Annotated in this window: 42 protein-coding genes; 19 read left to right on the forward strand and 23 right to left on the reverse strand. The window is 72.4% G+C overall.

Annotated elements, in window-relative coordinates:
* Positions 1-168 precede the first annotated feature (168 nt).
* A complete protein-coding gene (locus tag QSK21_RS33300) occupies positions 169-933 on the forward strand; it encodes a class II aldolase/adducin family protein (protein WP_285701623.1) in 765 nt (254 codons plus the stop codon).
* On the opposite strand, the gene QSK21_RS33305 is transcribed toward QSK21_RS33300, so the two are convergent.
* Positions 831-2114 (reverse strand): FAD-dependent oxidoreductase, encoded by a 1284-nt coding sequence (locus QSK21_RS33305; protein ID WP_285701624.1) that lies wholly within the window; start codon positions 2112-2114, stop codon positions 831-833. The genes QSK21_RS33300 and QSK21_RS33305 overlap by 103 nt on opposite strands.
* A gap of 65 nt (positions 2115-2179) precedes the next feature.
* Here QSK21_RS33305 and QSK21_RS33310 point away from each other — a divergent pair, with 65 nt between their 5' ends.
* From QSK21_RS33310 to QSK21_RS33340, 7 genes are all read left to right on the forward strand, one after another.
* The gene (locus QSK21_RS33310) at positions 2180-2944 is read left to right on the forward strand and encodes an IclR family transcriptional regulator (RefSeq protein ID WP_285701625.1); all 765 of its coding nucleotides are present in this window, start codon (positions 2180-2182) and stop codon (positions 2942-2944) included.
* Positions 2945-3029: 85 nt separating this feature from the next.
* A complete protein-coding gene (locus tag QSK21_RS33315) occupies positions 3030-3785 on the forward strand; it encodes a type 1 glutamine amidotransferase (RefSeq protein ID WP_285701626.1) in 756 nt (251 codons plus the stop codon).
* The gene (locus QSK21_RS33320) at positions 3782-4558 is read left to right on the forward strand and encodes an aldo/keto reductase (protein WP_285701627.1); all 777 of its coding nucleotides are present in this window, start codon (positions 3782-3784) and stop codon (positions 4556-4558) included. The genes QSK21_RS33315 and QSK21_RS33320 overlap by 4 nt, the downstream gene beginning before the upstream one ends.
* A 51-nt stretch (positions 4559-4609) precedes the next feature.
* Positions 4610-5371, forward strand: a complete 762-nt coding sequence (locus QSK21_RS33325; protein WP_285701629.1) for a class I SAM-dependent DNA methyltransferase — start codon at positions 4610-4612, stop codon at positions 5369-5371.
* A gap of 82 nt (positions 5372-5453) precedes the next feature.
* Positions 5454-5621, forward strand: a complete 168-nt coding sequence (locus QSK21_RS33330) for a hypothetical protein (RefSeq protein ID WP_285701630.1) — start codon at positions 5454-5456, stop codon at positions 5619-5621.
* Positions 5618-5836: a LysR substrate-binding domain-containing protein gene (locus QSK21_RS33335; protein WP_285701632.1), complete on the forward strand. Its 219-nt coding sequence runs from the start codon at positions 5618-5620 to the stop codon at positions 5834-5836. Before QSK21_RS33330 ends, QSK21_RS33335 begins: the two co-directional genes overlap by 4 nt.
* A gap of 28 nt (positions 5837-5864) precedes the next feature.
* On the forward strand, positions 5865-6803 hold the full coding sequence (locus tag QSK21_RS33340) for an AraC family transcriptional regulator (protein WP_285701633.1): 939 nt from the start codon (positions 5865-5867) through the stop codon (positions 6801-6803).
* Positions 6804-6854: 51 nt separating this feature from the next.
* Here QSK21_RS33340 and QSK21_RS33345 read toward each other — a convergent pair whose 3' ends face one another.
* The 5 genes from QSK21_RS33345 to QSK21_RS33365 form a co-directional block, all read right to left on the reverse strand.
* On the reverse strand, positions 6855-7751 hold the full coding sequence (locus tag QSK21_RS33345) for an NmrA family NAD(P)-binding protein (RefSeq protein WP_285701634.1): 897 nt from the start codon (positions 7749-7751) through the stop codon (positions 6855-6857).
* 101 nt (positions 7752-7852) lie between these two features.
* Positions 7853-8305, reverse strand: coding sequence for a VOC family protein (locus QSK21_RS33350; RefSeq protein ID WP_285701635.1), 453 nt, complete (start codon positions 8303-8305; stop codon positions 7853-7855).
* A gap of 27 nt (positions 8306-8332) precedes the next feature.
* The gene (locus QSK21_RS33355; protein ID WP_285701636.1) at positions 8333-9952 is read right to left on the reverse strand and encodes an AMP-binding protein; all 1620 of its coding nucleotides are present in this window, start codon (positions 9950-9952) and stop codon (positions 8333-8335) included.
* Complete coding sequence (locus tag QSK21_RS33360) at positions 9949-10821, reverse strand: amidohydrolase family protein (protein WP_285701638.1); 873 nt, start codon at positions 10819-10821, stop codon at positions 9949-9951. The genes QSK21_RS33355 and QSK21_RS33360 overlap by 4 nt, the downstream gene beginning before the upstream one ends.
* Positions 10818-11468, reverse strand: coding sequence for a TetR/AcrR family transcriptional regulator (locus QSK21_RS33365; RefSeq protein ID WP_285701639.1), 651 nt, complete (start codon positions 11466-11468; stop codon positions 10818-10820). The genes QSK21_RS33360 and QSK21_RS33365 overlap by 4 nt, the downstream gene beginning before the upstream one ends.
* 765 nt (positions 11469-12233) lie before the next feature.
* Here QSK21_RS33365 and QSK21_RS33370 point away from each other — a divergent pair.
* The 4 genes from QSK21_RS33370 (at position 12234) to QSK21_RS33385 (ending at position 14737) form a co-directional block, all read left to right on the forward strand.
* Positions 12234-12497 carry a GntR family transcriptional regulator gene (locus QSK21_RS33370; RefSeq protein WP_285701641.1) on the forward strand — a complete coding sequence of 88 codons (264 nt, stop codon included), beginning with the start codon at positions 12234-12236 and terminating at the stop codon, positions 12495-12497.
* A gap of 137 nt (positions 12498-12634) precedes the next feature.
* The gene (locus QSK21_RS36405) at positions 12635-12898 is read left to right on the forward strand and encodes a hypothetical protein (protein WP_502871622.1); all 264 of its coding nucleotides are present in this window, start codon (positions 12635-12637) and stop codon (positions 12896-12898) included.
* Positions 12879-13913 carry an ATP-binding cassette domain-containing protein gene (locus tag QSK21_RS33380; protein ID WP_285701642.1) on the forward strand — a complete coding sequence of 345 codons (1035 nt, stop codon included), beginning with the start codon at positions 12879-12881 and terminating at the stop codon, positions 13911-13913. The genes QSK21_RS36405 and QSK21_RS33380 overlap by 20 nt, the downstream gene beginning before the upstream one ends.
* The gene (locus QSK21_RS33385) at positions 13910-14737 is read left to right on the forward strand and encodes an ABC transporter permease (protein WP_285701643.1); all 828 of its coding nucleotides are present in this window, start codon (positions 13910-13912) and stop codon (positions 14735-14737) included. Before QSK21_RS33380 ends, QSK21_RS33385 begins: the two co-directional genes overlap by 4 nt.
* Here QSK21_RS33385 and QSK21_RS33390 read toward each other — a convergent pair.
* Positions 14678-17851 (reverse strand): ATP-binding protein, encoded by a 3174-nt coding sequence (locus QSK21_RS33390; RefSeq protein WP_285701644.1) that lies wholly within the window; start codon positions 17849-17851, stop codon positions 14678-14680. The genes QSK21_RS33385 and QSK21_RS33390 overlap by 60 nt on opposite strands.
* 176 nt (positions 17852-18027) lie before the next feature.
* Here QSK21_RS33390 and QSK21_RS33395 point away from each other — a divergent pair, with 176 nt between their 5' ends.
* Positions 18028-19215 carry a serine/threonine-protein kinase gene (locus QSK21_RS33395; protein WP_285701645.1) on the forward strand — a complete coding sequence of 396 codons (1188 nt, stop codon included), beginning with the start codon at positions 18028-18030 and terminating at the stop codon, positions 19213-19215.
* Entirely contained in the window at positions 19212-19748 is a 537-nt protein-coding gene (locus QSK21_RS33400; protein ID WP_285701647.1) for a hypothetical protein, read from the forward strand. Before QSK21_RS33395 ends, QSK21_RS33400 begins: the two co-directional genes overlap by 4 nt.
* 19 nt (positions 19749-19767) lie before the next feature.
* Here QSK21_RS33400 and QSK21_RS33405 read toward each other — a convergent pair whose 3' ends face one another.
* A complete protein-coding gene (locus QSK21_RS33405) occupies positions 19768-20217 on the reverse strand; it encodes a hypothetical protein (RefSeq protein ID WP_285701648.1) in 450 nt (149 codons plus the stop codon).
* Positions 20218-20441: 224 nt separating this feature from the next.
* On the opposite strand from QSK21_RS33405, the gene QSK21_RS33410 reads away from it, so the two are divergent.
* Positions 20442-22637: an acyl-CoA dehydrogenase family protein gene (locus QSK21_RS33410; protein ID WP_285701649.1), complete on the forward strand. Its 2196-nt coding sequence runs from the start codon at positions 20442-20444 to the stop codon at positions 22635-22637.
* 21 nt (positions 22638-22658) lie between these two features.
* Here the strand turns inward: QSK21_RS33410 and QSK21_RS33415 are convergent, their stop codons facing one another.
* Both QSK21_RS33415 and QSK21_RS33420 read right to left on the reverse strand, forming a co-directional pair.
* Positions 22659-23357, reverse strand: a complete 699-nt coding sequence (locus tag QSK21_RS33415) for a response regulator transcription factor (RefSeq protein WP_285701650.1) — start codon at positions 23355-23357, stop codon at positions 22659-22661.
* Positions 23354-24571: a sensor histidine kinase gene (locus QSK21_RS33420; protein ID WP_285701651.1), complete on the reverse strand. Its 1218-nt coding sequence runs from the start codon at positions 24569-24571 to the stop codon at positions 23354-23356. Before QSK21_RS33420 ends, QSK21_RS33415 begins: the two co-directional genes overlap by 4 nt.
* Positions 24572-24779: 208 nt before the next feature.
* Here QSK21_RS33420 and QSK21_RS33425 point away from each other — a divergent pair, with 208 nt between their 5' ends.
* The 3 genes from QSK21_RS33425 to QSK21_RS33435 all read left to right on the forward strand — a co-directional run bounded on the left by QSK21_RS33425 (position 24780) and on the right by QSK21_RS33435 (position 28652).
* Complete coding sequence (locus QSK21_RS33425; RefSeq protein WP_285701652.1) at positions 24780-27017, forward strand: MMPL family transporter; 2238 nt, start codon at positions 24780-24782, stop codon at positions 27015-27017.
* A gap of 260 nt (positions 27018-27277) precedes the next feature.
* Entirely contained in the window at positions 27278-27754 is a 477-nt protein-coding gene (locus QSK21_RS33430) for a hypothetical protein (protein WP_285701653.1), read from the forward strand.
* A gap of 91 nt (positions 27755-27845) precedes the next feature.
* Positions 27846-28652 carry an endonuclease/exonuclease/phosphatase family protein gene (locus tag QSK21_RS33435; protein ID WP_285701654.1) on the forward strand — a complete coding sequence of 269 codons (807 nt, stop codon included), beginning with the start codon at positions 27846-27848 and terminating at the stop codon, positions 28650-28652.
* Positions 28653-28734: 82 nt separating this feature from the next.
* Here QSK21_RS33435 and QSK21_RS33440 read toward each other — a convergent pair whose 3' ends face one another.
* The 11 genes from QSK21_RS33440 to QSK21_RS33485 all read right to left on the reverse strand — a co-directional run bounded on the left by QSK21_RS33440 (position 28735) and on the right by QSK21_RS33485 (position 39325).
* Positions 28735-29550, reverse strand: a complete 816-nt coding sequence (locus tag QSK21_RS33440; RefSeq protein WP_285701655.1) for an FAD binding domain-containing protein — start codon at positions 29548-29550, stop codon at positions 28735-28737.
* Positions 29547-30011 (reverse strand): (2Fe-2S)-binding protein, encoded by a 465-nt coding sequence (locus QSK21_RS33445; RefSeq protein WP_285701656.1) that lies wholly within the window; start codon positions 30009-30011, stop codon positions 29547-29549. The genes QSK21_RS33440 and QSK21_RS33445 overlap by 4 nt, the downstream gene beginning before the upstream one ends.
* Complete coding sequence (locus tag QSK21_RS33450; protein ID WP_285701657.1) at positions 30008-32272, reverse strand: xanthine dehydrogenase family protein molybdopterin-binding subunit; 2265 nt, start codon at positions 32270-32272, stop codon at positions 30008-30010. The genes QSK21_RS33445 and QSK21_RS33450 overlap by 4 nt, the downstream gene beginning before the upstream one ends.
* A 136-nt stretch (positions 32273-32408) precedes the next feature.
* Positions 32409-32690 (reverse strand): YciI family protein, encoded by a 282-nt coding sequence (locus QSK21_RS33455; RefSeq protein ID WP_285701658.1) that lies wholly within the window; start codon positions 32688-32690, stop codon positions 32409-32411.
* A gap of 48 nt (positions 32691-32738) precedes the next feature.
* Positions 32739-33638, reverse strand: a complete 900-nt coding sequence (locus QSK21_RS33460; RefSeq protein ID WP_285701659.1) for an amidohydrolase family protein — start codon at positions 33636-33638, stop codon at positions 32739-32741.
* 17 nt (positions 33639-33655) lie between these two features.
* The gene (locus QSK21_RS33465) at positions 33656-34771 is read right to left on the reverse strand and encodes a vWA domain-containing protein (RefSeq protein ID WP_285701660.1); all 1116 of its coding nucleotides are present in this window, start codon (positions 34769-34771) and stop codon (positions 33656-33658) included.
* Entirely contained in the window at positions 34764-35621 is an 858-nt protein-coding gene (locus QSK21_RS33470; RefSeq protein WP_285701661.1) for an AAA family ATPase, read from the reverse strand. The genes QSK21_RS33465 and QSK21_RS33470 overlap by 8 nt, the downstream gene beginning before the upstream one ends.
* Positions 35611-36627 carry a xanthine dehydrogenase family protein molybdopterin-binding subunit gene (locus tag QSK21_RS36290; RefSeq protein WP_352231361.1) on the reverse strand — a complete coding sequence of 339 codons (1017 nt, stop codon included), beginning with the start codon at positions 36625-36627 and terminating at the stop codon, positions 35611-35613. The genes QSK21_RS33470 and QSK21_RS36290 overlap by 11 nt, the downstream gene beginning before the upstream one ends.
* A 3-nt stretch (positions 36628-36630) precedes the next feature.
* A complete protein-coding gene (locus QSK21_RS36295; protein WP_352231362.1) occupies positions 36631-38013 on the reverse strand; it encodes a xanthine dehydrogenase family protein molybdopterin-binding subunit in 1383 nt (460 codons plus the stop codon).
* Positions 38013-38522: a (2Fe-2S)-binding protein gene (locus QSK21_RS33480; protein ID WP_285701662.1), complete on the reverse strand. Its 510-nt coding sequence runs from the start codon at positions 38520-38522 to the stop codon at positions 38013-38015. Before QSK21_RS33480 ends, QSK21_RS36295 begins: the two co-directional genes overlap by 1 nt.
* Before the next feature lie 11 nt (positions 38523-38533).
* Positions 38534-39325: an FAD binding domain-containing protein gene (locus QSK21_RS33485; protein WP_285701663.1), complete on the reverse strand. Its 792-nt coding sequence runs from the start codon at positions 39323-39325 to the stop codon at positions 38534-38536.
* Positions 39326-39422: 97 nt separating this feature from the next.
* Between QSK21_RS33485 and QSK21_RS33490 the strand changes: the two genes are divergently transcribed.
* Positions 39423-40112 (forward strand): GntR family transcriptional regulator, encoded by a 690-nt coding sequence (locus QSK21_RS33490; RefSeq protein WP_285701665.1) that lies wholly within the window; start codon positions 39423-39425, stop codon positions 40110-40112.
* Between the two features lie 142 nt (positions 40113-40254).
* On the opposite strand, the gene QSK21_RS33495 is transcribed toward QSK21_RS33490, so the two are convergent.
* On the reverse strand, positions 40255-41505 hold the full coding sequence (locus QSK21_RS33495; protein ID WP_285701666.1) for a GNAT family N-acetyltransferase: 1251 nt from the start codon (positions 41503-41505) through the stop codon (positions 40255-40257).
* A 3-nt stretch (positions 41506-41508) separates the two neighbouring features.
* Positions 41509-41859 carry an ArsR/SmtB family transcription factor gene (locus QSK21_RS33500; RefSeq protein WP_285701667.1) on the reverse strand — a complete coding sequence of 117 codons (351 nt, stop codon included), beginning with the start codon at positions 41857-41859 and terminating at the stop codon, positions 41509-41511.
* Positions 41860-42194: the final 335 nt, after the last annotated feature.

The following is a 42194-nucleotide window of genomic DNA, read 5'->3' on the forward strand; positions in this document are numbered from 1 at the left end:
CCGCAGGACCCCACGCCATCACCGCCTCAGCACCCCTGTCCCGCATGACCCCCACCACCCGCACCACCATCCTCAAACACCTCCGCACCACAGCCGACCACATCAACCAACAACTCCCCTGACGGAGCCAGAGAGACGACCCGGGAAGAGAAGGAGACATCACACCGTATGAGCGACGCCATCCGCGACCTGGTCGCGACCTCATCCCAGGTGCTGGCCGCCACGGGGCACGGCGACCTGATCTGGGGCCACGCCTCCGTCCGCGACCCGGAGGGACGCGGTGTGTGGATCAAGTCGGCCGAGTGGGGGCTGGAGGAGGTCACCGCCGAACGGGTGCAGCTCGTCGACGGCGAGGGCGCAGTGCTGGAGGGCGACGGGAAGCGGCACAGCGAGTACCCCATCCACACCGAGATCATGGCCGCGCGGCCCGATGTCGGCGGCGTCGTCCACACCCACTCGCCGAGCGCGGTGGCGCTGGCCTCCACCGGGCAGCCGCTGCGGCCGGTCAGCCACGCGGCGAACTACTTCGTGCCGCCGCAGGTCCCGTCCTTCACGCTGACCGCCGACCTGATCCTCACCCCTGAGCTCGGCCGTTCGCTCGCGCTCACGCTCGGCGAGGCGCGGGCGGCGTTCCTGGTCAACCACGGCCTGGTGGCCGTCGGCCCGACCCTCCAGGAGGCCACCGTGGCCGCCGTCCTCCTCGAACGCGCCTGCGCGCAGCAGTTGCTGACGCACGCCGCGGGGGGATGGCCGACCTGGTCGCCGCCGGAGGAGTCGCTCGCCAAGCGCGAGCACATCTACAACGACGCGGCCGTCTCCGCCGTGTGGGACTACCTGGTACGGCGGCTCAGGGCGGGGACCTCGGCGGAGTCCAGCGGGATCGGCGTGAACATCGGCGGCTCCTCCTCGGGCGTCAGCGCCGTCGGACCGTAGAGCCACTCGGTGAAGGAGTAGTCGTAGACGTCCCGCGCCCGCAGGATCGCGTTGCGCCGCAGCCGGCGCGGGCCGTCGAGATGCCACAGGTCGCCCCAGTCGCGGGCGGTGAGCAGCACCCGGCGGCAGTGCTCGGGACGGACGGCCTCGTAGGCGGTGAGGACGCCCGGCCAGTCGATCGCGCCGTCCGCGGCGCGGCGGGCCGCGACGTGCCGGGCGAGCACCCAGCCGTCCTCGATCGCCATGATCGCGCCCTGCGCCAGATACTGGAGCGGCGGATGGGCGGCGTCGCCGAGCAGGGCGATATCGCCATGGACCCATGTCATGATCGGATCGCGGTCGTACATCCGCCACCAGCGGTCGCGCCACATCAGCGGGATCCCGGCCCGGACCTCGGGGCAGGCGGCGGCGAAGGCGTCGTCGAGCTCGTCGGGGGTGCCCCAGTCCTCCTCGCCCGCGCGGGCCTTGGGCGACTCGAACACCGCGACCTGGTTGAGCAGCTCGCCGCCGCGCAGGCCGTACAGGACGAAGTGGCAGCGCGGGCCGACGTGGACGGAGACCTCGCTGAGATCGACGTTGCGTTCGGGCGCCACCTGGTCGATCGGCACGGTGCCGCGGTAGGCGACGTAGGCGGAGCTGACCGGTTCGTCGTCGACCAGCAGCTTGCGCGCGACCGAGTGCAGGCCGTCGGCGGCGATGACGATGCGCGCCTGGTCGGTACGGCCGTCCGCCAGGGTCACGCGGGCGCCCGCCCCGGTGTTCTCGTAGCCGGTGACCTTGGCGCTGGTGACCAGGTCGACGCCCGCGCGGCGGCAGGCACGAAGGAAGAGCGCGTGCAGGTCGCCGCGGTGGATGACCATGTACGGGAAGCCGTACCTCCGTTGCAGGTCGATCAGGTCGAGCCGGGTCAGCTCGCTGCCGTCGAGCGCGTCCCGCATCACCATGCTCCGGGGCAGGACGCCGAGGCTCGTGGCCTCCTCCAGCAGGCCGTAGTCGTCCAAAATCCGGGTGCAGTTGGGGGCGAGCTGGATGCCGGCGCCGACCTCGCCGAGCTCGGCCGCCTGCTCCAGCACCCGCACTCGTAGGCCCTCGCGGGACAGGGCGAACGCGGTGCTCAGGCCGCCGATGCCGCCCCCGACGACCAGCACGTCGACGGGTGTGGGGGTGGTGGGAGTGCTCATGCCGCCAGCTTGCAGGCGTCCCATAATGAGGAAGGCGGAATTCTGCTATCCAGAATCGGGCTCCAGTGGACAAGCCTCTGAAGACGCCGCCGGCCTACCTGGTGCGGAGCGTGGACCACGCGCTGAGGCTGGCCGTGATCCTCCAGCTCGAAGGCGGGCTGACGGTCTCGGACGCGGCCGAACGGCTCGGCGTGGCGCGCTCCACCGCGCACCGGCTGCTCGCCATGCTGGTGTACCGGGACTTCGCCGTTCGGGATGACGGGCATGTCTATCGGGCGGGGCCGGTGCTGGAACTGGCCGCCCACTCGCCCTCCTCGGCGGCCCGGCTACGCGAGGTGGCCCTTCCGCATCTGCGGCGGCTGGCCGGTCTGCTGGACGAGTCCACCAACCTCGCCGTGCGCACCGGCGGCACGGCCCGGTTCATCGCCAGCGTGGAATGCGCCCGCACCCTGCGGGTCGGGTCGCGCGAAGGCATGGTGTTCCCGGCGTACCGCACCACCGCGGGACTGCTGCTGCTGGCCGAGCTGCCACCCCAGGAACTCGACGAGCTGTATGCGGACGGCGGGGAGCGGGCGCCCGATCTGCGACGACTGCGGGCCGAGCTGGCACGGGTCCGCCGCAACGGCTTCGCGCTCAACCGCGACCGTTCCGAGCGCGGCGTGACGGCGGTCGGCGTTCCCGTGCGGGACCGTGACGGGACCGCCGTCGCCGGGCTGTCGGTCTCGATGCCCAGCGCCCGCTACGACCGTCACCGGCTGCCGGGGCTGGTCCGCGTCCTCACCCAGGCCGCCGGCGCCATAGAAGCCGGCCTCCCCGGCCCGTCCGCGTAGCGACGTCCCCCACGTACCCTCAAAACGGTGTGAAGGGCATAAAACTGATGTCATTGACCGTCACGCTCGCCTGGGAGGGAGACACGTGCGCGCGCTGGTGATCGAGCATGATCCGATGTGCCCGGCGGGGACGGTGGGGGACCGGCTGGTCCAACGCGGCTTCGACCTGACCCGGCTGACGGTCGTCCCCGCCGAGCGCCGCGAGCGGCCGGACGTCGAGTGCGCCTTCCCCGGCGCCGCGGGCTGGGATCTGATCGTCACGCTGGGCGCGCCCTGGTCGGTGGACGACGAGGCGGCCATCGGCTCGTGGATCGGCGGCGAACTGGCGCTGCTGCGCGAGGCGCATCGGGCCGGGACGCCGGTGCTGGGCGTGTGCTTCGGCGGGCAGGCCCTGGCCACCGCCCTGGGCGGCGGCGTCGAACGCGCCCCCCGCATCGAGCTGGGCTGGAGCGAGATCGAGACCGAGGAGCCGTCGCTGGTCGCGCCCGGCCCGTGGTTCGAGTACCACACCGACCGCTGGGCGGTGCCGCCCGGCGCCGTGGAGGTCGCCCGGAACGACATCGGCTCGCAGGCGTTCCGGATCGGGCGGAGCCTCGGCGTCCAGTTCCACCCGGAGGTCACCCTGCCGATCGTGGAGACGTGGCTGGAGTACGGGGCCAAGCAGGGCGTCGTGGCGGACGGGCTGCTCGACCGCACCAAAGGCATGCTCGCCGCCGCCGAACGCCGTGCCCACGCCCTCGTCGACGGCTTCCTCGATCACGTGGCGCTGAGCCGACCCATGGGATCCCGGCCGGTTCGTTCCGTACCGGCGGAGTCCCGAGCGGGCAGAATGCAGGCATGACTCGGAGTGTGAAGCTCGGTGGCGGTCTCGCTCTGCCGTTGATCGGGTTCGGGACGTGGCAGTTGCGGTCCAAGGCGGCGTACGAGTCGGTCCGGGCGGCACTCGACATCGGTTACCGGCATGTGGACACCGCGACGCTGTACAGGAACGAGTCCGAGGTGGGGAGGGCCGTCAAGGACAGTGGCGTGGACCGGGAGCAGGTCTTCATCACCACCAAGCTGCGCCCGAGCGACGCGCGGCACGCCCGCCGCTCCCTGGAGTCGAGCCTCCGGCTGCTCGACACCGGCTACGTGGACCTGTGGCTCGTGCACTGGCCGCCCGGCCGGGACGAACTCGTCCCCACGTGGGAGGAACTGCTGTCGGCACAGGACGAGGGGCTCGCCCGCAACGTCGGGGTCAGCAACTACAGTCCGGCCCAGATCGACCTGCTGACCAAGGCCACCGGACGGCAGCCGGCGGTCAACCAGATCCCGTGGAGCCCCGCGCAGCACGATCCCGCCCTGCTGGAGGAGCACCGCCGCCGGGGCGTGGTGGTCGAGGGCTACAGCGGCCTGAAGAACACCGACCTGCGCCATCCCGTCCTCACCGGGATCGCTCAGCGGCACGGCGTCACCACCGCACAGGTCGTCCTGCGCTGGCACCTGGAGCACGACATCGTGATCCTGCCCCGGTCCTCGCGCCGCGAGCGCATCGCCGCCAACGTCGACCTGGAGGGCTTCGACCTCACCCCCGAGGACGTCTCGGCGATCGACGCCTTCGGCCGTACCGGCTGAGCGAAGGGCGGGGCCGCCGCCGGAAGACCGGGCGGCGAGTACCCTTGGCCGGTGTTCTCGCCCCAAGGCCCGTCCCTGCGTGAACTGGCGATCCAAGCACTGTCGTCGGTCGAGCGCGGCTACGATCTGCTGGCCCCCAAGTTCGACCACACGCCCTTCCGCACCCCAAGCGCCCTCCTGGACGCGACCGCCGACGCGCTGCGCCCGTTCGGACCGTTCGGTACAGGACTGGACGTGTGCTGCGGCACCGGCGCCGGCATACGGGTCCTCCGGGTCCTGTGCCCGGAACGGATGACCGGTGTCGATTTCAGCGCCGGCATGCTCGCGCGGGCGCGCACGGCACACCCGGACGCCGACCTGGTACGCGCCGACGTCCGGGCCGAACTGCCCTTCTCCGCCGACTTCGACCTCGCGGTCAGCTTCGGGGCCCTCGGGCACTTCCTGCCCGCCGAACGTCCCGCGCTGTTCGCCAACGTGCACCGCGCGCTACGGCCCGGCGGGCTGTTCGCCTTCCCGATCGGCGGCCCGCCGCCCTTCACCTCGGTCTGGTACTGGGCGCTGCTCGGGTTCGACACGGCCATGCGGGTCCGCAACGCGGTGTGGCGTCCCCCGTTCGTCATGTACTACCGCACCGCCCCGCTGCGCGCGGTCCGCGACGACCTGAAGGCGGCCGGGTTCAGCGTGTCCACCGTCCCCCTCAAGGACTTGGGACAGCGCAGGGACGGCGGTCCGCGCTACCGCCTCATCCTCGCGCGCAAGGCCGCTACCGGCCGAAAGCCGGAAGCAGGTCGGACATCGGCGCGGCATCGGTGACGAACCCGAACCGTCCCTCTTTCCGGATGCCGATCCCGCGCTGGAGTCCGTCCCGCTCGGCGCCGAGCGGCTCCTGGTCGTGGTGCCCGCCTCGCACGAGATCACCGAGCGGCGCCTGCCGGGGCTGGGGCCGCTGCGGGACGAGCGCCGGCTCGGCTTCCCGCCCGAACGGCTCCAGCCCGACCCGTTCGGCCAGGTGCCGCGGCGGCACCTGGCTGCGGCCGGGCTCGCCGACCCGTCATCACCGTGATCGACAGCCTCACCGCGCAGAAACGGCTGGTGGAGGCGGGTCTCGGGGTCGCGCTCATGCCGGTGAGCGCCGTCCGCGAGGAGCTGCGCATCGGCAGCCTGCGCACGATCGTGGTCGATGGCCTCGATGCCGAACTGCCCGTCGTCGCCGTGCGGAGGTCGTCGCCGTGCGGAGGAAGGACGGCTACCGCACACCCAAGCTGCGCCGCCCCCTGAAGCCGCCCTCCTCGAGTACCGTCGTGCCATGAGCGACCCCGTCGCGGACATCGTGGCCGACGTCGTGGCGACCACACGGCGCGGCACCGCCGTCTACGGGCTCAACAGGTTCCACGCGCCGTGGGGCGTCCGCGTCCCGCCGGGACGCCTTGCCAGCTTCCACGTCGTCACGGCCGGCGCCTGCTGGCTCGTCCCCGACGGGGGCGAGCCGATCCGGCTCACCCGCGGCGACGCGGTGCTGGTCCTGGCCGACGTCGGGCATGTCCTCGCGGACACTCCCGGCCGCCCCACCCGTTCGATGGAGGAGCTGATCGGCGGGCCGCTCGGCGAGACGGTCCCGGCGGAGGTCCGCATCGACGGACCGGGCCCGCTCACCGGCCTGGTCTGCGGCGGCTACCTGCTGGACGGCGGCCCCCGGCACCCGCTGACCGCGCTGCTGCCCCCGGTCGTACGGGTCGGCGCGGCACAGGCTCAAGGCAGCGGCCTCGCCGCCGCCGTCGACCTGCTCACCGCCGAGGTCGACCGCTCCGACCCCGGCTCGCGCGCCGTCGTCGGCACGCTGCTCGACCTGCTGATCGTGTACCTGCTGCGCGCCTGGCTCGCCGCACCCGGCGCCCCCGGCGACGGCTGGCTGCGCGCACTGCGCGACCCGGCGGTCGGACAGGCGCTCGCGCTGGTACACGCGGAGCCCGCCCGTCCGTGGACGGTGGCCGCGCTCGCCCGGGCCGTCGGCACGCCGCGCGCCACGTTCGCCCGCCGGTTCACCGCGCTCACCGGGCGGGCGCCGATGGCGTACGTGACCGAGTGGCGGATGACCGTCGCCGCCCGGCTGCTGCGCGAGGGACGTGAGCCCTTGCGCGAGATCGCCGGGCGGGTCGGGTACGACTCGGAATTCGCGTTCGCCCGCGCCTTCAAACGCGCGGTCGGCGAGTCGCCGGGCCGCTACCGGCAGAGAACCGGGCGCTAGCCGGGACGGCACCCCCGGGGCCGCAGGCGTCGGATCGAGGTGCCGCGCTGGTCAGCGTGGCGCGGACGAGGTCCTCGCCGGCGCCCACGCCGCCGCCGCCCCGGCCGCGAACTCGGCGAAGCTGATCGGAGGCCGGCCCGTCACGGTGGCCACCACATCGTTCAGCACCCCGAACGCGCCGGTGGCGAGGGCGTTGGTGTACAGCTCGCCGATCGCCTCGGCGACCTCCCGCGACATGCCCGAGTCGACCAGCATCGCGCTGAACCGGTCGCGCCCCGCCTCCACGTACCTGATCGGCCTGCCCGCGGCGGCCGAGATCAGCGTGGTGACCTCCGCCATCGTGAGCCGCTCGGGGCCCACCACGGGGTATCCCTTCCCCTCGTGGCCGTCCTCGGTGAGCGCGACCGCCGCGACCGCGGCGATGTCATCGGCGGACACCCACGAGACCAGGCCGTCACCGCCCGGCAGGACGATCTCGTCGCGCTCGCGGATGCTCTCGTCCGTCCGCGTCGAATGCGGTTCGGAGAAGTTCTGCATGAACGCGCCGGGCCGCACGATGGTGCCGGGCGTCCCGGACGACTCCACGGCGAGTTCGACGCGGCGCAGCGGGTCGTCGGGCGGTGCCCCGTCCACGCCCAGCGCCGACAGCAGCACGACCCGGCGTACGCCGGCCTTCGCCGCACCGTCGAGCAGCGTGGCCACCTGTTCCGCGGGATCGCCCGTCGCGCCCGGATCCCCGTAGACGATGTAGATCGCGTCCACTCCCTTGCGTGCGGCCTCGTACGTGCTCTCGTCCGCCCAGTCGAACCGGACCGGCTCGACGCCGGGACGGGCGATGCCCGGCCTCCGGCCGGCCGCCCGCACGGTGGCGCCGCGTCGAACGAGCAAGGGGATCAGGCGGCGCCCGGTCTTACCGGTCGCCCCGGTCACCAGGATGGTGTCGGTCATGTAAGCCTCCGAATGGTCGGCCCTTAGCGGACCGCTCAACCATAGGGACGGCTATCTGGGACGATCCATAACAGTTCGCCGCCAAAAAATATCCGATCGTCTCACTGACTCGTGCCGGACCGGTCCGCGTAGATTCCTTCGAGCATTCCGGTGGCCTGCCCGACCTCGATCAGGTAGCCGTCGGGATCACGCATGTAGCACCGGAGCTCCGCCTTGCGGTCGATGGGCTCGGTGAGGAACTCGGCGCCTTTGGCGCGTGCCTCGGTGGAGAAGGCCGCGATGTCGGCGACCCGCACGTTCATGAAGGCCGACACGGTGTCCGTTCGCTCCGGCGCCTTGAGCGTGATGCCCGGCTTGTCGGGGGTGGGGCCGCCGCCCGGGTTCATGATGATCCAGGTGTTCGCCACCTTCACGATGCAGGGGTTCTCCTCGAGGACGACCTCGCCGCCGAAAACACCGGCGTAGAACTCCCGTGCGCGTGCCACGTCCCTGACGGTCAGGAAATGGGTCAGGACCAGCCCCCGCTCCGGTGCCGGCCATTTGTCTCGCTGCATGATCCCCACCTACCCGGACGGCCCCGTTCAACCCGCGCGTTCGGCGTCCCAGGTGGCGGGGGTGACGCCTTGGCGCTTGAGGTGGAACTTCTCGACCTTCTCGGTCGGGGTCTTCGGGAGGGCGTCCACGAACTCGATGTAGCGGGGCACCATGAAGGCCGGGGCGTTGTCGCGGCAGTACCGGTGCAGCCGGTCGGGCGTCAGCTCGGCTCCCGGCTTGAGAACGACGCAGACCTTCACGTCCTCTTCGGTGAGCTCACTGGGGACGCCGACCGCGGCGCTCTCCAGGACGGCGGGGTGCGAGTCGACGAGCTGCTCGACCTCGTAGGCGGAGATGTTCTCGCCGCGCCGGCGGATGGAGTCGGATCGGCGGCCGTGGAAGGTGAGGTAGCCGTCCGGGTCGAGGGAGCCCAGGTCGCCGGTACGGACCCAGCCGTCCTCGTCGATGGTCTCGGCCGTCGCCTCGGGCATGCCGTGATAGCGGGTCATGGTGAGGCCCGGTTCGCGCCCGCGCACGAGGATCTCGCCGACGCCGGGTTCCGGGGACGGCCCGTCGCTCGCGCCGGGCGCGAGCGGGGCGATCCTCACCTCGTACGGGTCGATGACACGGCCGCAGGTGCCGGTGCGCCGGGTGCCGTCGATCGGGTCGTAGACCGGGACGCCTGCGTCGGTGAGGCCGTAGACCTGGAACAGCGGGAACCCGAAGCGCCGTTCCCATGCGTCCCGCCAGTCGGGCATCGGCACGCCCCAGGCCAGGCGCACCCGGTGGTCGCGGTCGGCGGGCGTGGGCTCGCGCTTCCAGAGGATGGTCAGCGTCGCGCCCATGAAGTTGAACACCGAGGCGTCGAAGGCCCTGACCTCGTCCCAGAAACGGGACGCGCTGAACCGGCGGCCGAGCGCCGCGGTGGCGCCGGCCGACAGGGCGGCGACGACGGTCAGGGTCGCCGCGTCGACATGGAACAACGGGAAAGGGCTGTACAGCACGTCGTCGGCGCGGAAACCGAACTGCGCCGCGTGGATCTGTCCCTGCCGGGCCAGGTAGCGGTGGGAGAGCACGCACGCCTTCGACACGCCCGTGGTGCCCGAGGTGAACAGCATCGTGGCGGCGCCGAGGTCGTCCCCGCGATGGACGGGGGCGTGATCGCCACCGTCGATGAGGTCCGGCAGGTCCAGGCGTTCCATGCGTCCCGCCGGAGGGGCGGCGGGCCGGGGCGCGGTGGCGCCGCCGGGCGTGCGGTGGACGATGAGGGTGCGGACCGATTCCAGCTCGGCCAGGACGTCGGCGAGCGGTGCCTGCAAACTGTCGTCCACGACGACGATCGCGGGTTCGGCGACCCGCAGCACATGGACGAGGCGGGCTCCGACCAGCGCGGTGTTGACAGGGACGTGCACCGCGCCGAGCCGGGCGAGGGCGAACCACACGATGACCTGTTCGAGGCTGTTGTGCATCAGCAGCGCGACCGTCGTGCCCGGCCGGACACCCGCGCGCCGCAGCGACCCCGCCAGGGTGGCAGCCTTCGCCTGCGCTTCGGCGTAGGTGAGGTCCCCATCGGCAGTACGGAGGAACGCCGCGTCCGGAATGGCCTCGGCGCGCTCCGCGAGCATCGCGGTGATGGTACCGGCGGTGGCCGTCTCCGGCCCGGTCATCGTTCCGCCGGGACGTCGAAACCGAACAGGGCCGCCGCGTTGTCGTGGAACAGCGCCGTCAGCGTCGCCTCGTCCAGCCCGGAGTCGCGCCACTCGGCCAGGGCCCGCCGCGGTTCCATCACCGGCCAGTCGCTGCCGTAGAGGATCTGCCCGCGCAGCAGGTTGGGCATCATGCCGAACAGCGCGTCCCAGCCGGTCCCCGGCCTGGCCACATACTTCGGCGCCAGCGCCCCGAATTCGAGGTGGACGGTCGGGTGGCGGCGGGCGACGGCGGCGAACTCGGTGGCCCACGGCCATCCCGCATGACAGGCGACGATCTTCAGGTCGGGGAAGTCGCAGGCCACCTGGTCGAGCATCTCCGGACGCTCGTGCCGCAGCGGATGCATGCGGGAGTAGGTGATCCCGGTGTGGACGCACGCGATCAGACCGAGCTCCTCGGCGCGCGCGTACATCGGATACAGAACGCGGTCGTCGATGTCGAGGCCGAAGAACGCCGGTTGCAGGGTGACGCCGAGCATCCCCATGTCCGCGATCCGGGCGGCCTGGAGCGCCATCTCACCGGGACGGCGGCCGGCGATGTCCAGGCAGCCCACGCCCCTGAACACCGACGGACGGTCGGAGACCACCCGGGCCAGCGCCTCGTTCAGCGCGTCGCCGTCCTCGCCGCCCTCCGATTCGGCGTGCATCACGGCCTGGGTGATCCCCTCGGCCTCCATGCACGCCAGCAGCCCTTCCAGGGTGCCGCCGTTCATCTTCTCGCGCAGGTTCAGCACCCTGTCGTACTGCTCGGTCTGCCGTCTCGGCGCCGAGTACTCCGCGTCCGGGCGCAGGTCCTGAGGGAGCCGCACCCGGGCATCGATCACCGTCACGCCGTGGCCTCCTCCCGGTCCGCGTCGGCGGGCTCGATGTCGAGCCTGATCGGGGGCGGGAGGGCGTGCGGCTCGTGGCCGGGGACGGCACCGACGACGCGGCAGCCGAACTCGACGAACCGCGCCTGCACGTCCGCGACGCTCGACCGTCCGTCGGGCCGGAACCAGTGCGCCACCCCGTTGCACATCTCAAGGATCGCCAGCCGCGCGAGATGGACGTCGGTGACGTGGAACGCCCCCGTCCGGACGCCGCGTTCGAGCACGGCCCCCAACATCGACTCGTAGTCGTCCCGCAGCGCGACCAGCGCGCGGCGGTTCTCCGGCGACAGCGACCGCATCTCCTGGTCGGTCACCTGCGCCGTCATCGGGTTGACCGCCGAGATCCCGACATGCGAGGCGATGAGCGCGCCGAGCTGGAGGGTCGGGTCGTCCGACGACGCGACCGCCGCCCGCCCGCCGCGCAGCAGCTCGTCCAGGCAGGTGCGCATGATCGTCACCAGCAGTTCTTCCTTGCCGCCGCCCGCGTAGTGGTAGAGCGTGGCCGAGTTGATCCCCACGGCCGTGCCCAGCTCGCGGATCCCGGTCGCGGCGAACCCCTTCCGCGCGAACAGCCGCACCGCCGCCCGCTGCACGTCCTGCCTCCGCAACTCCGCCCGCCTTTGTCCATCCATCAATCGATTGATTGGGACATGACCTTCACACGGGCCTCTTCCCTTGTCAACAGGTACCACGGGCGTTGTCAGCATCACAGCCGCGGATGGAACAGTCCGCGGCGCAGTAGCCGACGCGAACGCCCCGTCACCAACACGGGCGACGGGGCGTACGTGGGGAGTGCGGGGCGTCACCACATGGCGCGGTGCCTACCGATGTACACCCGCCGACGCGACGCAACGAACACCGTGGCGCTACCCGTCACCAGCGCCACGCCGATGATGAACGCGGCCACCAAGAGCACCATCATGCCGCGCCCCCGTCCGTCGTGCCGGACACGTCGCCCACGTCGTCGGACGCCAGGAACCGCGCCCGTTCACGGGAGCGCCCAGAGTCCCCATTCCGGGCCGGGAACAGTGCCCACAGGCGATCCATACGCGCCGTCTCCCGCACACACGCGTCAAGCGTCGGGCCGAACACGGCAGGCTCGATTCCTGCCGCGTGCTCCCGCTCAGACACGCGGTAACGGACACGGGCGACCCAGTGGTCCCCGCACAGTTCCGGAGCATGCCACCGCGCCGACGTGGTGGCCGTAGGGTTGGTTTGCAACGGGCTGACTCCCTTGCAGTCGGTTCCGCCAGACCCCCGGAAGACGTGTCCGCGTTCCCGGGGGTCGTTCTGTCTCAGGTTGACCATAGACGAGAACACCCGTGAACACACGTGAACACCGGTCATACCCACGGGCGTGTAACCGTGTTCTGGTGGATCTTTCCGCCATCAATCTTGACCAGCCCCGCCCCGCGTACCGGATCATTGCCGACGCCATCGCGGACGAGATCCGCGCGGGCAGGATCAAGGCGGGGCAGCGGATACCGTCCGCTCGGGCGATCGCGGACGGCGCGGGCGTGTCACTCCGCACGGCCGACGCTGCGCTACGCGTGTTGCGCGAAGCGGGCTTGACCGTGAGCGTTCACGGACTCGGGACGTTCGTCGCTGAGGACGTGGGACCCGACGCGGACGACTAGCCCTCGCGTTGTGCAGCGCTGCACACACACCCCAGGAACGCAACCCAACGAATCCCGTCCGGCGCGAGTGAAAATCTGTCGCTCACACGCGGCCATGCCTTCCGCGCTTCATGCGGCCGATACGAGAATTGCGCCTTGTGGCCTCCACCCCGGAGGCGGCGGGCAACGCCCTGATGCCGCTGATCCTGCTGGCCTTCCTTGGGAGCGGCTTCGTCCCGACCGAATCCATGCCCGCCGCCATCCGCTGGTTCGCCGAGTACCAGTCGTTCACCCCGATCATGGAGACGGACGCCGGGCTGACCTGGAGGCGTGAAACCGGGGTGTGTCGGCGTGAAAGCGGGGTGAAGGCTTCGGGAAACCGGCATCGCCGACAGTGCGTTCATGCAGATCGCAGAGATTGACGAAGCCGGGCGCCGGCCCGCCGACCCTTCCATCGAGGACGGGGCGGGCCTGGCCGTCCGGGCGACGGGGCTGGTGAAGGCGTTCGGCCGTCACCGCGCCGTCGACGGCATCGACCTCGCCGTGCGTCCCGGTGAGATCTTCGGGGTGTTGGGACCGAACGGCGCCGGCAAGACGACCATGTTGCGGATGCTGGCGACCCTGCTGAGGATCGACGCCGGGCGCGCCGAGATCTTCGGTGTGGACGTCGCCGCGAACCCGCATGTGATCCGGCAGCTCGTCGGGGTCACCGGGCAGTACGCCTCGGTCGACGAGAACCTGACCGCGCGTGAGAACCTCTGGCTGTTCGCCAGGCTGCAGGGCATCGCGTCCAGGCGCGCCCGGCGGCTGGCCGCCGACCTGCTCGCCCGGTTCGGCCTGGAGGAGGCGGCGGACAAGCCGATCGCGCAGTTCTCCGGCGGGATGCGGCGGCGCCTGGATCTGGCCGCCAGCCTGATCTCCACCCCGCCGCTGATCTTCCTGGACGAGCCGACCACGGGCCTGGACCCGCGCACCCGAGGCCAGATGTGGAAGACCATCCGCGGTCTGGTCGCCGACGGCTGCACGGTGCTGCTGACCACCCAGTACCTCGACGAGGCCGACCAGCTCGCCGACCGGGTGGCCGTCATCGACCGCGGACGCAAGGTCGCCGAGGGAGCGCCGGAGGAGCTCAAGACCACCGTCGGGAACTCCACCCTCCAGCTCGTGCTCACCGAGCCGGGCCAGGCGGCCGAGGCCGTGCCGGTCCTGCGGCGCGTCCTGGGGTCCGACCCGGTCCTCAGCCCCGAGCAGGGCCGGATGAACGTCGCGCTGGAGAAGGCCGACCTGGCCGCCGACGCGCTGATCGCGCTGCGCACCGCCGGGGTGTCGATCTCCTCGGTGAGCGTGGCCAAGCCCAGCCTCGACGAGGTGTTCCTCGCCCTCACCGGCCATGGGACGGGCGAGGACGACGAGACCGGCAAGGGAGAACCGCGATGACCGCGACCATGATCGAGCCCGCGCGGGTGGCGGACCGGGTGGCGTCCGCCCGGCGGCGCGTCGGCGTGGGCGAGACGCTGAGCCAGACGATGACGATGGCGTGGCGCGCCCTGAAGAAGATGCACCGCAACCCCGAGCAGTTCTTCGACGTGGCGCTGCAGCCGATCCTGTTCACCGCCATGTTCGCCTACATCTTCGGAGGCGCCATCGCCGGCGATGTGAAGAGCTACCTGCCCATGATGATCCCCGGCATCCTCGCCCAGACCGTGCTGACCACGTGCATGGCCACCGGGACGCAACTGCGCGAGGACATGGAGAAGGGCGTCTTCGACCGGTTCAAGTCGCTGCCGATGGCGCGGATCGCGCCGCTGGCCGGGCCGATGGTGGCCGACCTGGTGCGCTACATGATCGCCGCGGTGCTGACCTTCGGCATGGGCCTGGCGATCGGCTACCGGCCCGGCGGGGGAGTGCCCGGCGTGCTCGGCGCGGTCCTGCTCGCGGTCTTCTGCGGCTGGTCGCTGGCGTGGGCGTTCACCTGGGTCGGGACGATCGCCCGCAGCGCCCAGGCGGTGCAGGGCATCTCGATGATGATCCTGTTCCCGCTGACGTTCCTGTCCAACGCGTTCGTCCCGGTCGAGTCCCTGCCGGGCGGGCTGGAGGCGTTCGTCCGCGTCAACCCGGTCTCGCACCTGGTCTCCGCCGCCCGCGACCTCGCCAACGACGGGGTCGTCAGCGGGCAGGTGGCCTGGACGGTGCTGGCCTGCCTAGCCGTCATCGTGGTCTTCGCGCCGCTGTCGGTGCGCAGCTACAAGCGGCACATCTGAGCCGGCCCGCGCGGCATGGCCGCGCAGCCCCGCCGCGAGACGCCGTGCCTCACCGAGCAGGTCCGCGCCGCGCCGGTCGCCGAACTCGGCCCGCACGGCCTCGATCGCGCCCGGCGCGGCCCGCTCGGCGTACGGTTCGATCCGCCCGAAGGCCATCGTGGGCGCGGCGTGGTTGTAGCCGAACCGCTGCGCGACCACCAGCCACCTGACCGCCTCGCGCGGGTCCAGGGCCTCGCGCAGCAGGCCCCAGGCCCCGAACGCGTACAGCATGGAACCGCACACCGGGTAGTCGAGGAACGTGTTCGCCTCGGACAGCACGTCGTTGATACGGGTCGTGGCCAGCGTCTCGAACAGCTCCTCGCCGTACCGCAGGTCTTCGGAACCAGCGTGGTAGGCGTGGGCGGTCAGGGCGAGCGATTCCGCGGCGACCGCCCACGGCTCGATCCCGGTCCTGGGCACCCCCGGCAGGAGAAGATCACGCGCCTGCCGTACGGCGAGGCGGTACTCGGCCAGGGCGGCGGCCGTCTCGCCGCGCGCCAGGGCGAGCTCGGCGGTGCACATGCGGACGACCGCGAGCCCGCCGAGCACCACCTCGTCGTCGTGGACGCGGGCGATCTCGCCGATCTCGGCCTCGGCCGCCTCCAGGTCGTCCTCGGCGAGCGCGGCGAGGCACATCACCGCGCGGAGCTGCAACTCGTCGTCCACCGCTCCGATCCGGCCGAGGACGGGGAGCGCGGCGCGCGCATGGCCGACCGCCCGCCGGGGGTCCCCGGTCAGCATGGTGGTCTGGGCGAGTCCCGCGTGCAGGATGGCCGGGAACCACGGCCCGTCCTCCTCGCGCGTCAGCGCCAGCGCCTGCCTGCCCGCCTCGGCCGCCCCCGCCAGGTCGCCCGCGTTCTCCAGGACGTACGCGCTCAACTGCGCCGCGATCATCGCCACATGACGGTCGGAGCTGGAGCGCAGCTCCTCAAGCCGCCGCCGGGTGCTCGCGCCGTCGGACGGGTCGCACGCCATCAGCACCGTCGACCACGCGGCGACGCGGCGGTCGGTCGTGCCGTGGAGGGGCAGCCTGCGGAGCAGGCCGCGCAGCTCCTTGTGGCGGTCGCCGGTGAGGGCGAGCATGTTCATCAGGACGATCAGCAGCGCGCCCCGGGTGGCCTCCTCCAGCTCCGGAGGCGGGTACCAGCCGATGAGCGCCCGCGTGACCGCGTCCCCGAGCGCGATGATCCGCGCATGGTCGCCGCGCACCGACCACAGCGCGCCGACGCCGGCCAGCAACCGCACCGCCGTCCCCGGGTCGGGTTCGGCGAGCGCCTGGCGAAGCAGCTCGGCGAGGTTGCCCTCCTCCGCCCGCAGCGCGTCCACCACGGCGAACTGGTCCCTGCTGAACATGAGCGCGGCGTTGCCCATGGCGTAATCCGTCGCCCACGCCCGCTGCGCGCTTCGCGCCTCCGCCTCGTCGCCGGAGTCCACCAGCCGCATCCGGCCGAACTCCCTGACCGTCTCCAGCATCCGGTAGCGCAGGCCGAACGCCGTCTCCCGCACGTTCAGCAGCGACTGCTCGACCAGCGCGTCCACGGCGTGCAGGGCGCCGGGGCCCAGCACCCGCTCGGCCGCGGCCAGGGTGAAGCCGTCGCCGAACAGCGACAGCCGGCGCAGGGCCCGCCGTTCCGGCTCCTCCAGCAGGTTCCACGACCAGTCGATGACCGCGAGCAGCGTCTGGTGCCGGTCGGGCGCGCTGCGGTCGCCGCCGCGCAGCAGGGCGAACCGGTCGGCGAGGCGGCGCCCGATCTCCTCCACCGACATGGCCCGGACCTTGGCGGCGGCCAGCTCGATCGCGAGGGGCAGCCCGTCGAGCCGGGTGACGATGCCGGTGACCGCGCGCTCGTCCAGCCTCGCGCCGGGCCGGGCCGCCGTCGCCCGCTGCCGGAACAGGTCGACCGCGTCCTCGACGCCCAGCTCACCCAGCGGGTAGACGCGCTCGGCGGGGATGGCCAGGGGCGCGCGGGACGTGGTGAGCACGCGCAGGTCGCGGGTGGTCCTGACGAGGAGGGCGACCAGGTCGGCGACGGCCTCGATCACATGCTCGCAGTTGTCCAGGATCAGCAGCGCCGGCGCCTGGCCGAGGTGCTGGGCGATCCGGGCGCGAATGTCGGCCCGCTGCTCGGGGGTCAGCGTGTGGCGCCCGCTCACCGAGTCGCGCACCCCGAGCACCGAGCCGACCTCGCCCACCACGCCCTCCGCGGAGGAGACGCCGACCAGCTCGACGAAGTGGACGATCGGCTGCGGGGCCTTCCTGCCGACGACATGGGCCAGCCGTGTCTTGCCGAGGCCCCCGGGACCCGTGATCGAGACCACCCGGTGCGCCTGGAGCAGGGCGTGGACCGCGCCGATGTCGTCGTCGCGCCCGAGCAGCGGAGAGTCGTCGAACTGGAGCCCCTGCCGCACCGGCCGGTCGGCGGCGAGCAGTTCCGCGTGCACGCGGGCCAGCTCGGGTCCCGGGTCCGCGCCGAGGCGTTCCCTCAGCTCCGCGCGGTACCGGGCGTAGCGTTCCAGCGCCGCGGCCGTTCCGCGGGCCGCCGCCTCGCTGCGCAGCAGGCAGGCGAGAAGGTCCTCGTCGCGCGGCCGGGCCGTCGCCGCCTCCTCCAAGAGGGGCAGCGCCCCCTCATGATCGCCGCTCCTGCACAGCGCGATGCCCAGCAGGCGGCGTGCCTCGGCCACATGCCCGGCGGCGAGGGCCCTCACATCGGCCAGCGGGCCGGTGGACGCCGCCACGCCGTTCGCCGCGAGACCCAGCGCCTCCTCGGCCCGGCGGCGCGCGAGGACGGCGTCGCCCTCGCCCAGCGCGTCACGGGCTTGCGCCACCAGGGTGCCGAGGAGGAGCACGTCCACGTCCTCGTCGGCCAGGCCCAGCCGGTACCCGCGCGCCGTCCGCACCACCGCGTCGGCCGAGGTCGCGGCCCGGGTCCGCGACACCACCACCTGGAGCGCCTTGGTCGGGTTCGCGGGCGGCCCGTTCCCCCACAGCTCCTCCACGAGAAGGTCATCACCGGCACCCGACCGCCCGTACAGAGCGAGCACCGCCAGGAGGGTCTGCGCGCGATCCCCGATCACGCGCTCCCCCCGCCAGCGAACGCCGTCGAGCAAGGTCAGAACGGGACCCACACCCCCAGCCTACGGCGCCGTGCCCAAGGCACCGAACGCCGTGACGTCCGGCCGAACCTCGATGTCACCTACCGCGTACCAGGGGTAGGCCCCTCAGGCCACCGGCACGCGGACGAGGTGGTGCAGTGGAACCGGGAACGCGGCTCAACGAACGCTATCGGCTACGCGTACGGCTCGGCGAGCGCGGCGGTCCGGAGGTGTGGCGGGCGGCGGACGAACTGTTCGACCGCACCGTCCTCGTCACGTTCCTCGGCCCCGACGAGGGCGGTCATGACCGTCACCAGCGGCAGGTGAAACGCCTGGCGGGCCTCTCCCATCCGGCGATCGCGGCGATCTTCGACTACGACCGGACGCGGAACGCCGACGGGCTCCTCGCCTCGTTCGTCGTGACCGAGCTGCCGGACGGCGAGGACCTCGGCACCCGGCTCGAACGGAACCCGCCCTCGTACTGGGAGGCGCTGGACATCTGCGCGCGGGTGGCGGAGGCGCTGGCCGCCGCCCACGCCGCCGGGGTGACGCACGGAAGCCTGGAACGCGGGAAGATCGCGCTCACCTCGGGCGGCGTCAGGGTGACCGGCTTCGAGACCGGGACCCCCGCGGACGGCGGACCGCAGGAGGCGGCCGACGTCTTCGCGCTCGGCGTGGTGCTGTCGGAGTGCCTGGGCGCGAGCCTCGGCCTGGACGCGCGTTCGCTGACGAGCCTGCCCGAGCAGGTGGCCGGCCTGCGCCGCCAGTGCTGCGCGATGGAGGCCGAGGACAGGCCGTCGGCGGCACGGGTCGCCGCGATCCTCGCACGCGCCGGCCGCCCTCCGGACGGGACGGATCAGCGACCCGGAGTCCCGGTGCGGCGCTCGCCGCGGTCCCCGGCCCGGCGCGGCGGCCGTATCGCGGTCGCGTTCACCCTCCTCGCCGTGATCGGGGCGACCGTGGGCGTGCTCCTGTCCTCGCGGGACGCCGCCCCTGGCCGTTCACCCGCCGGGCGGGACACCGCGCTCGCGGACCGGCCGCCGATGGAAGTCGCCACCGCCCCGTCGCTCTCGACGGACGCGGCGCGCACGGTCGAGGCGCTGAGCGGCGTGCAGGCGCGGGTGTACGGCGCCGTCGACGATGGGGAGATCCGCTCCGACGTGGCGCTGGACCTCGGCAACGTCATCGGCAACCTGCGGAACGACCTCATCTCGAACCAGAGCGTCGACGTACCGGCCAGGATCGACCAGCTCAAGGAGAAGGTCTCCACCCGGCAGAGGGAACGGGTGCTCAGCGACGGGCTCGCGACCGAACTGATCTCCTCCCTGTCCAGGATCTCCCCGTGAGGCCCCAACGGGCGCACACCATGCTCGCCGGCGGCCTGGTCGCCGCGTCGGTGGCCGCCGCGACGCTCCAGGGCACGATCAACGGGGCCATACCCAGCCGGGAGTCCGTCCCGCTCGCCCCGCTGGACAGGGGCCGGGACGACACCGGCACGCCGGCACCGTCGTCCTGGCCCACGGCGATGACCGTCTCCCCGACAGCGGACGGCGAGCCCCGGCCGTCGCTTCGGCCCGAGCACCCCAGGCCCACCCGTACCGTGCCGAGGGTGCCGGACGGCCGGTTCGCCGACCTGCTGCGGCGCTTTGAGACCTCGATCCGTCAGGGGCTGAGCGTCGGCGCGATCCGCCCCGACGTCGCCCGCGACCTCGGCAACGTGCTCGCGGACCTGCGGCGCGACGTCGATCCCGACGACCCCCGTGAGGTGAGGCACGGCGTCGCCCGCCTGGAGGAGAAGGTCCGGACCCGGACCCGCGAGGGCGCCATCACCCGGCATCGGGCCGACGAACTCCTCCAGATCCTCGACAGCGCGCCCTGAGCCGCACGCCTGGGCGGACTCAGGCGCCGGCCGCGGTCCGGTCGCCGTCCACGGTGAAGGCCAGGCGCACACCGGGCTCCGCGGGCGGCCGGGTCTCGCCGTTCACCCGGATCCGCACCGCGCTTCCGTCCTCCACCACCACGGCGAGCCGGCGCTCGTCGCTGACGAAGGTCTCGCCTCGCGCCATGACCCTGCTGACCAGGATCTCGCCGTCGCCCGGCTTGGCGACGTACACGCGGGTGCGCGTCCCGGTGACCGTGATGGCGAGCACCGGCACGGCCGTCGGCGAGGCGGGCCGGCTCTCGCTGCTCTGGGGCGCGATGCCGGCGCTCACCGGGTCGGCGGCGGTGTCGACGGCGCGCCACAGCGCGTAACCGCCGACGGCCAGCAGCGCGACGGCGATGGCGATCGCGCCCACCGCCATCATGATCCTCAGGAACCCTTGGGGGTCCCTCCGGTGTCGTGCCACAGCCGAACCCTAGCGCCACAACGGCCCCCGGCGGCGCGGAAGCCGAACGAACCCGATGGCGATCATGATCCTCCGGCGTCTTCTGGAAAGTTGTGATCTGCTAGGAATGTCATAGTCACGGCCCGGTTCGCCCGCGTCAGGTCCCGCTTCCGCCGGAGGGAATCGACGATGAAGTCGGCCACAGCGTCGTCCAGCACCGGCTCCGAGTGTCCGGTAGCGGCCCGGTGACGGCGCCTGCCGACGACGAGGATCTGGGGGCGCTGCGGGTCCGAGTACGGGCGCTGATCGAGGAATGGCTGGCGCGGGGACGGTTCACTCCCCAGTGCGACGCCTGGCTGCGCGGGCACGACCCCGCCTTCAGCGAGGCGCTGGCGGCCAACGGCTGGATCGGCATGACCTGGCCCCCCGAGCTGGGCGGCGGCGGGAGGTCCAACGCGTCACGGCTGGTGGTGACCGAGGAGCTGCTGCGCGCGGGCGCGCCGGTGGCCGCCCACTGGATCGGCGACCGGCAGATCGGCCCCGCGATCCTCCGCCACGGCTCGGCCGCGCTGCGGCGCGCCTACCTGCCGCGGATCGCGCGTGGCGAGGTGACGTTCTGCCTGGGGATGAGCGAGACCGAGTCCGGTTCCGACCTGGCGTCCGTGCGGACGGTGGCCGAGCCGGTCGAGGGAGGCTGGCGGCTGCGCGGCAGCAAGATCTGGACCAGCCATGCCCACAGGTCGACCCACGCCTACGTGCTCGCCCGCACCGACTCCAGCGGGTCCAAGCACGAGGGGCTCACCGAGTTCATCGTCGATCTGGCCGCCGACGGCGTGGAGGTGCGGCCCATCCACGACCTGCGCGGCGATCACCATTTCAACGAGGTGACCTTCGACGGGGTCTTCGTGCCGGACGACCACGTTCTCGGAACGCCCGGCGACGGCTGGAAGCAGGTCACCGACCAGCTCGCCTTCGAGCGCGGCGGCATGGAACGGGTGCTGAGCACCTACCCGCTGCTGGCCGCGACCGTGGCGGCGGCCGGCCGGCCCACCCCCGAGGTGGCCGCCCGCATCGGCGAGACGCTGGCCCGCCTGGCGACGCTGCGACGCCTGGCGTGGCGCATCGCGGTGGCCATGGACGCGGGTGAGGCGCCCATACGGCAGGCCGCGATGCTCAAGGATCTGGGCACCGTGTTCGAGGGCGACGTCAACGAGCTGGCACGGGCCGTGCTCCAGGTCGAGCCCGACCCGTCCGCGCCGGGCCAGGCCGGGCTCCTCGCGCAGGGGGTGCTGGCCGCGCCCGGTTTCACCATTCGTGGCGGCTCCACCGAGGTGCTGCGCACCATCATCGCCCGTGCGGCCACCGAACCCGGACGGCCCGATGATCCTTCGGGGCTGCGGTCGGTGGCCGACGACGTCCTGGACGGGCACGGTGGCGACCCGCCGGGCGAGCCCGCCGTGCCGCCGCCAATCTGGAGCACCGTGACCGAGCTGGGGTGGCCCGGTGTGGGGACGCCGGAGGAAGACGGCGGTTCCGGCGGCGAGCTGGGCGACCTGGCCGTGCTGGTCGAGGCGTGCGGGCGGCACACGGTGGCCGTGCCCCTCGCGGAGACGGCCTGGGCGCGGATACTGCTCGCCAAGGCGGGGCGGCCTCTCACGGAGGACATCGCGACCGTCGCACTGCCCCACGGCGAGGTCCCCACGCTGGACGGCGGCTCCCTCTCGGGCACCGTGCCCCGCGTGCCGTGGGGATGCGCCGCGCGGCGCCTGGTCGTGCCCGCGCGGGACGCCACCGGCGCCGTCGTGCTCGTCGCCGTGGCCGCGGAGGCCCCGGGAGTGGTACGCGAACCCGGGACCAACCTCGCGGGCGAGCCCCGCGACCTGGTGCGTTTCGAGGGAGTCCCTGTCGGCGGCGCCGACGTCGCGGGCCCCGTGCCCGACCTCCACGACCTGGCGGCGACCGGTGCCCTGCTGCGGGCGGCGGCGATCGTCGGCGCCCTGGAGACCGCCGTCGCCCGCACCATCGCGCACATCACCGTGCGGGAGCAGTTCGGCCGTCCACTGATCGCCTTCCAGGCGGTCGGGGGGATCCTCGCCCGGATGGACTCGCACCTGACGCTGGCGCGCACGGCGGTGGAGGCGGCGGTGGCGGCGAGCCGGGAAGGGACGGACGTCGACCGTGCCGGCGCGGCGTTCGTCATCGCGGGCATGGCGGCCACCGAGGTCGCACGCGGTGCGCACCAGCTCCACGGCGCGATCGGGGTGACGCGCGAGCATCCGCTGCACCTGGCCACCCGCCGGCTGTGGTCCTGGCGGGACGAGCTCGGCGGCGACCGGCACTGGGCACGCCTTCTCGGCGAACGACTGGCCCCGCTCGGCCCCGACGGCGTCTGGAACTGGGTCACCCAGGACCTGGACGGCGCGGACCACGGGACGCCATGACCCCGGCCCGGCGGGCGCGGGTCAACAGTCGGGGGTGACCAGTCCCGTCTGGTAGGCGATGACGACGAGCTGCGCGCGGTCACGGGCGCCCAGTTTGACCATCGCGCGGCTGACATGGGTGCGCGCGGTGGCCGGGCTGAGGTGCAGCTCGGCGCCGATCTCGTCGTTGCTCAGGCCCTGTCCGACCAGGCCGAGCACTTCGCGTTCGCGCTCGGTGAGGACGGCGAGCCGGTCCTCCGCCGCCTGGGCCGCCGTCCGCCGCGCGGTGAACTGGCCGATGAGGCGCCGGGTGATGCGCGGCGCGAGCAGCGCCTCTCCCGCGGCGATCACCCGGATGGCGTGCAGCAGCTCGGCGGGCCCGGCGTCCTTGAGGAGGAAGCCGCTCGCACCGGCCTGGAGCGCGTCGAACACGTGGGCGTCGGTGTCGTAGGTGGTGAGGATGAGGATCCGCACGCGCTCCAGCCCGCGCGTCTCGGTGATCTGGGCCGTGGCCTGGATGCCGTCCAGCCTCGGCATGCGGATGTCCATGAGGACGACGTCGGGACGCACGGCGCGGGCCCGCTCGACGGCCTCGGCGCCGTTGGTCGCCTCACCGACGACGGTCACGTCGTCCTCGACGTCGATCAGCAGCTTGAGGCCGGAGCGCACGAGCCGCTCGTCATCGGCCACCAGGACCTTGATCGGAGCATTGGCCGGTGGTGTCGCGGCTCCGGCGTTCACGGGTGCGACCCGTTCGGGACCAGCGGAAGCCGCGCGGTGACCTCGAAGCCCCCCTCCGGGGTGGGGCTGGCGTGGAGGTCTCCGCCGAGCAGCCGGCAGCGCTCCCGCATGCCGAGGATGCCCCGTCCGGGTTCGGCGGCCGTGGCCTGCCGGGCGTCCGGGGCGTGGCCGGACCCGGCACCGCGGCCCTCGTCGGTCACACGGATCTCCAGGACGTCGGTTCCCGGATCCAGCGCGACCCTCACCCGGGTCGGGCCGGCGTGCCGGATCACGTTGGTGATCGACTCCTGGAGGATGCGGTAGGCGGCGCTGCCCACCGCGCTCGGCAGCGGCGCCGTGGGCGCGGTCGCTTCGAGCGTCACGTCCAGCCCGGCGGCGCGTGCCTTGGCGGCGAGCTCGCCGATCTGCTCCAGGCCCGGGTACGGCGTGCGGTCGTCGTCGCCGTCGCGCAGGACGCCGAGGATCGCCCGCATCTCCCGCAGCGCCCGGGAACTGGTCTGCTCGATGGTCCTGAGCGCGTCGCGGGCCTGTTCGGGCCGCTTGTCGAGGACGTGCGCGGTGACCCCGGCCTGCACGTTGATGATCGCGATGGCGTGCGCGACGGTGTCGTGGACCTCGCGCGCGATCCGGAGCCGTTCGGCGTCGACCCGGGCGCGCGCCTCCTCCTCGCGGGTCCGTTCCGCCAGCTCCGCGCGCTTCTGCGCCTCCACCGCGATGACCCGCCGGGACCGCACGGACTCGCCGAGGGCCGCGCTCATCACCGCGGCGCCGATGCGGAAGAACACCCAGCCGAGGGCTTCGGGCGGCTCGACGTCGGCACCCGCCACCAGCCACCCGACGGCCAGCACCGCGATGCCCGCGCCGGCGATCGCCACCGACCGGCGCCCGTCACCGTAGGCGGCGAGGCTGTAGAGGGAGAGGAAGACCGCGAGCCACCCCGGCCCGTCGGGGAAGTCGAGACCGTAGTACACCAGGCTGGCGAGCGCGACGGTGACGAACACCGCGACCGGCCACCGGCGGCGGACGGCCAGGGCCAGACCGCTCACCACCAGGAGCGCGTACCCCAGGTTCCCGATGTCGCTGAGCGGTCGCAGTGCCCCCTCGGCGGCGACGCGGGCGATCGTGCCCTGCACCTGCATCACGGTGATGAAGAACGCGAGCGCCACGTCCTGCGCCACCACCCCAGGGGAGAACGATGCGGCGCGGCGTTTCATGGCGCAATCGTACAGTTCAGCCGCGCGAGCGAGGCTCCCCCTCAAAGCGCGAAAGGGCTCCACCGGCAGGCGTAGCGAGAGCCGCACCCACTACGCCCGATTACGTACTTGTCGCCGTTCGCCGTCAGAAGCCGCGGGCACCCCAATGGCGCGACGATCCCGCCATGAAGCGCACTCTGCGTCACCGATGTCACTTGAGGAGAATTCGATGACAGCCAACAATTTCCGTGCCGACGGGGTGCTGGCGCGCCTGGCGAGGTTCTGTTACCGGCGCCGCCGGACGGTCGTCCTGGCCTGGATCGTCGGCGTGATCGCGCTCGCGTACGCCGGTTTCGGCTACGGCGCCGCCTCCGACAACGACTTCTCCGGGGGCGACTCCGGATCCGCCAAGGCGCAGGAGCTGATCGAGAGGCACTTCCCCGAGCACCAGGGCGACACGCTGACCCTCGCCATCAAGACGGAACGGGGGATCGACGACCCCGCCGTCCGGCCGCGGATCGAGAAGGTCGTCGCCGACCTGGCCGCCTCACCGGTCACCGGACCGGTGGTGTCGCCGTACCAGGACCGGACCCTGGTGACGGCGGACCGCAGGATCGCCCGCACGACCATTCCGCTGACCGTCAAGGAGCCGGAGAAGTCCCAGGTCGAACCGCTGGTGGCCACGGTGAAGGACGCCTCGGGCGACGGCGTGACGCTGGGACTCGGCGGGGACGAGGCGGAAAAGGCCGAGACGCCCCCGCAGGGACCGGCCGACAGCGTGGGCGTCCTGGCGGCGGCGGTGATCCTGTTCATCGCCTTCGGGTCCCTGGTGGCGATGGGCCTGCCGATCGTGACCGCGCTGCTGGCGATCCTCGGCGGCATCGCCCTGATGAAGCTGGTCGGGCATGTCGTCCCGGCGCCGGACTTCACCACGGTCTTCGCGGCGATGATCGGGCTCGGCGTCGGCATCGACTACGCGCTGTTCATCGTGACCCGCTACAAGGAGTGCCTGCGGGACGGCGACGGGCCCGAGAACGCCACGGTCGCCGCCATCGCCACGGCCGGGCGCGCGGTGCTGTTCGCGGGCACCACCGTCGTGATCGCCTTGCTGGGCCTGGTCGTGATGGGACAGCGGCTGATGACCGGGGTGGCCGTCGCCGCGTCCGTGACCGTGCTGGTCACGATGGTCGCCGCGGTGACCCTGCTGCCGGCGTTCCTGGGATTCACCGGTCACAGAATCAGCTCGCTGCGCCTGCCGCGCCGCACGTCCCGCGCAGACCGTCGCCGCGACCGCCGGTACGAGGCCGCCGGTGCGGTGTCGTCCCGGGAACGCCGTGCCCCCGCCGAGCGCTGGGCCGGCGTTGTGCAACGCCATCCTCTGCTCGCCGCGACGCTCGCGGGCGCGGGTCTGCTGGTCCTGGCCGTGCCCACACTGTCGATGCGGCTGAGCCTTCCCGATGCCAGCGTCCAGCCTCACGACAGGAGCAGTTACACCTCGTACACGATCCTCAGCGAGGGCTTCGGTCCCGGGTACGGCGCGCCCCTGGTCTTCGCCACGCGGGTCGAGTCCAAGGACGCCGATCTGCGTCCCCTCGTGCAGGCGGTCGGCCGTACGGAGGGCATCGCCTACACCACGCCTCCACGGGTCAGCCGGGACGGGCGGGCCGCCACCTTCATGGCCTTCCCCGAGACCGGATACCAGGACGAGGCGACCGTCGATCTGGTGCACCGGCTCCGCGACGACGTGCTGCCCAAGGCGCCCGGCGGCGACGGCGTCCACGTCGGCGGCCCGAACGCCGCCACGATCGACTTCGCCGAGGAGGTCGGCTCGCGCCTGCCGCTGATGATCGTGGTCGTCATCGGGCTGTCCATGGTGCTGCTGATCGCGCTGGTGCGGTCGGTCACGATCGCGCTCCAGGCGGCCGTGATGAACCTGCTGTCGATCGGCGCCGCCTACGGCGTGATCGTCGCGGTCGTGCAGTGGGGCTGGCTGGGCACGGCCCTCGGGTTCGCCACCGACATGCCGATCACGGCCTGGGTGCCGATGGTGATGTTCCCGGTCCTGTTCGGCCTGTCCATGGACTACCAGGTCTTCCTGATCTCCCGGGTCCGCGAGGAGTACGAGCGCGCCGCCGACACCCGGACGGCCATCGCCCACGGGGTGGCGCGTACCGCCAAGGTCATCACCGCCGCGGCCGCCATCATGATCGCCGTCTTCACCACCTCGCTGCTCGGCCACGACGTCTCGGTCAAGCAGGTCGGGCTGGGGATGGCCGTCGCGGTGCTGATCGACGCCACCATCGTCCGCATGATCCTCGTCCCCGCGGTGATGGAACTGTGCGGCAAGGCCAACTGGTGGATGCCCGGCCGCCGCCCCTCCAAGGCGTCCGCCGCTCCCCAGACCGGGACCGCGGGCGAGGTCCGGGTGCGAACCCTTACGCGGTCGTCGTCGGGCCGCGATGACTGACGCCGCGACCGACGGCCCATGCGGAGCCGATGTTCCGGGCATCGCTCCGCATGGGTCCTCGCCCACGCCTGCCGGCAACTCGCCAAGGGACGTTTTCCCGCCTTTTCGAACGACTGCCGAAGAATGGTGAAATAAACGAGCCGCGGTGCGCGTGCCGACCGTTTATCGCGGAATTTACGATCGCACCTGTCAACCTTTCGATTCACTCGGGGGTCTTAGCAGTGAAGGTTCTGCCGAACCGAAATCGGGAGGAAAAAGAAATGCGCACCTCAGTTCGCCGTATAACCCTGGGCGTCGGTACGCTCGCCGCGGCGGTCGCGCCGCTCGTCGCGGTCCCGGCCGCGCAGGCGGGCGCCCACCCCTACAGCCCGCAGCGCCTGTGCGGGCCCGGGTACTACATCGTTTCCGACCACGGCGGCATCCACGGCAAGGCCCACCGCAGGATCGCCTACGGCTACCGGACCTACGGCCACGTCTACCTGCTTTACAGCCACAGGACGAGGAAGAACTGCGTGGTGGCGATCAAGTCCGCCTTCATCGGGAGGACAACGCCCATGTCCGCCACGCTCGGGGTCAGGCACGGTCCGACCGTCACCGACCGGGGCCGCTTCAAGTACTACGCCGGGCCGGTCAAGCTCTACGCCGGCAGGAAGTGCGTCAAGTACTTCGCGAGCATGCGCCTGCCCAACGGCAGGTACGCGACGGGCGGCCGCTACACCTGGGGCAACTGCCGCTGACCAAATCACGCCGCCCCATTGCGCGGCGGCACGGCCGGCGGGAACCCCGGCCGTGCCGCCGCGCGCCCGCGGGGCCTTAGATTTGGTTCACGTGCGGATCATCTCCCTGAACGCCTGGGGCGGCGCGCTGTTCGACGATCTCGGCCCCTGGCTGGACACGTGCGGCGCCGACATCCTGTGCCTGCAAGAGGTCACCCACACCCCGTCCCTCGGCGGCTGGACGCGCTACGACGACGCCGACCGGTCGCTGCCCCAGCGGGCGAACCTCCTGGCCGACGTCCGCTCCCGCCTCCCGCACCACCACGCACTCTTCGTCGCGAGCGACGCCGGCCCCGTCCAGGACCAGCGGCGGCGCCACCACCGGCAGGACTTCGGCCTGGCCACCTTCGTCGCCGAGACCCTCACCGTGGTCGGCGTGCGATCGGGGTTCGTCCACGGCGACTACACCGAACACGGCGACCAGTGGCCCACCGACGGCCGGCCCCGTACCGCGCTGGCGGTGCGCGTGCACGACCCCGCGACGCGGCGGTTCGTCACCGTCGTCAACCTCCACGGCCTGCGCGACCCGCGCGGCAAGGCCGACACCCCGGCCCGCGACGCGCAGGCCGAACGGCTGGCGGCGCTCGTCGAGGAGGCACGCCGGGACGGCGACGTGACCGTGGTGTGCGGCGACTTCAACCTGCTCCCGGGCAGCAGAACCTTCACGGTCCTCGCCGACCTCGGGCTGACCGACCTGGTCGGCGAGGCCGACACCCGGACCTCCCGCTACCCGAAACCGCTCCGGCACGCCAGTTACCTGCTGGTCTCCGACCCCGCCGCGGTCGAACGGTTCGACATCCCGGCCGAGCCCGAGGTCTCCGACCACCGCGCCCTGGTGCTCGACCTCAAGCACCGGTGACGACGGCGCCCCGGTCAGGCCGTCCCTTCCGGGATGCGGCCTGACCGGGGCGGTTGAGATCGATCTGCCGGACGCGTCACTCCTACCGGGCGCGGGACTCCTCAAGGGCGCGGCGGACCAGGACGCGGGTCAGATGCTCGCGGTACGCGGGACTGGCGTTCAGGTCGCCCGGCGCCTCGGTGCCTTCGGCGGCCAGCCGCGCCGCCTCGGGCACCGGCGTCCCGGCGGCCAGCGCCTGCTCGACCGCGGTGGCGCGCAGCGGCGTCGCGCCCATGTTGATCAGCGCGACCGCGTCGCCCTGGACGGCGACGCCGACGATCGCCCAGTCGATGGCGCGCTTGGTGAACTTCTGGAACGACCATCCGGACGCCGCCGGCTTGGGGATCCGGATCTCGGTGAGCAGCTCGTCCGGCTCCAGCGCCGTCTCCCAGAGGCCGTGGAAGAACTCCGACGCGGGGAACTCGCGCGTGCCGTTCGGACCCCGGGCCACCAGCGTGGCGTCCAGCGCGAGCACCACGGCGGGCAGGTCGGACGCCGGGTCGCCGTGCGCCAGCGACCCGCCGATGGTGCCGCGGTGGCGTACCTGCGGGTCGCCGACCTGGCCCGCGCTGTACGCGAGCAGCGGCAGCTCCCGGGACAGCAGCTCGGAGCGTTCGAGCTCGGCGTGGCGGGTGAGCGCGCCGATCGCGATGTGGTCGCCGCCGTCCCGGACATAGGACAGGTCGCGGATCCGGCCGATGTCCACGAGCACCTCGGGCACGGCGAGGCGCAGCTTCATGAGCGGCAGCAGGGAGTGGCCGCCGGCCAGCAGCTTCGCCTCGTCACCGTGCTCCGCGACCAGCTCGATGGCCTGGTCCGCCGATTCGGCCCGCCGGTAGGTGAAGGTCGCCGGGATCATTTCTCCTCCTCCGCCGCGGCGAGCACCGCGCGGACGATGTTGTGGTAACCGGTGCACCGGCAGAGGTTGCCCTCCAGGCCGGCCCGCACCTCCTCCTCGGACGGGCGCGAGTTCTCCTTGAGCAGCGAGACCGCGGCCATCATCATGCCGGGCGTGCAGAAGCCGCATTGCAGGCCGTGCTCCTCGTGGAAGGCCCGCTGCACCGGATGCAGCTCGCCGTCCGGGCCGGCCAGCCCTTCGGCGGTGGTGACCGCGGCGCCGTCCGCCTGGGCGGCGAGGACGGTGCACGACTTGACCGACTCTCCGTCGAGCAGCACGGTGCAGGCACCGCACGAGGTGGTGTCGCAGCCGACGTTGGTGGCGGTACGGCCGGCGACGTCCCGCAGGAAGTGGACGAGCAGGGTGCGGTCCTCCACGTCCTCCTGGATCGGCTCGCCGTTGACCGTGATGGTCACCTTCACTTTCCGGCCCTCGCTTCGTTGATCGCGGTCCACACCCGTTCCGGCGTGGTCGGCATGTCGATATGGCGTACCCCGAGATGTGCGACGGCGTCGACGACGGCGTTCTGGATCGCCGGTGTGGCCCCGATCGTGCCCGCCTCGCCGATGCCCTTCACGCCCAGCGGGTTGAGGGTCGTGGGGGTCTCCATCCGCACCAGCTCGAAGCTGGGCAGTTCCGCCGCGGTGATGATGGGATAGTCGATGAGCGTGCTGGTGACGGGGTTGCCGTCCGCGTCGTAGCGCACCTCCTCCAGAAGCGCCTGCGCGGCGCCCTGCGCGATGCCCCCGTGCCGCTGCCCCTCGGCCAGGATCGGGTTGACCACCGGCCCGGCGTCGTCGACGGTGACGTGCCGCACCAGCCTGGTCTTCCCGGTCTCGGTGTCGACCTCCACGACGGCGACGTGCGCGCCGAACGGGAACGTGGTCTTGCCGGGGGCGAAGTGGGCGTCGGCGGCCAGCCCGTCGGGACCGGCCAGCTCGGCGATCCGCGCCCAGTCCAGCCCGACGTCCGGGACGCCGCGGACCCGCCACACCCCGCCGTCCGCGTCGAACTCCAGGTCGGCCTTGTCGGCCTCCAGCTCGTCGGCGGCCAGCTCCCGGGCCTTCTCCTTCACGTCCTTCGCGGCCTGGTACACGGCGGTCCCGCCGAGCTGGAGCGACCGGGAGCCGAAGGTGCCGACCGCCACCGGGATCGCGTCGGTGTCCCCGTGCAGCACCGTGACCTTGTCCATGGGCACGCCGAGCTCGTCCTGGACGAGCATCGCCCAGGCGGTGGCGTGCCCCTGCCCGTGCGGCGAGCTGCCGGTGAAGACCGTCACCGTGCCGTCGTGGTTCACCACGACCCGCCCCGTCTCGCCCGCCTCCGCCAGCACGCCGGTGATCTCGACGTACGCGGACAGGCCGATGCCGAGCTGCACCGGGTCGCCGCTCTCACGGCGCCGGGCCTGCTCGGCGCGCAGCTCGTCGTAGCCGACCGCGTCCAGCACCTTGTCCAGCGCCGCGGCGTACTCGCCGCTGTCGTACTCGGCGCCGCCGGGCGTGGTGTGGGGGAACTTGTCCGGCGGGATGAAGTTGCGGCGCCGCACCTCGGCCGGGTCCATACCGATCTCGGCGGCGAACAGGTCGACCGCCCGCTCGATCGCCGCGGTGGCCTCCGGGCGCCCCGCCCCCCGGTAGGCGGAGATCGGCGTCGTGTTGGTCAGCGCGACCTGGAACCTGGTCTCGACGTGCGGGATGTCGTACACGCCGCTGGCCATCATCGAGGTGAACGTCGCCAGCATCGGCGCCATGCGCGGGTAGGCGCCGGCGTCCTGGACGAGGTCGAGCCGGTACGCCTTGATCCGGCCGTCCCGGTCCCCGCCGAGCCTGACGATATGGCGCTGGCCGCGGCCGTGGGTCATGCCGACCATGTTCTCGCTGCGCGTCTCCGCCCAGCGCAGCGCCCGCCCGGTCTTCTTGGCCGCCCAGGCCACGGCGATGCAGTCACGGTCGACGCCGATCTTGGCGCCGAACCCGCCGCCCACATCGGGCGTGATCACCCGTACCGCGGAGGCGTCGAGCCCGGCGGCGCCGGCGATGGCGTCCCGCGACATCTGCGCGTTCTGGGTGCTGAGCCACACGGTGAGCTTGCCGTCCGCCCAGACGGAGGCGGCGGCGCGGGTCTCCAGGGGCACCGGTGCGACCCGCTGGTTGACGAACGAGTGCTCCACCACGACGTCGCAGCCGTCGAAGGCGGCCGCGTCGGCCTCCTCGGCCCCGCCGGCGGCGATCACGTTGGACTCGGCGGCCGGGAACAGCAGCGTCTCGCCGGCCAGCGCGGTGTCGAAGTCCACGACCGGTGGCAGCGGGTCGTAGTCCACGCTCACCAGTTCGGCGGCGTCCTCCCCCTGGCCGCGGCCATCGGTGATCACCATCGCGACCGGTTCGCCCGCGTACCGCACCGTGTCCGTGGCCAGCAGGGGCTCGGGTGTCGGGGCCTCGGGGGTGGGCGCCGGGGGGTTGTCGAGATCGGCGCCGGTCAGCACCGCGACGACCCCGGGCGACTCCAGCGCCGCGGAGACGTCGATCTCGGTGATCCGCGCGTGCGCCATCGGGCTGCGCACGAACGTGACATGCGCGGCCCCGGCCAGCTCCGGCTCGCGCAGGTCGTCGGTATAGGTGCCCCCGGCGGTCAGCAGCCGCGGGTCCTCGAAGCGCGCCACCCGCGTGCCCATGATGCTCATGAATCGCCTCCAAACTCGCCGTGGGCCGATCAGACCACATGCCTAGTTGAAACGGCAATCAAGCTCCGCATCAATCGCCACGGTTTTTGGCGGGCGCGCTCCCGATCCCCGGGGGCGGAGACCGTGCCCCGGGCGGTCAGGCGGGGTCGAGCGATCCGACCGTCACGCGCCACTCACGGAGCGTGCGGTCCTTGGTGACCTCGAACCGCGTGTAGGGGTCCTGCTCGACGAGGGCCTGGGCGGCGGCCTCGTCCTCGGCACGCAGGATGATCATGCCGCCCGTCAGGTCCTCGTACGGGCCGGCGGCGGCGAGGCTGCCCTGCGCTTCGAGCCTCTTGAGGTGCGCCAGGTGGTCGTCGCGGCGTTCCGCCCGCGCCGGGGTGTCGTTGTAGCCGTAGGTCAGGACGAACAGTGCCATGCGGTTCTCCTTCTGTCGTGGGACGGTTGCGGCTTCGGGTGATCTCGTTCAGGCCCGCAGTCCGTACACCCGCCGGGCGGTGCCGGCGAAGACGGCGTGCTGGTCGGCGGGCGGCAGGTGGGCCAGCGCGTCCTTCCACGCCTCGACGAGCGGCGGCATCGCGGTCCAGATCTTCTCGACGGGGAAGTTGGTGCCGAACATGGCCCGATCGGCCCCGAAGCGGTCGATCACCTCGCCGGCGACCAGGGAGATGAGATCGGGATCGACCCGGTGGACGAAGGTGCCCTGCCCGGTGAGCTTGACGACGACGTTGGACGCCTCGGCCAGCGCGTCGAGCCCGGCCCGCCATGGATCGAGGTACTCGTGGCCGATGAGCATGCCCGCGTGGACGAGGACGAAGGTGATGCCGGGGAAGGTTGCGACCAGCTCGGCCGCGTCCGGCATCTGCTCGGGGAAGACCTGGAGCTCGAACAGCCAGCCGAGGTCGGCGAGCGCGCCGATGTTCTTGCGGAAAACCGGGTCCTTCATGCGGTCGGGTGCGTCGGCGAACCGGAACTCCGGGCGCTCGTGCCAGTGCAGTTGCTGCCGGGTGCCCCGGAGCAGCGGCGTGAGCGCGGCCTGCCGCCGCATGGTCTCCGGGGCGTCCTCGTCGAACAGGTCGACGGACCCGATGACGGCCATCGGCCAGCCCGTCTCCTCATGGACGTCGCGGAGCCACCGCACCTCGTCCACGACCCGGTCGAGCGGCCAGTTCGTCTGCACGTAGACCGACTCGCCGATCCCGGAGGCCGTGGCGTCGGCGATGTACTCGCCGATCAGGTAGTCCCTCCTGATCGGCTCGTACGGGCCGAAGATCCGCGGCACCATCGGGCCGGACAGCCATGGCAGGTCCCCGGCCCGCCAGATGTGGTGGTGCGAGTCGACGATGTCACCCGTGTAGCGCGGCATGCCGCATCACCTCCTGATCATCTCGTGGCCAGGGTCCGCACCTGCTCGTACGCCGTACGCAGGTCGCGTACGCCCGCGAGCGCGTCCACGCTGCCGAGCACGGCGGACATGCCGCGGGTGACCGGCCGGTACGCGGGGTCGCAGGCGAGCGGCGACCACCACAGCAGCCGGTGGCTCAGCAGCGACAGCCGCCGCACGGCCGCCTCCATGGGACGGCAGTCGCCGCGTTCCAGGCCATCGGAGAGCACGATCACCAGGGCGTCGCGCGCCATCGTGACGTACCGGGCGTTGCCGAGGAACTCCTGGAGCGATGCCCCGATCCGGGTCCCTCCTTCGGCGTCCAGGACGATGTCGCTCAGCGAGCCGACCGCCGCGTCCACGTCCCTTGCGCAAAGCGCCTCGGTGACGCGGGTCAGCCGGGTGCCGAAGGTGAACGCCTCGACGCGGTCGAGGCGGCGGACCACCGCATGGGCGAAGCGGAGGTAGTCCGCGCTGTGCCGCTTCATCGACCCGGACACGTCGATGAGCAGCAGCACCCGGCGCTGCCGCCATGGACGGTCCCGCCGCCGCAGCGTCACGATCTCGCCGTGGCCGCGCCGGGACTCGCGGCAGATCCTGGCGACGTCGATCCACGGACCCCGCCGCGCGGGTCTCCGGCGCCGGGAGCGGATCGTGGGCGCGGCACCGGGCAGCTCGCGCCGCAGCAGCGCGAGGATCGTCCGGTCGTCCTCGCTCGCGGTGCCGAAGGCCGGGCGCCCCTCGCGTTCCGAGGGGCTGGCCGCCAGGCCCGCCGAACCGCCGAGCGCCGCCGTGAGGGAGCCTTCCCGTCCCTTCCCGTGCGACGCGGGCACCTCGTCGTCGGGGGATTCCCGCTCACGGACGGGCGCCGCCGCCACCTCGCCGAACCAGCGCTCGAACGTGGGAACGTACACCTCCAGGTCTTCACGGGACGTGGTGAGGGTGGCCTCCCCGATCCAGTAGAGATGCGCGGTGTCACGCGGCCCGACCGTCTCGATCGCCTGGAGGAAGACCCGCTGTTTCGGCACCGGCACCCGCATGCCCTGCTCGTTCAGGTCGCGGAGGAATCCGTGGACGTGATCGGCGACGCGCGCGGCCAGGTCCCGGTCAGTCACCGAACACCTCCGCGGCGTGGCGGCCGACCAGCGCCAGGTCCTCCTCGTGCTTGACGAGCAGCCCCACCGACCGGCGTGCCGCCTCCAGCCAGGTCGAACCCTCGCGGACCAGGACCTGCGCGCCGCGGGCCCAGGCGATCGACTCGGCGATCCCGGGGCGTTTCAGCAGGGCCAGCCCGCGGATCCGGTGTACGGCGGCGACGAGGCGGGACGCGCTCCGCTCGTCCAGGCCGGGCGCCTGCGCGCGGATGATCGCGCGTTCCCGTTCCGCGTCGGGGAACGGGATCCAGTGGTAGAGGCAGCGGCGCTTGAGCGCGTCGTGCAGCTCGCGGGTCCGGTTGGAGGTGAGGACGACCAGCGGCACGCTCGCCGCGCCGATGGTGCCCAGCTCGGGGATGGTGATCTGGAAGTCGCTCAGGAACTCCAGCAGGAACGCCTCGAACTCGCTGTCGGACCGGTCGATCTCGTCGATCAGCAGCACCGCGCCGGACTCCGCCCGCAGCGCCCGCAGCAGCGGGCGTTCCAGCAGGAACTCGTCCCGGTACAGGTCGCCGACGCCGCGCCCCTCCACCTCGGCCGCCCGCAGGTGCAGCAACTGCTTCGGATAGTCCCACTCGTACAGGGCCTGGGAGGCGTCCAGCCCCTCGTAGCACTGCAACCGGATCAGCTCGCGGCCGAGGACCCGTGCCAGGACGCCGGCGACCTCGGTCTTGCCGACCCCCGGCTCGCCCTCCAGCAGCAGCGGCAGCTCCAGCGCGCGGGCCAGGTGGACGGCGGTGAGCAGCCCCTCGTCGGCGAGGTAGCCCTCGGCGGTCAGCCGCCGGTCCAGCGCGTCCGGGTCAACCGGCATGACCGGCCCGCAGGGCGTCGAGTCCGCGCAGCACCTTTTCGGGGGTGAACGGCATGCTCGTCAGCCGCACGCCGACCGCGTCGTACACGGCGTTGGCGATCGCGGGGATGGGCGCGTTGGCCGTCATCTCGCCGATCCCCTTGGCCCCGAACGGCCCGTTGTCGGCGGGCCGTTCCAGGAACACGCTCGTCTGCGACGGAAGGTCGGCCGGCCCCGGCATCAGGTACTCGGTGAAGTCGATCGGGCCGTGCTCGCGCGACTCCGGATAGTACGGCTCGGTCGACTCGAACAGCGCGTGCGACAGTCCCATCCAGGCGCCGCCCTCGACCTGCTGCGTCGCCAGGGCCGGGTTCAGCGCCCGGCCGACCTCGTAGGTGTTGTAGAGCCGCAGCACCTCGATCACGCCGGTCTCGTCGTCGACCTCGACCTCGGCCACCGTGCACGCGTGCGCCTGGCAGGAGTCCGGGTCCATCTCACCGGTCTCCGGCACCGGGGTGCTCGGCTCCTTGAGGAAGATGCCCCGTCCGGAGATGGTCCGGCCCTGCCGGAAATGCGCGGCGAGCGCCACATCGCTGACGTGGATCCTCTTCTCCGACGAGCCCTTGAGGCGGATGAACCCCGTGCCGTCGGTCTCCAGGTCCTCCGCGTCGACCTCCAGCTCCTCGCCGGCGACCTGGAGCATGACGTCCCTGGCCTCGCGCGCCGCCATGATCACGGCGTTGCCGATCCGGTGGGTGCCGCGGCTGGCGAACGTCCCCATGCAGTGCGGGCCCGTGTCGGTGTCGGCGGTGTCGATGATGACGTTCTCGATCGGTACGCCGAGGGTCTCGGCCGCGCATTGGGCGATGACCGTCCGCAGCCCCTGGCCGAGGTCGACCGACGACAGCGTGACGACGAACCCGCCCATCGTGGTCGCGTGGACGAGCGCCTGCGACGGGTCACCGCCGAGGTTCATCCCCGTCGGGTAGTTCACCGCCGCGTACCCGCGTCCGCGTCGCAGTGCCATCGCTCAGACCTCCGATCGCTCGGCGGACGACATCGCCCGGTACTCCGGTGGCAGGTCGTGCCCCACCAGCTCGGCCGCGCGCTGCATCACCTCGACCAGGGCCGTGCCGGACGCGACCTTGCGGTGCGCCTTCATGTCGCCGTCGCGGTAGGCGTTCTTGAGCCGGAGCCGCAGCGGGTCGATGCCCAGCTCCCGGGCGACCCGGTCCATGTGCGACTCCAGCGCGAAGTCGCCGATCGTGACGCCGAACCCGCGCATGGCGCTGGACGGCGTCCGGTTCGTGTACACGCAGTGGGCGTCGACGTGCACGTTCGGGATCGTGTACGGGCCGGGCATGTGCGCGGCCGCCTTGGTGGTGCCGTACGGGCTGTGCCGGGAGTACGCGCCCGCGTCCACATACAGGGTGATCTTGCGGGCCACGATCCGGCCGTCGTCCATGACGCCGTCCTTGATGTAGATGCGCTCGGCCGCCCGCGTGGACGACACCTGCATCTCCTCGGCGCGGCTGTAGACGTACTTGGCCGGCCGGCCGGTCAGCATGGCGGCGAGGCAGGCCAGCGGCTCCACGATGACGTCGACCTTGCCGCCGAACCCGCCCCCGACCGTCCCGCCGACGACGCGCAGATCGGTCGGCGGGACGTCGAGGATGAGCGCGGTGTTGTCGAGGGTGAAGAACGCGGCCTGGGTGTTGGTGTGGATCCGCAGTCGGCCGTCACCCTGCGGGACCACGATGCAGCCGGTCGGCTCGACGGGCGCGTGCTCGATCGGTGAGGAGGCGTAACGTCCCTCGATGATCCGGTCCGCCTCCGCGAAGCCCCGTTCGACGTCGCCGAAGCGGATCCGGCGGCAGTGGTGGCCCTCGTACACGAAATGGTTCGTGCCCGATCGCTTGATGATCGAAGCGCCGTCGGCCAGCGCCTCCTCCACGTCCAGGACGGCGGGCAGGTCGGTGTAGTCCACGGCGACCCGGGCGGCGCCCTCGCGGGCGGCCTCCTCGGTCTCGGCGACCACCGCGACGATCGGCTCCCCGCGGTAGAGGACCCGGTCCTCGGCCAGCACCGGCTCGTCGTCGGGCCCGACGCCGATCAGCCGCAGCACGGTGTACCAGTTGCCCGGCACGTCCTCATGGGTGATCACGCGGAGCACGCCGGGGACCTCAAGGGCGCCCGAGACGTCGACACGGTCGATCAGGGCATGGTGCCGCGTGGACCGGTGGATCTTCACATGGGTCATCCCCGGCACCGTCAGGTCCTCGAAGAAGGCCGTACGGCCGGTGACGTGCGCGCGGGCGTCCGAACGCTGGACGGGCGAGCCGATGACGGTGAAGTCGCCACCGGCGCGCTCGCCCTTGAAGTACTCGGTGTCGATCGGCGTGAGGCGTGCCATCAGACCTCGGCCTCCGTGAGCTCGGCGGCGCCTTCGGCGGCGCGGCGGCGTTCCGCCGCGGCCAGGACGGCGGTCACGATCGGCTCGTATCCGGTGCAGCGGCAGACGTTGCCGCAGATCGCCTCGTTGACGTCCTCGCGGGTCGGGTTCGGGTTCCGGTCGAGCAGGGCGGTCGCCGACATGATCATTCCGGGGGTGCAGAACCCGCACTGCGTCGCGAAATGATCGACGAACGCCTCCTGCACGTCGGTGAGCCGCTCGCCGTCGGCCAGGCCCTCGACCGTCCGCACCGTCGAGCCCTCGACCGTCACCACGGGGATCAGGCACGAGACCACCGGCCTGCCGTCCAGCAGCACCGTGCAGGCCCCGCAGCCCCCTTGCGCGCACCCGCGCTTGGCCCCCATCAGCCCGAACGACTCGCGCAGCGCGCTCAGCAGCGTCGTCGACGGCTTGGCGATCAGCTCCCGCTCGGCGCCGTTCACCCTGAGCGTGACGATCCTGGACGGCATGCGATCCCCTTTCAGGCCCCGAGCAGGGCACGACGCAGGTGGACGGGGAAGACCCGGGCGCGGTACCAGGCCGAGGCGTAGGCGTCGTCGAACGGGTCGATGTCGGCCGCGTCCGCCGCCCGCGCGACGACCTCGGCGTTCAACGGGGCGCCCCGCAGGACGCGCTCGGCGCCCGCCGCCCGGACCACGCGGCGTGCCACCCCGCCGAGCGCGAGACGGACATCCTCGACCAGCCCGTCCCGCACGGCGATCCGGGCCGCCACGGTGACGATGGAGGCCGAGTTGAGGCGCCGTCGGCTCGCCTTGTAGAAGCGGAACGTGTCCGTGGCGGTGAACCGTACGCGGGTCACCAGGTCACCGGGCCGGAGACCGCCCTCGATGACCCGCTCAAGCGACTCGCCGCGCGCGCCGTCGGCGCCGAGCACGTCCAGCTCCGCGTCCAGCGCGAGGAGGGCCACCGCCAGGTCGCCGTACGGCTGCGGTACGAACAGGTTGCCGGCCACCGTGGCGAGGCCGCGGACCGGTGGCGAGGCGATCGACCGGACACAACCGGCCAGGTAGCCCAGCCGGTCGTCGTCCTCGATCTCGGCGAGCGTGGTGGCCGCGCCCAGCGTCACCGCGTCGCCCTCGACATCGATGCCGCCCAGCCCCGCCTTGCGCAGGCTCACCAGCCGGAGGTCGCCGTCCGCCCGGTCGGCCGCCCGCGCCAGCAGATGGGTGCCGCCGCCGAGCGGCAGGGCCCCGTCCTGGAGCGCCGCGCGTGCCTCCTCGGCGCTCTCGGGTACCCGAACGGAGGTCAGCATGGCCGCTCCTATTATCGATATCGATAATTGAGCCTAGATAGCATGGTCCGAGAGCGTCAAGGGCGCTCAGGACCGTGGACCCGCACGAGGAGTTGTGTTGCCAGACCCCACGGCGAACCCGTCCGCCGCCCCGCGCTCGACGCGGCCGACGCTGAGCCGGCAGATCCGCGACGGCCTGCTCCAACGGATCGTCTCCGGCGAGCTCGGCGCGGGCGACCGGCTGATCGAGACGAGGATCGCCCTCGAGTTCGGGACGAGCCAGGCCCCGGTGCGGGAGGCGCTGCGCCAGCTTGAGGGCCTCGGCCTCATCGAGAGCCGGCCCCGCCATGGCAGCCGGGTCCTCCCGTTCGCCGAGCAGACGATCCGCGAGGCGTACATCGTGCGGGCCGCCCTGGAGGAGACCGCGACGCGGCTCGCCATGCTGGCCGGGACCCTGCCCTTCGACCGCCTGGAAGAGGCGGTCGAGGAGATGGACCGCTGTGCCCAGGCCGACGACGTCCACGGCATCGGCCTGGCCAGCGCGCGTTTCCACCGGCACGTCGTGCAGGCGGGCGGCAACGCGCTGCTGACCCGCTCATGGGAGGCGCTGCAAATAGAGGCGCGCACGGCCATCGCCCTGATGGTCATCCGACCCAAACTCGAACGTGTCGCCGAGGAGCATCGCGAACTGCTCGACGTCATGGCGGCTGGCGACATCGAAGCCGCCTGCCGCCACGCCCGGGACCACCAGTGGTTCTACGCCGACACCCCCCACGACCCCTACGGCGCCCCGAAACACCACCCGTAGACGGTCACCACGAGATCCGCCGCCGATCGCGCCGACCCCGCTGGACACCAACGACGCCGAGGTGATGGCCGACCAGCGCACCGTGGCGTAACACCGGCGGGGTGCCTGTCCGGCTCGCGGAGCCGACCGGCCGGGGGTGGGCTCAGGGGTTGGGTTCGGTGATGGGGCTGCGGCGTTCGATGAAGACGACGTCGCGCCAGCGGCCGTGGTGGCGGCCGATACGTTCGCGTGTGCCCACGACCCGGAAGCCCGCGCGTTCGTGGAGGGCGAGGCTGGCGGTGTTCTCGGGGAAGATGCCGCTCTGGATCGTCCAGATCCCGGCGGTCTCCGTGGAGTCGATGAGGGCGGTGAGCAGTGCGGCGCCGACGCCTCGGCCGCGTGCGGCGGTACCGACGTAGATCGAGTCCTCGACCACGCCTTTGTACACGCAGCGGGAGGAGACGGGCGAGACGGCGACCCAGCCGAGCAGGTCTCCGGTGGCGGTGTCGACGGCGACGTGGCGGTGGCGGGGGAGCTTGCCCGCGTCGAAGTCCTCCCAGGAGGGTGCGGTGACCTCGAAGCTGGCGTGGCCGGTGTCGAGTCCTTCCTGGTAGATGGCCAGGACCTGGGCGGCGTCGGCGGCGCGCATCGGGCGGATCTCCACTCCGTCCGGCGCGGCGGGCTTGGTGGCCTTGACGATCGCCGAGTGCAGGGCGCCGTCGCTGAGCGGGTGCGTGACCTGGACGGTGGCGGTGGTGAACCCGGCGTCCAGGAGCTGGTCGCGGTAGTCGCCGGCGGTGACGGCTCCGGCGGCGCAGCCGGTCGCCTCCTCGGTGGCCCTGCGGCGTTCGGGGCTGAGGCCGTCCGCGGCGATGACATCGGTGATCCCGAGGCGGCCGCCGGGACGGAGCACGCGGAACGCCTCGGCGAGTGCGGCGGGCTTGTCGGTGGACAGGTTGATGACGCAGTTGGAGATGACCACGTCGATGTGCCTGTCGGGTAGCGGGATCTCCTCCAGGTAACCGTGCAGGAACTCGACGTTGCCCGCGCCGGCCTGACGGGCGTTGGCGGTGGCCAGGGCGATCATGTCGGTGCCGGCGTCCAGGCCGTAGACGCGTCCGGCGGGGCCGGTGCGGCGGGCGGACAGGATCACGTCCAGGCCGCCGCCCGAGCCGAGGTCCAGCACGGTCTCGCCCGGCGCGATCTCGGCGACGGCCAGCGGGTTGCCGCACCCGAGGCCGGCCCGCCGGGCCGCTTCGGGAACCGGTTCGCCCGCGGGGTAGGCGGCGGCGCCGAAGCAGGCGTCGGGCTCGGTGCCGGGGCCGTAGTCGTTGGGCCGGCCGCCGGTGGCGGCCGTACGGGCGAGGTCGGAGTAGCGGGCGATGATCTGTTCGCGGGATGGCTGCTGCGGCATGGCTCATCTCTCCTGGCAGGGGCCGGGGACCGCGGGGACGGGACGTCCCATGACGACGTCGGCGGCGCTGGGGAAGCAGTCGACGCAGGCGTCGTTGATCCGGTAGAGGGTGGCGGTGCCCCGCCGTTCGGCGAGCACGAACCGCACCGCCGCCAGTTGTTTGAGGTGGGCCGAGACGGTGGACTGGCCCACGTCCACGGCCTCGACGATCCGCCCCACGGTCATGGGTGTCCCGTGCCGGGCCAGCAGCGACACGATCTGGATGCGGGTGGGGTCGGCCAGGGCCTTGAACCAGGACGCGTACTCCGCGGCGGTGGGCCGGTCGAGCGGCTGGGCGGTCACCGTTTGCTTCATCGTTCATCGACGATAGACGATGAAGTGCCCGCAGGCAAGGACCTGGTGACGGGTCGCTCAGCGGCAGCCGGAGCCGTCCTCGGGCGGGTCGCCGTTCCGGGAGCCCGAATGCCCCGGCATGTCGGCGTACGTTCATTTTCCGGAGGCAACCCGGCGGCCTCGGAGACTGCCAACTTCGATCACGGCCGCATAGGCTCGCGGTGTGGAGAGGCGCATTTTCGGGCTTGAGAACGAGTACGGCGTGACCTGTACCTTCCGTGGGCAGCGGCGGTTGTCGCCTGATGAGGTGGCGCGGTACCTGTTCCGGCGGGTGGTGTCGTGGGGGCGCAGCAGCA

The organism is Actinomadura sp. NBRC 104412 (assembly GCF_030269515.1).
Classification (GTDB): domain Bacteria; phylum Actinomycetota; class Actinomycetes; order Streptosporangiales; family Streptosporangiaceae; genus Spirillospora.

Excerpts from the sequence above, each read along its gene's own strand:
- QSK21_RS33500 (WP_285701667.1), bottom strand. The coding sequence starts at position 41,859 with ATGAAGCAAACGGTGACCGCCCAGCCGCTCGACCGGCCCACCGCCGCG.
- QSK21_RS36295 (WP_352231362.1), bottom strand. The coding sequence starts at position 38,013 with ATGGCACGCCTCACGCCGATCGACACCGAGTACTTCAAGGGCGAGCGC.
- QSK21_RS33355 (WP_285701636.1), bottom strand. The coding sequence starts at position 9,952 with ATGACCGGGCCGGAGACGGCCACCGCCGGTACCATCACCGCGATGCTC.
- QSK21_RS33455 (WP_285701658.1), bottom strand. The coding sequence starts at position 32,690 with ATGGCACTGTTCGTCCTGACCTACGGCTACAACGACACCCCGGCGCGG.
- QSK21_RS33380 (WP_285701642.1), top strand. The coding sequence starts at position 12,879 with ATGCAGATCGCAGAGATTGACGAAGCCGGGCGCCGGCCCGCCGACCCT.
- QSK21_RS33300 (WP_285701623.1), top strand. The coding sequence starts at position 169 with ATGAGCGACGCCATCCGCGACCTGGTCGCGACCTCATCCCAGGTGCTG.
- QSK21_RS33470 (WP_285701661.1), bottom strand. The coding sequence starts at position 35,621 with ATGCCGGTTGACCCGGACGCGCTGGACCGGCGGCTGACCGCCGAGGGC.
- QSK21_RS33320 (WP_285701627.1), top strand. The coding sequence starts at position 3,782 with ATGACTCGGAGTGTGAAGCTCGGTGGCGGTCTCGCTCTGCCGTTGATC.
- QSK21_RS33485 (WP_285701663.1), bottom strand. The coding sequence starts at position 39,325 with ATGCTGACCTCCGTTCGGGTACCCGAGAGCGCCGAGGAGGCACGCGCG.
- QSK21_RS33385 (WP_285701643.1), top strand. The coding sequence starts at position 13,910 with ATGACCGCGACCATGATCGAGCCCGCGCGGGTGGCGGACCGGGTGGCG.
- QSK21_RS33305 (WP_285701624.1), bottom strand. The coding sequence starts at position 2,114 with ATGAGCACTCCCACCACCCCCACACCCGTCGACGTGCTGGTCGTCGGG.
- QSK21_RS33425 (WP_285701652.1), top strand. The coding sequence starts at position 24,780 with ATGACAGCCAACAATTTCCGTGCCGACGGGGTGCTGGCGCGCCTGGCG.
- QSK21_RS33480 (WP_285701662.1), bottom strand. The coding sequence starts at position 38,522 with ATGCCGTCCAGGATCGTCACGCTCAGGGTGAACGGCGCCGAGCGGGAG.
- QSK21_RS33495 (WP_285701666.1), bottom strand. The coding sequence starts at position 41,505 with ATGCCGCAGCAGCCATCCCGCGAACAGATCATCGCCCGCTACTCCGAC.
- QSK21_RS33450 (WP_285701657.1), bottom strand. The coding sequence starts at position 32,272 with ATGAGCATCATGGGCACGCGGGTGGCGCGCTTCGAGGACCCGCGGCTG.
- QSK21_RS36290 (WP_352231361.1), bottom strand. The coding sequence starts at position 36,627 with ATGGCACTGCGACGCGGACGCGGGTACGCGGCGGTGAACTACCCGACG.
- QSK21_RS33440 (WP_285701655.1), bottom strand. The coding sequence starts at position 29,550 with ATGATCCCGGCGACCTTCACCTACCGGCGGGCCGAATCGGCGGACCAG.
- QSK21_RS33430 (WP_285701653.1), top strand. The coding sequence starts at position 27,278 with ATGCGCACCTCAGTTCGCCGTATAACCCTGGGCGTCGGTACGCTCGCC.
- QSK21_RS33345 (WP_285701634.1), bottom strand. The coding sequence starts at position 7,751 with ATGACCGACACCATCCTGGTGACCGGGGCGACCGGTAAGACCGGGCGC.
- QSK21_RS33460 (WP_285701659.1), bottom strand. The coding sequence starts at position 33,638 with ATGCCGCGCTACACGGGTGACATCGTCGACTCGCACCACCACATCTGG.
- QSK21_RS33420 (WP_285701651.1), bottom strand. The coding sequence starts at position 24,571 with ATGAAACGCCGCGCCGCATCGTTCTCCCCTGGGGTGGTGGCGCAGGAC.
- QSK21_RS33340 (WP_285701633.1), top strand. The coding sequence starts at position 5,865 with ATGAGCGACCCCGTCGCGGACATCGTGGCCGACGTCGTGGCGACCACA.
- QSK21_RS33350 (WP_285701635.1), bottom strand. The coding sequence starts at position 8,305 with ATGCAGCGAGACAAATGGCCGGCACCGGAGCGGGGGCTGGTCCTGACC.